This window comes from Actinobacillus pleuropneumoniae, from assembly GCF_003290385.1.
GTDB lineage: Bacteria > Pseudomonadota > Gammaproteobacteria > Enterobacterales > Pasteurellaceae > Actinobacillus > Actinobacillus lignieresii.
Genome location: NZ_CP030753.1, coordinates 1,095,756 through 1,153,426 on the forward strand (window position 1 = coordinate 1,095,756; position 57,671 = coordinate 1,153,426).

The window sequence follows — 57,671 nt, forward strand, 5'->3', positions numbered from 1 at the left end:
TTTATCTAAATACGGTTTGTGCTGGAAAGCGTTCGCATCTAAATCGCCTTTGCTTACCGCCGTATTCGGTAGCGCATAGTCATTGAATAATACGAACTCAACTTCTAAACCGTATTTTTGTTTCGCCACTTGCGCCGCTTTTTCCGCCACCGTGTGTTCCGGACCGGACATTACACCTACTTTAATTTTTGAAGTTGCTTGCGCTGCCAGAGCATCCGCTTTCTTCTCTTCTTTACAACCGGTTAATGCCAATGCAGACACTAACGCAACACCTAATACTTTTTTAAAATTCATAGGAAGACCCCTTTTAATGTTGTGTTTAACGATGATCGTAACGTTTTGCAAGATCATCACCGATTTTTTGACTGATCATCACAATCGCTACGATAATAATTGTTGAGATCCATTTTACATAGACCATATTTCGGTGTTCACCGTAACTGATGGCAAGGTTACCCAAACCGCCGCCGCCGACCGCACCCGCCATTGCCGAATAACCGATTAAAGCGACTAAAGTTAATGTGATACCATTGATTAAAATCGGCAGTGATTCCGGTAAATAAAATTTACTGACCACTTGCCAATTCGTTGCGCCCATCGATTTCGCCGCTTCGGTTAAACCTGCTGGGATTTCTAATAACGCATTTGAAGTTAAACGCGCAAAAAACGGAATTGCCGAAACGCTTAACGGCACAATCGCCGCCGTAGTACCGAGCGTTGTCCCGACCAATAAACGCGTAAAAGGTAACAACACGACTAACAAAATAATAAACGGTACGGAACGACCGATATTAATAATCACATCTAATACTTGATGTAAACGCGGATTCTCTAAAATCTCTCCTTTACCGGTTAAAAATGCCAGAAAACCGATCGGCAAACCGACTACCACAGCAAGTAAAGTCGCCGCAAAGCCCATATAGAGCGTTTCAAGCGTTGAAGTGCCGACTAAGCCCCACATTTGAGGTGTGAGTTCTTGCATAAAGCTATCCCACATAACCAAGCACCTCCACTTTTACTTTATTATCAATTAAATAGAATTTAGCTTCCGCAATCGAATCGTTATTACCGGTAACTTCCGCGATCACAAAACCGAATTTAACACCACCCGCATAATCAATTTGCGACATTAAGATACTGAAATCAATGCCGAATTTTTTCGATGCAATAGAAAGTAACGGCGCATCCACCGAACGACCGGTAAATTCAAATTTAATAATCGGTTTCCCATTTGGCGTTTGATGCTCAGAAAGCTGCTCGGTATATTCCGCCGGTAATTCGTAATGGAATGTCGATTGAATAAATTTCTGTGCCAGTTCCGTTTTCGGATTAGAGAAAATTTCACTCACCGAACCGCTTTCAATTAGCTGCCCCTTATCAATCACCGCCACTCGATCACAAATCCGTTTTACCACTTCCATTTCATGGGTAATCAATAAAATGGTTAAGCCTAACCGCTTATTAATGTCTTTTAATAGCTGTAAAATCGATTGTGTAGTCGCCGGATCTAATGCACTTGTCGCTTCGTCACATAATAAAACATGCGGATCACTTGCCAACGCACGGGCAATTGCGACACGTTGCTTCTGACCGCCGGATAAATTGCTCGGATAAACATCTTTACGTTCGGTTAAGCCGACCAATTCAATCAATTCGTTTACTTTCTTCTCGATCTGATCTTTCGGCGTATTGCTCAACGTAAGCGGTAATGCGATATTTTCATATACCGTATGTGATGCCAACAAATTAAAGTGCTGGAAAATCATCGCAATATTACGGCGAGCTAAAATCAACTCTTTTTCCGACATTGCGGTCAAATCCTGCCCGTCCACAATCACACTACCGATTGTCGGACGTTCAAGTAAATTCACACAGCGAATGAGGGTACTTTTACCCGCTCCACTCGCTCCGATAACGCCGTAAATCGTTCCCTTCGGCACCTCAAGGTTTACGTTGTCTAAGGCGGAAATCTTTTTACCCTTTACCTCAAACTGTTTGCTGATATTTTTCAGCTGAATCATAACTCTATATCCACATTATCTATCAATTAAATTCGTTAGTTATTTTAGACGTCTAGATTGCTATGTCAATTCACTAAACTAATTTTTTTATATCAAAAAAGAATAAAAAAGCAACTAATCATTCTAAGAACGAAAAAAGCGGTTGGATTTGCAAGATTTTTTACAAATTCAACCGCTTGCTATTTTATCGCTAAGGCTTATGCTTTACGCCACGTTGTGCCGTTTGGCGTGTCTTCCAGCACGATATTCATTGCTTTTAGTTTATCACGCACTTCATCGGCAACCGCCCAGTTTTTCGCTGCTTTTGCTTCGTTGCGTTGTTTGATTAACGCTTCGATTTCCGCAACTTCATCATTGTTCGCATCGCCTTGTAAAAACGCTTCCGGATCTTGATAGAGCAAACCTAATACGCCGGCTAATTCTTTTAAACGCACCGCTAAACCGTTCGCTTTCGCCATATCTTCGGTTTTGAGTTTATTCACTTCACGTGCGATTTCAAATAACACCGCTAATGCGCCCGGTGTATTGAAATCATCATCCATTGCAGCTTTAAATGCTTCGACATACTGTTCGCCACCGGCAACTTCCACCGATAAATCACAACCGCGTAATGAAGTATATAAACGCTCTAACGCCGAACGAGCTAAATCTAAATTATTTAAGCTGTAATTTAATAGGCTACGATAATGCGCAGTTAAGAAGAAATAACGTAACGTTTCCGACTCATATTTTTCTAACATGGTACGAATCGTGAAGAAATTACCGAGTGATTTTGACATTTTCTCATCATCAATCGTTAACATACCGGTGTGTAACCAGTAATTCACATAATCACCGCCATGTGCGCAGCAAGATTGCGCAATTTCGTTTTCGTGGTGAGGGAACATTAAGTCCGAGCCACCGCCGTGAATATCAAAATGTTCGCCTAACTCTTTGCTGTTCATTGCCGAACATTCGATATGCCAACCCGGGCGACCGTTGCCCCACGGACTTTGCCAACTCGGCTCGCCTTCTTTCGACATTTTCCATAACACGAAATCCATCGGATTTTTCTTCACCGATTTAATTTCAACACGTGCGCCCGCTTGTAATTGTTCTAAATTTTGTCGAGATAACGCACCGTATTTTTTGAAGCTTTCCACATCAAACATTACATCGCCGTCCGCCGCTACGTAAGCGTGGCCATTTGCGATCAGCTTTTCCACCATCGCTACAATTTCAGGAATATGTTTAGTTGCACGAGGCTCAACATCCGGACGAATAATATTCAGGTCATCAAAATCTTTATGCATTTCGGCAATCATACGATCGACTAATTGATCGCAAGTTTCGTTGTTTTCTAATGCACGTTTGATGATTTTATCGTCCACATCGGTAATGTTACGCACATAACGCAAGTTATAGCCTAAATAACGTAAATAACGTGCAATCACGTCAAATGAAACAAAAGTACGTCCGTGCCCAAAGTGACAGAGATCGTAAACCGTAACACCGCAGACATACATACCAACTTGGTTCGGGTTAATCGGTTTAAATTCTTCTTTTTCACGTTTTAAAGTGTTATAAATTTTGAGCATAGTATCCTCTGTACTGATTTGTTATCGCAATGTTGAGAAGTATAGCGAATAAGCGGTCTAATTTTGAGATTTTTTTGCAATTTCCCGTAAACTTTTTAATAATAACGCACCAAACTTCCCTTTCTCTTTTATAAGGAAATCTAAATGATTACATTACATACGAATTTCGGTGACATTAAAATCGAACTTAACTTTGAAAAAGCACCGGTAACCGCAAAAAACTTTGAAGATTACTGCAAAGAAGGTTTCTATAGCGGCACAATTTTCCACCGTGTGATTGACGGCTTTATGATTCAAGGCGGCGGTATGACTTCAGGTTTAATTGAAAAAGCAACCAAAGCGCCGATTCAAAACGAAGCGAACAACCGTTTAAGCAACAAACGCGGCACACTTGCAATGGCGCGTACTTCTGATCCGCATTCAGCAAGCTCACAGTTCTTTATCAACGTAGCGGACAATACTTTCTTAGATTACCGTTCAAAAGAAATGTTTGGTCGTGAAGTAGTTCAAGAATGGGGCTATGCGGTATTCGGTGAAGTAGTTGAAGGTATGGACGTGGTTGATAAAATCAAAGGCGTGAAAACCGGCAACAAAGGCTTCCACCAAGACGTACCGGTTGAAGATGTAGTAATTGAATCGGTTACCGTTGCCTAATCGCAAAATCCATTAGAAATTTGACCGCTTGCACTCAACACAAGCGGTCAAATTTTTTATCATTCTGCAAAATGGAATCCTCTTTCATAAAAGTAACAAAACTATGCAAATTTATCTCGTTGGCGGCGCTGTCCGTGATCAGTTATTAAACTTACCGGTAAAAGATCGGGATTATCTGGTGGTCGGCGCAACGCCCGAACAATTATTAGCGCAAGGCTATCAGCAAGTCGGCAATGACTTTCCCGTTTTTTTACATCCAAAAACCAAAGAAGAATATGCGCTAGCCCGCCAAGAACGTAAAAACGGGGTCGGCTATAATGGTTTTCTCTGCGACTTTTCACCGGATGTCACCCTCGAACAAGATTTAATTCGCCGAGATTTAACTATTAATGCGATTGCCCAAGATGCAAGCGGTCAAATTTTTGACCCTTACGGCGGTAAACAAGATTTAGCAAATCGCCTGCTTCGTCATATTTCGCCGGCATTTAGTGAAGATCCTCTGCGAGTTTTAAGAGTAGCTCGCTTTGCCGCCCGTTTCCATTCGCTTGGCTTTAAGATCGCCCCTGAAACGGTAAAATTAATGCAAGAAATGACCGCTTGTGGTGAATTGGCTCACTTAACTGCGGAGCGTGTTTGGTTAGAAACCCAAAAAGCGTTTGCAACGGATAATCCGCAAATCTATTTTGAAGTATTACGAGAAATCGGCGCATTAGCCGTATTATTTCCGGAATTCGATCGCTTATTCGGTGTACCTCAACCCGAGCAACATCACCCTGAAATTGATAGTGGGGTTCATACCTTACTGGTAATTGAGCAAGCCAAAAGACTTGCAAAAAATGCAGAAAATCCGACCGCTTTACTCTGGGCTGCACTTTGCCACGATTTAGGCAAAGGGTTAACCGAAAAAGACATTCTCCCACATCATTACGGGCACGAAGTAAAAGGTGTCAAACCGGCTCGAGAACTTTCAAATCGCCTGAAAGTGTCAACAGACGTAAAAGATTTCGCCATTTTGGTCACTGAATACCACACCCACTGCCATAAAATGGCGGAGCTGCGTCCGGAAACCGTATTAAAAGTATTTAATGCACTTGATATATGGCGTAAACCGCAACGTTTCTGTGATTTTTTACTCGCTTGTGAAGCGGATGCTCGTGGCAGATTAGGTTTTGAAAATAGGGAATATCCACAAGCTGAACTTGCTAAATGGTATTTTAAAGTAGCAGCCCAAGTAGATGTACAAGCAGTGATTCAAGACGGTTTTGAAAAAAAAGCAATCAGGGAAGAGTTGAATAAGCGGCGAATTACAGCAATAAAAATAATAAAACCCAATGTATAAAACAAGGAGCCTTCTGATCTGTCCCCCAAAAGTTGGACTAAACCTCCAACGGATTAAGGTGCAGATTTTTTATGACTAAATATAACCAACAATTCAAACAACAAGTCATCGAGTTTTATCTTCAAAATGACAAAAACCGTTTATTCACTCAACGACATTTTCAATTATCCAAGAAAACCTTAACTCGATGGATTGCTCAATTTAATCATAACGGAATCAATGGGCTAGCGGTGATAGGTAAGAAGCAAAAATATTCCCCCGAATTCAAATTAACCGTCATACAAGCGGTCAAAAAGGGGCAATTTTCTGCGGAAAGCGCCTCCCTTCATTTTGGCATTGCTAATTCAGGTTCGATTAGCCAATGGTTGCACATCTTTGAAGAACAAGGTATAAACGGCTTATTACCCAAGCCCAAAGGTCGTCCGACAATGAAACCGAAATACCCCAAAATGCCTCCTCCACCTAAAACTGAAGAAGAACGCTTACGTTATCGTATTTTAGAGCTGGAAGCGGAGAATGCTTACCTAAAAAAGTTGCGGGAGTTCAACCAACAAAAAATGCGGCTAAAGCAGCCATCGTAAAAACGTTGAGAGTGGATTTTCCCTTAGAAATCCTCCTCCCTTTGACTGGTTTAAAACGTAGTACGCTCTTTTATCACTTACCGCCTAAAATCGATAAAAATGCAGTGATTAGGCAGAAAGTGATTGAGATTTATCAAGATAATGATGGCAATTACGGCTATCGTCGTATTACGTTAAAGTTACGTGATTTTTTGGGTGCGATTAACCATAAGCGTATTCAAAGGATAATGCAACAGCTTGATTTAAAAGGGAAATGTAAGCAGAGGAAATATCGTTCTTATCAAGGTGAAGTGGGTAAAATTGCCGAGAATGTATTGCAACAGGATTTTCACGCAACGGCGCCAAATGAAAAGCTCGTAACGGATATCACCGAGTTTAAATGTGCGGAAGGCAAGCTCTATTTATCGCCTATTAAGGACTTGTTTAATAGTGAAATTCTTGCTTATGATTTAGCAAGAAGCCCTAACTTTGAGCAAGTGATGCGGATGCTAAAGCAAGCGGTCGCAAAACCGCCTAAGGACGCTAAACCGATTTTACATTCCGACCAAGGCTGGCAATACCAGATGGCAGACTATCAAGACATGCTGAGAAAACATCATATTAAACAAAGTATGTCGAGAAAAGCGAATTGCTTGGATAATGGGGCAATGGAAAGTTTTTTTGGGCGATTGAAAACGGAATGTTACTTTGATAAGCGATTTGAAACTTTCGAACAACTTGAGAAAGTGATTCACGAGTACATTCATTATTACAACAATGAGCGTATTCAAGTGAAATTAAAAGGACTGAGCCCTGTACAATACAGAACTCAGTCCTTAAATTAAACAGTCTAACTTTTTGGGGTCAGATCATTCATAGGCTCCTTGTTTTTAGAATTTAACATTCACAACCAATATAAAATTCCGTCCCGTTTGCGGTACAAATTGGTGGTAAGAGGTGTGAATATAGACCGGTTGGTTGAGTAAATTAGTACCGTTTAGACTGATTTTGTAATCCAAATCTTTCCACTTATTACTATATGCCACACCAATATTTAACATCGTATTACCTTCCGTAATATATTCCAACTGACTGGTACGGCGTTGAGTAAAGGTACGGATCAATTCTAAATCTCCTGACCAATTTGGGGTAAACTCCGCATTAAAACGAAAACCTAGTCGTACAGGAGGGGTTCGAGGCGTATTTTGATCAGCACGATAAATCAAATAATCTTCACCTGGTTTAGCATCTTTTGGTAAATAATCTTTAAATACGCTGTAATCGCTGTTTACCGTCAGTGGAGGTAAATTGGTCAGCCAGCCTCTTACCATATCACCAAAAATCGTGGCTTGGTATTTGTCGTTAAAGCGGTAGCTTGCCTCAGCTTCTATGCCGTAAAAACGGGCTTTTGCCTGGTTATAACGACGCATAAATAACTGATTTTCACGGAATAAATTTTCATTGTAAATGTAGTTTTTAAAGTGGTTGTAATAAACATTCACTTTGTACCCAACTCGCTCAGTTTGATAACCTAAGCCTAGTTCTACATTGTTAGATTGCTCTTTTTTCAAATCTTTATTGCCGTATTCAAACGAGTTAGTCGCAATATGCTGTCCATGATAATACAGCTCCATCGGCGTTGGGAAACGTTCATTATGCGATGCAGTAAACGAGAGCTGATAATCTGGGTGGAAGAACCAATTTAGCGTACTGGAATAGGCATAAGCGTTTTGGTTATAAGGTGACAGATCTGGCTCAACCTGTTTACCACCACTAATGCGATAATGATCCTGCAAGCGTTTGATTTCATTGCGATCGTATTCAATTTCAATCTTCTGCTTTTCTACTCGTCCAGCAAATTCAAGAGCAAAATTATCCCACATATATTGCTCAATACCAAACAGGCTCATCTGTTTATTCGTGTTTTCAACCAGCGGGAATTTCACTTCACGATCTTTCGGTGCATGCATGCTGCTCTTCTGAGTTTGGTACTGCACGCCCCATACACCGGTTAAACCACCTAGTGGTGCATGATAGATTTCCAAGCGGGCATTTTTGCCTCGATTTTTGAAAATATTGACCGGTTTGCCATAATCCTGATCTTTTTTCAGCTGTTTATGGTAGCGTGTTGCTAACACACCGGCATCTTTTTCGTCATGGTAATAATCGGCATCGGCGTAGCTTACTTTAATTTTATCAATACCTTTGAATGGCTGACGCAACTCGGCTTTTACATCAAATCGTTTGGATTCTAAATCAACCCATGGACCAGGGTGTGTATGGTCGTGATCGTGTCCGAATGGATTATCGTGGCTGTGTGTACCATCTTCTGCATGATCAGTTCCACAGTGGAAATGCGGATTGCTCCCAATGTTTTCCTCGCCAATCAAATGCGGATAGAGATAGGTATAGGCGTATTTGCCCTGTTTATTGCCATAAATATGTCCAATACAGAAATCGAATTTATGGTTATGCCCTGGTAAGCCATAGTTATCCCGCCGTTTACTGTATGACGCACCGATATAACCTTGCTCACCAACAAAGGATAACCCTAACGTGCCGACTTTTGATTTATTATAAGTATCCGGGACATAGTTTAACCGTTCACCTAAATTAATCCCTGGAACACGGTAGTTATCGCTGTGGCGGGTCAGTCCTTCGGCTCGCACCGCAATATGTTTGCCGATACCAAAGGTTGCCCCTAATGCGCCGACTTTCTCTTTGGCAGCGGTATCAAAACGGCTATTGAGTTCCACCTCATAGCCCTTTTCTGGGATCTCAGTTGGAATACGTTTATCTACCACGTTCACAATCCCCGCCGGTGAACTGCTGGCATAAAGCAAGGTACTGGAACCACGCAAAATTTCTACCTGTTTAGCAAGCAATGAATCGGCAACCACCGCATGATCTGGCGATAGGTTTGACATATCAATCACATCCGAACCGTTTTGCAGAATACGAATTCTCGCGCCTTCTTGGCCACGGATAATTGGCTTACTCGCGCCACCGCCAAACGGGTTACTGTGTACACCTAACTCCGCTGCAAGCGCATTGCCCAGCGTTGCCGAACGCTTTTTAAATTCCTTACCTGCAATAATTTTATCACTGACTTTCAGTAAGGTAACTTCACTTCCTTGCGAAATACTCGGCGTGCTACTAACTACTGAAACTTCGTCTAACACTGCAACATCGTTATTGTTTGCCCAAACAAGCGGACTAAATTGGGCTGAAATCAACACAGCTAGTAATTTTTTATTAAACAATTTTATTCTCCATAAAATAATTATGGTTAATAAGTTACTGCAAAATATGAGGCTTGACAATAATAACCATAAAAAAATTATGTATTTTTATCTTTCCCCTCTTGCCAAGCAGGAAACATATCCATTAAAATTTTATGGATTTAACTTAACGGAGATAAAACATGCGTTCTACATTTAAACTTACTCTTGCCGCAATTGCGGTTTCTTTTGTGATTACTGGCTGTAAATCTAGCCATGGTCCATCTGTGGTAGCAAAAAATTCAGAGCCTCAACCAATTCAAATCACAAAGGAAAAGGATAAAAAGGAAGAATCGAATAAAGCCAATAACATTCCTGCTAAACCTGAGCTACCAAAACCGGTGCAACCGGCTAAACCGGTTACTCCAGCCGAAACACCAAAACAGCCAGAGCCCATTGTTCCTACACCAGAAAAACCTGCTCAACCAGAACACCCCGCACAACCTGATATACAAAAGAATAAACCGTACGCTTCTGGTATTAATGAGGATAGCAAAGGCAAGGCATGGCGAGTTGTTGCATTAAGTCGAAATGGCAGTTTGCTCAATATTAGTGAATATCGCAAAGATCATCTGGATTCACTGACTAAAAGCAAAAATTCACCTCTTGATAATAGCAAGGAATTTGGGGAGACAGAATATAACCATTTTCTTAGTTTTGAACTTGGACAAAATGAACAGGGTAGCCCTTTTATCAAAAATCTTAATCAAAAAGGTAATAACTACTTAGGGCAACATAGTGGCATCTACCAAGATAGTAAAATTGTTGGGGATTCAAATAAAATCAACTACTTGTACGTGAATCAGCCTTATTCTAGTTATGGAGCACTATTTACAGATGCGAATAACAGCAATCTCTTCCATGTACAACTCAGCACAGGAAGAGATGGAAGGAGAATCATTAGCGAAGGAGAAAGTGGCGCAAGCTATGCTGAATATGGCGTTTATACATTAAATGGTCAAACTGCCAAATGGAATAATGGGCTTGTAGGTGATGCTGTTTACCAAGGAAACGTGATTGCACGTATTGAAAAGCAGATTGGCGATAAAACCGTTGTCTTTGCTCCACAAGTAGATGGCGATGTAACCTTGAACTTGCACTTAGATAATAATTGGACAGACAGTAAGCTTAGTGGGAAAGTAAATAGTACAACTATAGGTGAAATTAAGCTTGAAGAAAGTAAACTTGCTCCAGCAACTTATTTAGCGGATCATATTGGCTTTAATGGCAAAGCTAAAGCAAATAACTCGTTGGAAGGCTTCTACTCTGTCGAGTTTGCTGGTCCAAAGCTTAACGATGCCGTTGGTTCTATTGAATTAGAAAATGAAACAGATCATATTAATAACAATGACATAACTAAATATAACGCTGTATTTGGTGCAGTGAAAACTGAAAAATAGGCTCGCCTAGCTAAAAGGGCTGGTAACAGCCCTTTTCTTTTTCTAAGGATAAGAAATGAAGAAATTTACATTACTGTTTTTTTTTCCGACATTACTCTTTGCTCAAGATCCCAATAGTACACCTAGCCAAATAGAACATATCGCTAAACCAACATCGGCACCCTTACAGCTTGCAGTGGAACAATCGTCTCGCCACATTTTTAACGAAGCTGAATTACGTGCTAATCAGGCATTAACCGAAAAATTACTCAGCCAAGCTATCTATACTCGCCAGCTCACTAATATGGAAAAACTGGTGATAATTTATCAAGATTTTAACCAAATTGACCCAATTTTATTGCGCTATGCTCAAGGTAAAATCGCGCTACTTAAAGGAAATTATTCACAAGCTATTCGAGAGTTTCGCACTATTCTTGCTAAACAACCTGAACTAAATACCGTACGAATTGAACTGGCAATTGCATTACTACATGATCAACAAACGAATGCGGCAAGTGAACAATTCGATAAAGCTAAAAGTGCCGAAAACCTACCTTATAAAGTGCAGCAACTGATTGAACAGTATCAGCAATATCTGGAGAAAAAACAAGCTTGGAAGTTCAATTTCTCTGCCCACTATGTACGGGATGGTAATATCAATAACACATCCAAACAAACTGAAATTGAGCATACCGGCTATGTGAAACAGCCTAACCTGTTACCACAAACTGCGCACGGAATTCACTATTCTTTTGGACTACAAAGAGATTTTAACCTACTTGGCTCGCATTACCTTAGTTTCGATAATCAAACGCAGGGGGAACTTTATTGGGATAATCATGACTACGATGAAATCACCAATCGCGCTTTGTTTGGCTATGCTTACAAAAAGTCACACCAAACCACCCGCGTATTGCCATTTTATGAAAAACGCTGGAAACATCATCAATCAGAACGCTGGACAAACGGATTAAGGCTAGAACATGCATATTGGCTTTCTATTCACTGGCAACTTGCTACTGCATTCGAGTATGGGAAAAAACGCTATTTCGACCAGCACATTTACAATGGCAGCTATAAACTTGCTTCAGCTACCCTACTCTGGCTACGTAATCCGCGACAGTTTTTCTTTATTGGTACCGATTTCAACCGAGATAAAACCGTATTGAAACAACATAGTTCTGATACCAAAAGCTTACGTTTCGGCTGGCAGCAGGAATGGCAAACACTTGGATTATCAAGCCGCCTGACCCTTGCTTACACCGACAGACATTATAAAGACACTGCGGTGCTGGGTGGCAAACTTAATCTAGGTAAAATTCGCCATGACCGTGTGAACAGCATTAATCTTACCCTTTGGAAACGAGATTGGCATTGGTTAGGGCTTACACCCAAACTGCAACTTGGCTATGCTAAACATCATAGCAACTTACCAAGCCTATATGCTTACACGGATAAAAATGCGAATCTGATCATCGAAAGTCGTTTTTAATCTAATAATTAAAAACGATATGATTTGCCCCAAAAAGTTGAACAGATTAATAAACTATAAAGGCTGAGCCTCGGGATTGAGCAGGGCCCAGTCCTTTTAAATCCAGTTTAGTAATAATACACTAAATATTCTTCCAACTCGGTCTGTGGCGCTACTATCGATGTATAACTGCGATGGTAAAAGCATTCTGATTTCAAAATCCCAAAGAAACTTTCAATTAGCGCATTATTATAACAGCTATCGACTCATGCTCTGGATAACTTTTCCTTCTAACATATTTCGCCACGCCGCTGTACCATTACACCTTGAGCATAATGAATAATCGGGCCATCCGTGGCTTTTAATTGACTCAGCCCTTGTTCTAGCATCTTTTTAACCATCGGGAATTTGGGACATGTCGCAATCTGATAAGAGATAATTTCTCAATTAGCTAATGAAAAATAAAGTTTTTCTTGCGAACAATAGAATAGATCTTGCTGGACATTCCTCAGCTTCAAGATAGTTGTATGATTTAATCTAACACCGATTTGACACAATTTTAGAGTTAAAGCACGATAACCATCCCGCTATTCTCTCAACATCACTGCTTTTTCTTCAGAATAATTTCGTTTAACCTCTTGATAATAAAAGGGGGAGCTGACCATTTGAGCCACTTGCAATAAATCATTTAATGAATGTGCTTTTTTAGGGCATGAATGGCGGTTCTTTTTTCTGCTGTCGTTTTTGGCAGTCAAGCTCCTTCAACCTTTTAAGTAAGCAATCTCATAGCGGGAAATCGCAAGCTCACGTTGTTATTTTTTTAAAGGCGTGTAGTGATAAATCTGTTGGTTCAGGCACGTAAATCTGTTTCTTTTTTATCTTTGATCTCAATATCTTAGGTAATTCAAGCTACCCAAAAGGTGATTCTCTGCCATCTAAGCACTTTTCACGAAAAACCTTAAACCAACTAATGCCAAGCAAAACAGATGCAAAAATATAAGTAGTTGCGAACAAAAACTAAAACTTTCGCTTTAGGTTTTTACAGATTATTTGTATTCTTCAAGCCAAATAGTCAAGATAGCCTCAAGAACCTGTTCGTTTGACGCTTCCGGATCATCATCAAAATCGTCCATTTCGCAGATCCATTTGTGCATATCGGTAAAACGAACCGTTGTCGGATCTAAATCCGGATTCATATCATAGAGATTTTCCGCAATCATGCGTGTATCAGACCATTTCATTAGTGTGCCACCTCATTTGCATGATTTAAGTTATATTTCGGAATCTCTACCACTAAGTCTTCTTCACCAACCACACATTGGCAACTTAAACGGCTGTCCATTTCCAGACCCCATGCTTTATCTAGCATATCTTCTTCTTGATCGGTCGTTTCATTTAATGAATCAAATCCTTCACGAATTACCACATGGCAAGTGGTACACGCACAAGAACCGTCACAAGCATGGTGAATTTCAACACCTGCATTGTGTGCTAACTCTAATAAATTGTCGCCGGTTTGCGCTTCAATCACCATACCTTCCGGGCAGAACTCTTCATGCGGAAGAAAAACAACTTTTGGCATAATATCCTCTCTTTGATTTACCATCGAAAGACACGGAAATCAATTAATGCAAGCGGTCGGATTTTGCCGATTCTTTGCAAATACTATTTTCCGAGTATTCCGTATTTTCAGTGATAAAAACTAAATAATCTCATCAACGGCTTTACCCGCTAATGCTTTTTGGATTGATAAATTCATTCGCTTCGCAGCAAATGTTTGTGTGGCGAGATCTAAATCTTTTACCCCTTGGGCAATCGCTTGTCGATCCGTCCCTTGTTTTAATTGAATCAGTTTTGCGATTTCCGCTTCAATTAATTTAAACTCCTCAACGCTTAATACTTCCGCACCGTCTTGTTGTAATGCCGAAATAACCGTACCAATCGTTCTGTCCGCTTCAACTCGCTGTTCGGCAAGTTGGCGGGCTTCCATATCTTCTTTGGCATTGGTCATTGAAGATTTAATCATTTGTGTAACTTCTTCGTCAGTTAAACCGTAAGACGGTTTAATTTGAATCGAAGCCTGCACTTTAGTCGATTTTTCCATTGCCGTTACGCTGAGCAAACCGTCCGCATCCACTTGATAAGTAACACGAATCGTCGCCGCACCGGCAACCATCGGCGGAATGCCTCGTAACGTAAAGCGACCGAGTGAACGACAATCTTCGACCAACTCACGTTCGCCTTGTAACACATGTACGCTCATTGCGGTTTGACCGTCTTTCGCGGTAGTAAATTCTTGCGCACGTGCAACCGGAATCGTCGTGTTACGCGGAATAATTTTCTCAACTAAACCGCCCATCGTTTCGATACCGAGAGAAAGCGGTACCACGTCTAACAGCAGCATTTCGCTGTCCGGTTTATTACCGACTAAAATATCCGCTTGAATCGCCGCCCCTAATGCCACAACTTTATCCGGATCAATTGAGGTTAACGGATTCTTCTCGAAAAATTCGCCGACTTGCTCACGCACAAACGGCACACGGGTTGATCCGCCAACCATGACCACTTCACGAACTTCTTCGGCCTCCACACCGGCATCTTTTAACGCTCGGCGACAAGTCATCAATGAACGTTTAACTAATGGCTGAATTAACTCGTTAAATTGCGCACGGCTTACCATACCTTGCCAATTTGCAAATTTCACTTCAATTTCGACCGCTTGTGAAAGCGCCACTTTAGTTTGAGTAGCTAGCGTTAACAATTCACGTTGTTCATTGGCATTTTGTGGTTTGTAATTTGCCTGTTCCGCAATCCAATCGGCTAGTAAATGGTCGAAATCATCGCCGCCAAGTGCGGTATCACCGCCGGTCGCCAATACCTCAAACACACCTCGACTTAAACGCAAAATCGAAATATCGAAAGTACCGCCACCTAAGTCATATACTGCGATAACGCCTTCTTGTCCGCTATCTAACCCGTAAGCAATCGCTGCCGCTGTCGGTTCATTTAATAAACGTAATACATTTAAACCGGCAAGACGCGCTGCATCTTTGGTGCTTTGACGTTGTGCGTCATCAAAATATGCCGGCACAGTAATCACCACACCGGATAACTCACCGCCTAAACGTTGTTTGGCAAAGCGATTTAAGTGGCTTAGAATATCTGCTGAAACTTCAATCGGACTTTTATTACCTTGTTTAGTTTGAATTAGCGGTAAGCCATTATCACTGGCAATAAATTGGTAAGGTAAATCCGGATAACGTGTTTGTACGTCTGCTAATGAGCGACCGATTAAACGTTTTGCCGAAATGACCGTATTCTGCGGGTCAATGCTTGCTTGCGCAAATGCTTCAACCCCAACTGTTTTTTGTTGTTCACCGTAGTGGACGACAGATGGAACTAACGCACGTTCCTGATCATCTAACAACACCTGCGTTTGCCCGCTACGTACACTTGCTACCAATGAATTGGTTGTGCCAAGGTCAATACCGACTGCTAAACGATGCTGATGCGGTGCAGCCGTCTGCCCCGGCTCAGCAATTTGAAGTAATGCCATTATTTTTTATCTCTCTTTATATAATATTACGTTCTAACTCTACCAAATTCTGCTCAAGATCTAATTTAAAAAATATCACTTACTACACACTCTCCCACAAGGGGAGAGAGTGATAAAATTATGCTACCGAATAACCCATATTTTCCGGAGCGAATACGCCTTGGTAGTGGCGCTCAATCGGTACGGCGATTTTACTTTCTAATTCTAATACTTGATAACCTTGTAAATTCGCAATATCCGTTTGCCAGTTTTCCCAGCGTAAGTCTTTATAAAAATCGGTTAAATCGCCGGCTAACGCCCAGCCGAGAAATTCCGAATAACCTAAATTTAACGGTTCCCATTTTTGGGTTTTCGGGTTGTGATAATAGACCTGTCCGACTTTATCGCCTAAGCCGCCGGCATTAATCGCAAAATAACCGCCGATTGCATCGTCCGCCACTAATAAATGGCTCGGTTGTTCGCCCGATTGTTTAAAGGTTTTTCCGAAATTCCAGTCGAATAATCCTCTCGGTAACTTTTCGTTACCTGAGCCTAAAATACGTAACCAGCCGTGATCAATAAAAATACCGCCGGTCTCATACACGATTGCGCCCATCGGCGAACGCGTCGAAAGCTGCATTCCGACTAACGCCGCACCGGCGTCTTCCGGATAGCTCGCTAAAATTTCATAATGATTTTTTGCTTGCGTAAACCAATCTCTTAAAATGAGCCACGCCGATTGCTTATCTAATAATTCTTCTAATGCTTTCATTGCAAAATTTCCTTTAAATTCGACCGCTTATTTTCGGGCTAAGAAATAAATCCCCAAACCGCAAGCAACCGTTAATAAGCCGATTAACTGATTTAATTGGAAAGGACGAACCGCCATTCCGAACAAACCGAAATGGTCAATAATCGCCCCTGTGACCAGCTGTCCGACAATAATAAAAAACAGCATATTGGTAATGCCGATTTTAGGTGCTAAAAATACCGTAGTAAAGACGAACCCGGCGCCTAAAATACCGCCGAGCAATTTCCAAATCGGCTGTGACGGAAGCTGTTGTAACGCACCGCTTAAATCCGTTTTCCAAAAACAGAATAACAATAACGCAATCGTCCCCGTTGCAAACGAAATGGTCGCTGCTACCAAAGGTTGCCCGAGCATTGCCTGCGCTAATCGGCTATTAATTGCCGCTTGGCTTGCCAGAGCGGAACCGGCGACCAGTGCCAATAAAATATAGGGTAAAGCCATTTGCAAAATTCTCTTAAAATCAGACCGCTTGTATCCGGCTGATACCGCTACATATCAAAGAATTTTTCTTCGACTTTTTCGATTTGAATAATCAGCTTTTTAAAATAGCGTAAGCGATCGGTCAGCCCATTGGCTTGTTGCCATTGTTGCGCTTCCAGCGTTTGTTGCAGTTGCTCTAAAACGGCTTTCTGTTCGGTTTTAATTTGCTTTAGAAAGGCGGTTAATTCAGCTTCATCATGACGATGCTCTATTGTTTCCAGTTTCTCATGCCACTCCATCTGTTGCATTAAGAACTCGATATCTCGCATACTTTTTTCTTCGAGATTTTTTGCTTCGCCGGTATGAATTTCAATTATTGCTTCCGCACGTAGAATCGGATCTTTAAGCGTTTGTAACGCTGAATTTATATCTGCCGATTTTTGTACCGCCGCTAATTGTTCCGTTGAAGAACCGTTCGCAAAATTATCCGGATGCAGTTGTCTTTGCAATGCCAAATAGCGTTCGGAAAGTAGCGCGTTATCCAATTCAAATTGAACCGGTAAATCAAATAGTGCAAAAGGATTATTCATTGTTTATCTCTATACGTTAAAACTTTCACCACAGCCGCAAGAATCTTTCACATTCGGATTGTTATATTTAAAACCTTCGTTTAAACCTTCTTTGACGAAATCCAATTCGGTACCGTCTAAATAAGTCAGGCTTTTTTCATCTACAATCACTTTTACGCCGTGTTGTTCAAAGACATGATCATCCTCATTTAACACATCAACAAACTCAAGCACATAAGCCAGTCCCGAACAGCCCGACGTTTTCACACCTAAACGTAAACCGATCCCTTTACCACGGTTTTCTAAGAATGTACGAACTCGATTTGCTGCTGTTTCGGTTAATGTAATTGCCATAAGTTATCCTTTTTAATCTGTTAAATGAAAGCGATCTTTACCACAGAAAACACGGAAATACACGAAAAAGTTGATTTTGCAAAATTTTGCGAAAAAACAACCGCTTGTTTTCGTGCTTTCCGTGTTATTCGAAGTTAATTATTATTTAGCTTGTTTTTCTTTATAATCGGCAATCGCTGCTTTAATTGCGTCTTCCGCAAGAATTGAACAGTGAACTTTTACCGGTGGTAATTCCAATTCTTCTGCGATGTCGCTGTTTTTAATTGCGCCCGCTTCTTCTAAAGATTTACCTTTCACCCATTCGGTGATTAAAGAACTTGATGCGATTGCAGAACCGCAACCGTACGCTTTAAAGCGTGCGTCTTCGATAATACCCTGATCGTTCACTTTAATTTGTAAACGTAAAATATCACCGCAAGCCGGCGCACCTACCATACCGGTACCGATATCCGCCGCTTCTTTATCAAATGTCCCTACGTTACGTGGGTTCTCGTAATGGTCAATTACTTTTTCGCTGTATGCCATTTTGTATTCCTTCTGTTAAATTCCGTTATCAGTAAAATATTGTTTGCAGTTGCTAGGCGAACCGCCGCAGACAGTACAATCAGTACGGCAAGGCGGTTCAACAACGCAAATGCATTGCAATATTTCTACTGATTAGTGGTGATTCCACTCGATTTTTGATAGATCCACACCTTCTTTAAACATTTCCCAAAGCGGAGAAAGTTCACGAAGTTTTACGATTGCTTTTTTCACAAGCTCGATGGTGTAGTCGATTTCTTCTTCGGTTGTCCAACGACCTAAAGTGAAACGAATCGAGCTGTGTGCCAATTCATCGTCACGACCGATTGCGCGTAATACGTATGAAGGCTCTAAACTTGCCGATGTACACGCTGAACCTGATGAAACCGCAATATCACGTAACGCCATCATTAATGATTCGCCTTCAACGAAGTTGAAGCTGATATTTAAGTTTGAATCTACACGTTTGCCTTCTTCCATTGAACCGTTTACATACACTTCTTCGATATCTTTGAAGCCGTTGTATAAACGGTCACGTAATGCACGTAAGCGAGGCATTTCTGTTGCCATTTCTTCTTTAGCGATACGATATGCTTCGCCCATACCTACGATTTGGTGTACAGGTAATGTACCCGAACGCATACCGCGCTCATGACCGCCACCGTGAATAATCGCTTCGATGCGAACACGAGGTTTACGGCATACATATAAGCCGCCGATGCCTTTCGGTCCGTATAATTTGTGGCTTGAGAAAGACATTAAATCCACTTTTAATTCTTGTACGTTTACCGGTACTTTACCGACCGATTGCGTTGCATCCACATGGAAAATAATTTTCTTCGCACGGCAAATCTCACCGATTGCTTTGATGTCTTGGATAACACCCATTTCGTTATTTACGTGCATCACGGAAATTAAAATGGTGTCCGGACGAATCGCCGCTTCTAATTTCGCTAAATCTAAAATACCGTCTTGTTCCGGATCTAAGTAAGTTACTTCAAAACCTTCACGCTCTAACTGACGGCAAGTATCCAATACCGCTTTGTGTTCGGTTTTAACCGTGATGATATGTTTACCTTTAGTTTGATAGAAATGCGCCGCACCTTTGATCGCAAGATTATCCGACTCCGTCGCGCCTGAAGTAAATACGATTTCACGGCTGTCCGCGCCGATTAAATCCGCAATATGGTTACGTGCAACATCTACCGCTTCTTCCGCTTCCCAACCGAATTTATGCGAACGTGAAGCCGGGTTACCAAAGATACCGTCTTTGGTCATATATTGCATCATTTTTTGCGCAACACGCTCGTCCATCGGCGTAGTTGCTGCATAATCTAAATAGATAGGTAATTTAACTGACATTGTTACTCCTAACTCGCTTTAAATAAGCGGCCGTTTTTATTGAAATTGTTGCAATTAATGTTTGTGTGAATGATCGTGGCAATGTTCTTTTTCACAATCGTGATCCGAATGTTCTTCAACAAGTTCCGCTAAAGTAATCGTATTTAAAAACACACCGATTTGTTCTTCTAAACGTTCCCATAAATGATGGGTTAAGCACTGAGAGTTTTTGCTACAGTTGCCGCTACCTTTACATTTGGTTACGTCGAGATTTTCATTCACCGCCGCAATAATCATCCCCACACTAATCTCTTCAGGTTGCTTACCGAGTTGATAACCGCCGCCCGGACCTCTCACGCTATGCACGATTCCTTCGCGACGTAATTGAGCAAATAATTGTTCCAAATACGACAATGAAATCGCTTGACGTTCCGAAATATCGGCAAGGCTTACCGGCAAAGACTTTCCGTGTAACGCAATATCTAGAATCGCAGTTACCGCATAACGCCCTCTTGACGTTAATTTCATAATTTTTGTCCCTCTTTTAATAAGGAAATAGTAATCGATTTACGGTGTGAATTTTGATATACCTGACTGTTACAGTCAAGAATTTTACACTTATCACACTGAAAGGTTTTATAAATGATAAAGATTATTAATAATCCTTATTGATAACATAAAAGAATAGTTTGCATTTTTTTAAATCAATAACTTTACAATTATAAATGATTTTTAAAGCTCATAAAATAATAATCCCGACTAAAGCCGAAGAAATTGATATAACGTACAATCTATTGCCGTTTTAGTTCTCATATCGACCCGATAGCCTTATAAACGGAAAGAGGTATTCCGCCTACTGGTCGGAACTCCTACTTTTTTAAGTAAATACACTTGCTCACCTTGTTATCCCTACGTAGAATCGCCCGCGTTTTGCTTTTTAGCAATCATAAAAATATGAACGACAGTTCACAAAAATGGCCTTTTATACGGCTATTTTTTTATTTAAAAGGATACCTAATGAATCACACATTTAATAAAACTCTTATTGCTTCACTCTTAACTTTATCTGCCGGCGGTGTATCGGCTTCTTTATTCCAACTTGCGGAAGTTTCAACGTCAGGACTCGGTATGGCGTACGCAGGTAATGCGGCGGTTGCGGACAATGCGTCCGTAGTAGCAAATAACCCGGCGTTAATGACTAAATTCAAACGCCCTGAAATTTCAGCCGGTGGCGTGCTCGTTGATACAGATTTGACCGTTCGCGGAATCACTTCAAACGGTAATCAAGCTTATGCAGGTAATGTCGTACCAACCGCACCGATTCCTAATATATATTTCGTATTACCGGTGAATGATGATTTCTCATTCGGTTTAGGTTATAACGTAAATTACGGTTTAAAAACAAAATATCCGACCGATTTCGCCGCAGGTTCATTAGGCGGTAATACCGAATTACAAGCGCATAACTTCAACCTAAGCGGCGCTTATAAATTAGGTTACGGTTTTAGCATTGGTGCAGGTTTAAATGTTGTTTACTCTAAAGCGGAATTTATTCGTCATTTAGGTGATAATGTCGAAGCAGGTGCAGCTCGAGCAAAGGCAGGGGCAGCACAAGCAAGAGCGGCGGCTGCAAAAGCAAACGCAGCGGGTTTAACCGCTCAAGCGCAAGCATTAACCGCCACAGCAAACCAATATCAAGCTTTAGGTAATTTATTATCCTCTTATAAACGTTCAACAGAAGTAGCTCGTGTCAGTGGCGATGAATGGTCATTAGGTTGGAATGCCGGTTTAGTTTACGAGTTGAATGAAAATCACCGCTGGGGTTTAGCATACCACTCTCCTGTAGATGTGAAATTTAAAGGTCATTACAGTAACAGTATTTCTGCTGCAACAGGAAGTTCTATCGTTGCATTCCCAACAGCCGGTCAAGAGTTTCCGGGTAAATTAACACTTAATTTACCGGCATTCTGGGAATTATCGGGTTTCCATAAATTAACCGACCGCTTAGCGGTTCAATATAGCTGGAAACGTACCGAATGGAGCCGTTTAAAAACGTTAGATGCTTACGGCACTAAAGGCGAACATTACTTACACAAAAAAGAAGATTTCTCGGATGCGAGTCGTTATGCACTAGGCGTATCTTATGATGTATCCGAGCCATTAACATTACGTGCGGGTATCGCTTATGATGAAAACGCAAGTACCAATCATCCGTCAATTTCGATTCCGGATACAAACCGTATGTGGTATTCGGTGGGTGCAACCTATCGTGTAACCCCTGCGCTTTCGGTGGATGCCGGTTATGCGTTCCTACGCGGTACGGCAAACAGCTTTGACGAAAAAGGTACGGCATTTAAAATTAAAGCTCGCGGGAATCTCTACGGCTTAAATCTTAACTACAAATTTTAATGCCTAACTCAAAATAGGAAATTACGAAGATGCCAAAGGCGTGTAAACTGATTACACGCCTTTTTATTTACTTTAAGGAGAAATAATGAAATCAACGATTTACTATCAATATTACGATTCACCGGTCGGCAAGCTGTTATTGATTGCCAATGATAAAGGTTTAATCGGCATTGAGTTTGAGCAAGAACAGCTCACAAGCGATGCGCAAAAATGGCAAAAAGCTAACGAAACAAGCGGTCAAATTTTCGAAATTTTTTGCAAAACGCGCGATATTTTAGACCGCTATTTTGCCGGTGAGAAATTGGAGTTTAGACATTTGGATTTTCTGGCACCGCAAGGTACCGAATTTCAGAAATCCGTCTGGCAGATTTTATTAACCATTCCTTACGGCAAAACCACCAGTTACGGTGAAATCGCACGACAACTCGGTAAACCGAATGCAATGCGAGCGGTAGGCGGTGCGGTCGGGCGCAATCCGATTTCAATTATCGTGCCTTGCCACCGCGTATTAGGCAAGAGCCAAACTTTGACCGGCTTTGGCGGCGGCTTACCGGCTAAACGCTATCTATTGGCACTCGAAGGAATTCATTTTAAAGATAAAGGGATTGAATTCGTCAATCCGAAACATAAAAAATGGGATAAAGCCTAAAGACGTTATCCCCTTTCGATTAGTAATTTTCTTTTACCCAATTTTCCGCTAATGCTAAATCCGCTTGCCACTGTTGAGCGATTTGGAACACCCATTGTGCGATATGCTGTTCCCACACTTCTCCGTTATCGCTCTGCGCAAGTTGTGCGACTTCTTGTAAGCGTTTCAAGCTGACCGAAGCCAATGCGCCTTTGATTTTATGCGCTTCATCCGCCGTACATTTGCGCATTTCCGGCGAATCGGTTGCCTGCCATTCGGTCAGATAATGTTGTAGATTAGCCAAATACTCCGGCATTAATTTGGCGAATAATGCAAAGTTCGCCAATACCGCTTTCGCCCCCATTACCTCAATAAATTCCGATAAAATTTTACGATCATACGGTAGGTTGAGCGTTTCTTCCGTTTCAACAAGCGGTGGAATTTCAGCAGTTTTTTCCGAAAAATCACTGTTAAAATAATGATTTAGGCATTCGGATAATGCTTCCAACGAAAGCGGTTTACGCAACACGTCGTCCATACCCTGTTGCTGATATTCCTCTTTGGTTTGCATAATATTGGCGGTTAATGCCACTAATAATGGTAAATAATCCACTTCTTCGTTTTCATAACGTTCGCGTAATCGTTGCGCAATATCAAAGCCGGTCATATCCGGTAATTGAATATCCAATAAAATCAAGTCGTAGCTGTTCCGTTCAAATAACTCAAACGCTTGTGCGCCAGTCATTGCGACATCCACATCACAGCCGAATTTCTCTAACATGGCACGCGCGACAACCACATTCACTTCAATATCTTCCACCAATAAGACTTTTAACGCGTGCGCGTTGATTTTCACCGATTTTTTCGCTTCGACCGGATCCGCCTGAATAGTCAAGGTAAAAGTTGAACCTTTGCCCATTTCACTGCGTAGGGTTAAATCACCGCCCATTAATTTTGCGATACGTTTTGAAATCGCCAAACCGATACCGCTGCCTTGCGCTTTTCTTTCCTGAGAATTTTCCGCTTGATAGAACATTGCAAACACTTTGCGTTGTTCGTGTTTCGGAATACCGATGCCGGTATCTCTTAAGCTAAAGCTGAAATGATCGTTATCAATCCGTTTCACGCTTAAATAAATATCGCCGCCCGCCGGAGTAAATTTGACCGCATTGCTGACCAAATTCCACAGTATTTGGCTTAAGCGGGCGTTATCCACATAGATAAAATTCGGTAAATCATCCGAGTAGTCGATATGAAATTTAATTTTATTTTGTTCCGCCATTAAATTGCCGAAATTACTAATATCGCTAATCAGTTGCGAGAATTCGATTTCTTTTCTAAACAACTCGACTCGACGGCTATCGATTTTTTCTAAATCGATAATATCGCTAAAGATATGCCCCAGCGAAACCGCACTGATATTAATCGTTTTTAGATATTCACGTTGTTGATCAGTCAATTCGCCTTCCAGTAAGATTCGACTTAACCCGATAATACCGTTTAGCGGAGTGCGTAATTCATGGCTAATCGTTGCCATTAACACGCTTTTATCACGGTTGTTCTTTTCTAAGGTTGCGTTTAAAAAGGCATCTTGCTCGCGCAGAATACCTAAATCGTACACGCTTTGCTCAAGCTGGATTCTCGATTTTTCTAGCTTCTCTACAATCAGATTAAAGAAATAAATCACAAAGGGGGCGGAAATCAACCCGAAAGAAATCGAACGTAAAATATCCTGCGCTAAAATACCGCCCGTAAACAGATAGGTTAAAAGACTTTGTGCGACAATGGCACAGCTGGCCAATACAAAGAATCCCAACAGGGCAGCCTTTCCTCTCCCCAAGCGCAATACCCAATTTACATAACTCTGGCTGCATTGTTTGATCGCCTTCATTGTTCCCCCTTAAAAGAAAATCCTTTCTATCGTTTAAAAATAGAAAGGATTTATTATAGCTTAAACTGTGTATCTGAATAGTTTTGATTATTGATTCAAATCGGATTATTTCCAATAAAATAAACAGATAATCGCAATAATTGCAATAAAGACACCTAAGTAGTTAATTTTATTAATTTTTTCTTTAAAAACTAACGCGCCGATAAATGTGCCTAAACAAATCACGCCGAGGTTCATACCGGTAAACACTAATGTCGGATCATCTTTCATCACTTGGTGTGCTTTAATGTAGAATAAAATATTGCAGAAATTCAATACGCCCAACACTAAACCGACAGCTACGCTCGGCACGTGCCATTGCGTACGTTTAAGCAATAAATAAACAAACATTAAACAGCCGGCAAAGACAAAGGCGATAAACAGCGTTACCGGAAAAGCCGAGCCGGATTTGGCAATTTGTTTAAACAAGGTATCGGTCATTCCATAGCCTAACCATACGCAAGCTAAACTCACAATTGCAATTTTACCGCCTTTACCCATACCATGATGAGTCTTCCAGAGCAAACATCCTAATGCAATAAAGGCTAATACCAATGCAATCAATTTATTTTGGGTAATTTGCTCACCGAAAATGGTAAATGCCGCCAAAATCGGTAAAAACAGCGAAAGACGTTGTGCCGCATCGGTACGAATAATGCCAGCAAATTCAAGTGATTTGGCTTGAATCAGGAAAATGGTTGGTAATAAGAAACCTAAGGCAAAAAACAGATAAGACGAAGGGTTATTCGCCACAATATCGACTACAGTTTGCCCTTTAAAATCCGGATTCAGTAAAAAATAGGTCATCGAAGTCGTGACGATATAGTTCACTGCGATACTTTGATCAATGGCAATTTGCTTTTGACGTGCGACTTTAATCAACACACCGACAGAGACGCTACATAAAATAGCGATCACAAGTTCTAACATGGAAATTCTCCTTTATAAACAAAGCTTCGCATTCTACAAACTTCCTTATGAGATAGATAGATCAAGCGGTCGGATCTGTGCAAAATTTTGCAAAAATACGACCGCTTGTTATGCTCTATTTACGTTCAAATAAACGTCTTTCCGGACTTTCGATTTGTTCTACCAAAATCAAAATTGCCGCATCACCGCCCCACTCTCTTGGCGCTTGGTGTAAAGCGATGATTTTAGGGTGTTGCACCAACCAACGGGGAATTTGATCTTTTAAAGTACGGGTGCCAAAACCAGTCATAATGCTGGCACAATAAACTTGTTCTCTCTCGCACGCCAAAATCAGTGCCGCTAATTCTTTTTTTGCTTGTTCACGGGTTAAACCGTGTAAATCTAAAAAAAGCTCCGGCTGAAAATCACCACGGCGTAATTGCTTTAAAATATACGGGTCAATATCCGCACGCAAATATTTGATTTTCTCATTTTCTTCTCGTAATAACGGCTCGTATTCATCGGAGAAGAAAAATTCGGTGTCTTTTTGTTCTTGTAACTCTCGTAACTCATTCACTTTTTTACGAGGTGCGGTTTTCGGTACAAAAGTATCCTGTTTAATTTTTTTCGTGCCTTTTACCGCTTCTTGGAAAAGTGCAAAATCTTCGTTATCTAACATGCTTGTTTGTCCATTACTAAAAATTCCGCTTCCGGGAAATTGCGTTCAATATATTCTCTTAAATAGTTTAGCGTACTTTGCTGAATAATTTCGTCTATTGGTGGATAACTATTATAGATCAAACTGACTAACGGAATCTGTTTTTGTTGGCACGCCATTAAACTGAGCAAGGTGTGATTAATCGAACCTAATCTGCCGGAAGTCACTAAAATCAGCGGCAATTGCTGCTCCGCAATATAATCAAGCGTGGTATGTCGGTTATCATAAGGCACAGCTAAACCGCCTGCTCCCTCTAACAAAACATAATCATATTTTTCGGCTAATAATCGGCTGGCTTCGGCAATTTTATGCGGTTCAATCATTATATTTTCCATTTCCGCCGCTAAATGCGGCGAACAAGGGTAATGAAAAAGATAAGGACAAGTAATACCCTCTTTATCTTCTTCCGTGAGTGGCAGATTCTGCATTTGACGGTGCTGCAAAATATCGCTGGAAATCCCCTCACAGCCGGTTTGAATCATCTTTTGAGTGATTACCGAATAGCCTTGTTCCATCAAGCGTTTAGCATAAAAGCCGGTGGCGATCGTTTTACCAATATCGGTATCAATACCTGATACAAAAATGATTTTGCCCATTATTTTTTCACTCCCAAAATAAAAATAGGCGCATAAGTCAAATAAACGCCTTGTTCACAGCTAAATTGCGCTTGATATTGTTCACTAAATTCCATCAACTTTTTGCGTGTCCAGGTTTGCGTACTAATTGCCGTTACCCCGGTTTTTCGTAGATGTTGTAATACGGCAAGCGGTGAAGCAAAGGTTAAACGAATCTGCTGCTGCGTAATCTGTAACTGGGCAAAGTCTTTACTTAACCAAAAATGCCAATCTGCTTGGCTTGGATAAGCCAGCCCGACACCCGTTAGTTGACGAATTTCCGCCAAATTTTCCGTTGTAAAACTATTAAATAGCAAAATACCCTTTGACTGTAATAGTTTCGCGGCTTGTGAAACAAAAGTTTGCGGTTGTTCAAACCACTGTACTGCGGACGCAGAACTGATCAAATCAAACTGCCCTTCAAAAGCTAAATGTTCCGCATCACCGGCCACAAACTCAAAGGAAACAAGCGGTCGATTTTCGCCAATTTTTTGCAAGACGCAATCTTGATAGACATCACTCAGATCATTGACGACCAAATGTTCCACTTGATATTCACGCACTAAATGCTGAGTTAAATCGCCCGTGCCACAACCGATTTCCAACACTCGCCGAAAACATTGTTTATTCGTTTGGGCAAGCAAATTCACCAATTGTCGATTAATCTGTTGTTGAGCGATCGCATGCTCGTCATATTCCGTGACATGGGTAGCAAAACGCTGTGCAATCAATGGCTTAGCTAACTTTGCCATAATTGCTCCCACTCAGAAAAATGTTGCCAGAGATAATGTTCACCTTTAGGCATCTGTGTAATACGCACATTTTTATCTTGCCAAAAAGCTAGCTGATTTTGAGCTGAAAAAATCCGATCTTTCTCGCCAATAATCACATTCGTCCAATGTAGCTTCGGCGTAACAAGACTTGCCTCGATTGCCGTATTCAATACCTCAAGTTCATAATGAATTTCAGCAAGCGAACGCTGTTCGGGTAATGCGAGGTAAGCATGTAACAACTGTTTATCGCCACAAATTCGGCGTTCAAACTTCAAGCGATTTTCTGCATTTAATGTTTGTAATGTGCCCTTAAATATCTGTAGCGGAATGCCCCATTCATCGTGTTTAGGAAAAGGCGTACCGTTAATCGCTGTCGCAGAAGCCAAATTAATCTCCGGTAATACATTTTCCGCCACCCAAACGCCCATCGACCATGCCACTAAGCGGACGGTTTGGTAACGGCTAAAATCAAAAGCAGGAAAGTTTAAATCTTGGTAATCATAACAAATCAATAAGTCATAACCGTTCGGCAACGCTAAATGTGAGATGACCGATGCCGGCGTACCCCAACCGGCAAAATAAATAATCAAATTGGCTTGTTGAGTTGAAATTAATTTTGTTTTCACTTTTTCTCCTTATAAACAAGCAATTAAGCGATCTAATTCTTCTGTGGTTACATCTGCGGTTAAGGATAGTCGGATACGAGCCGTACCTTTCGGTACTGTCGGCGGGCGAATCGGCAAGCAATAAAAACCTTGTTGTTGCAATGTTTTGGCTTTTTGTACCGCTTGTTCGTTTTCTCCCACGATAAACGGAATAATGCAACTTTGCGTTTGTAGCGGATAACTATTTTTCTGCTGTACCGCTTGTTTTAGCTTCTCACTGAGATGCGCTAAATGCTGTCGTTTAGGTTGAAATTCGGGTAACCGCTCAAATAAAAATGCCGTCCACGCGACATTTAGTGGCGGTAATGCCGTTGAAAAAATCAGCGGACGCATCGTGTTGATTAAGTATTCCTTAATCACTTGATCGCACACTAAATAAGCCCCCATCGAAGCCAATGCTTTACCGAACGTACCGACTAAAAAATCGATCTCATCGATACAGCCTAATACTTCCGCCATGCCTAATCCCTGTTCTCCGTATGCCCCGATTGCGTGCGCTTCATCCACATACAGCATAATGTGACACTGGCTAGCAAAGGCCTTTTTTAATGCCACGAGTTCAGCCAAAGGCGCAATATCGCCGTCCATACTAAAAATACTTTCGGTCACAATGATAATTCGCTCAAACTGTGCAGCATATTTGCTGAGTAATTGAGTTAAATGTTCGAGGTTATTATGTTGATAACGATAAAAAGACACGCCGGCTAAACGGATACCGTCAATCAAACTGGCGTGTACTAACTTATCGGCAAGAATGAGGGTATTTTTATCCGATAACGCCGGCAAAATACCGATATTGGCATGATAACCGCTGTTAAATAACAAAGCCGCTTCTCGCTGAAAACGGTTGGCAATCAGCTGTTCAAGATCTCGGTAAATCGGGAAATTACCGGTTAGCAGACGCGAAGAAGATGAGGTAAGCGGGGTAACAAGCGGTTCATTTTCATTGATTTTTTGCAAAAATTGTTTTTGTAAGAGCTGATCTGAAGCTAGCCCCAAATAATCGTTTGAAGAAAAATTTAGCATTCGACGATTATCGGCAATAATCCACTTCCCATCGTGTTGAATCGGCGGTAACGCTCGCTTTAAACCGGCTTGCGTTAATTCCGCTAACTTTTGTTCGAATACATTCATAAAACCTCCGTAAAATGTATTACGTTTTATTCGTTATAAGCTATTTTTAATACTTGCAATAATGCGCTAGTGAGTTGGGTTAATTCCGCCTGACTAATAATAAACGGCGGCATAATATAAACCAGTTTGCCGAAAGGGCGAACCCAAATGCCGTGTTCGACAAATAATTTTTGTAGTGGTACCAAATCAACCGGCTGTTGCATTTCTAATACACCGATTGCGCCTAATACTCGTACTTCCGCTACCGATTTAAAGTGTTTTGCCGGTGCGAGTTCCTCAATTAATTGCCGTTCAATACGTTGAATATTGGCTTGCCAATCACTTTCTAATAATAAATTAATCGATTCATAAGCAATCGCACAGGCAAGCGGATTCGCCATAAATGTCGGGCCATGCATAAAACATTTTGCTTCTCCTTCGCAAATGACCGTTGCAACTTTTTCTGTAGTAACGGTTGCAGATAAAGTCAAATAACCGCCGGTGAGTGCTTTGCCCAAACAAATAATATCCGGCACCACCTCAGCGTGTTGCAACGCAAATAATTTGCCAGTCCGCCCGAAGCCGGTTGCAATTTCATCGAAAATTAACAGAATCCCGAAACGATCACATAATTCTCTTGCTTTTTGTAAATAAACCGGCGAATAGAAATACATCCCACCTGCGCCCTGTACAACAGGTTCGAGAATTAATGCGGCAATCTCATCGCCATGTTGTTCAAATAAATCTTGTAGTGGCAAAATCGCTTCATCTCGCCATGCTTCACCAAATTTCACACTCGGTTGCGGCAGAAAATATTGCACCGGTAAACTGGAATTGAATAAACCGTGCATCCCAGTAACGGGATCACAAACTGACATCGCATGCCAAGTATCGCCATGATAACCGGAACGAATAGTGGCAAATTTAGTGCGTTTTTTAGCATTTTTTTGACCGCTTGCTTGCGCATATTGCAATGCCATCTTCATAGCGACTTCAACTGCTACCGAGCCGCTATCAGCAAAGAAAATTTTATTCAGCTCAGGCGGTAAGATTTCCAATAATTTTTGCGAAAGTTTAGCCGCCGGCTCGTGAGTCAAGCCACCAAACATGATATGGCTCATTTTGCTTAATTGTTCGGTTGCCGCCTGATTTAATCGAGGATGGTTATAGCCGTGTAATGCAGCCCACCATGAAGACATTCCATCAATCAATTTTTTACCGTCTTTAAGTGTAATTATTACACCGTCAGCACGTTCTACCGGATAAGTGGGAATAGGATGAGTAATGGAAGAATAAGGATGCCAAATATGCTTTTGGTCTAGTTCGATAAGCTCGGTCGTTCTCATTTTTATTTCCTTTAATTTTGCGGAATTCTAGCGCAAAAAACTATATCGGTATAGAATAAGCCTGCTTTAACTTATATAAAAGGGGCAACTATGTTTGAACATAACTTAGAATTATTAGAAGAAATTACCGAGTCATCCGCAGCGGATGATTTAAAAACGATTCAAGATATGATGCGTTGGGCATATAGCTATTTCAACGCTTCGGATCTTTATTATGGTCACGGATTGGATAATCCTTGGGACGAATCTCATCAATTGGTATTAAGTGCGTTAAATTTACCGATTGACGTGCCGGAAGCGATGTATTCCTCAAATCTGACTCGTATCGAGAAAGAACGTATTATCGAGATGGTGATCCAGCGTTTAGGTATGCGCAAACCGATAGCCTATTTAACCAATTCGGCATGGTTCTGCGGTGCCGAATATTATGTGGACGAACGTGTTATTGTGCCTCGCTCGCCAATCGGCGAATTAATTCAACAAGGTTTTACCGGTATTTTACGTGCCGAGCCGAAACGTATTTTGGATATGTGTACCGGTAGCGGCTGCATTGCGATTGCTTGTGCGGAACGTTTCCCTCATGCAGAAGTTGATGCGGTTGATTTATCGCTTGATGCGTTAGATGTCGCACAAATTAATATCGAGCGTCATCAAGTTGCACATCGTGTATTCCCAATCAGCTCGGATTTATTTACCGTTATTCCGCAAGATAAATATGATTTGATCGTGACTAACCCGCCGTATGTTGATCAAGAAGACTTAGACGATATGCCGCAAGAATTCCACCACGAACCGGAGTTAGCATTAGGTTCAGGCGTTGACGGTTTAGATATTACCAAGCGTATTCTTGCCGAAGCACCGAATTATTTGGCGGATAACGGTGTGTTAGTTTGCGAAGTCGGCAACAGTATGGTGCATTTAATCGAACAATTCCCAAGCGTACCGTTCCACTGGGTCGAACTCAAAAACGGCGGACTCGGTGTGTTTACCCTCACCCGTGAGGAACTAGTAAAACACCATCAGCTATTCCAATAAATAGAAAAGCGTTCATATTTCTTCCATTTTTTGCAAAACTTTGAAGAAATATGACCGCTTAACTTTATATGGAATTCGGATTAAATATATTCTACGTTAATAATATCGAATTCAACTTTACCGCCCGGCGTTACGATGCTAACCGAATCGTCCACTTCTTTACCGACTAAGCCGCGGGCAATCGGAGAATTGACCGAGATTAAGCCTTCTTTAATATTCGCTTCATCGTCACCGACAATACGGTAAGTCACTTCTTCATCGGTATCCGCATTCACTAAACTGACTGTCGCACCGAAAATCACTTTACCATTATTCGCCATTTTAGTTACGTCAATGATTTGCGCATTACCTAGCTTACCTTCGATTTCTTGAATACGACCTTCACAGAAACCTTGCTGTTCACGTGCCGCGTGGTATTCGGCATTCTCTTTTAAATCGCCGTGTTCGCGTGCTTCTGCGATAGCGTCAATAATTTGTGGGCGGCGAACATTTTTTAGAAATTCTAATTCTTCACGAAGCAATTCCGCTCCGCGCACCGTCATAGGAATTTGTTTCATTATTTATCCTTTTCAAGTTTACTAAAATAGTTTAAAGGACTATTATTCAACGTCTTGTTAAAAATATCAACTCCCGAATTTATATGTTGTTAAAATCCGTTCGCTCATACATTCAAAATCTTTTACTGACGAGTATCCTTATTCCGAGTATTTCTTTTGCCGAAATAAACACCTCGGAGCTTCTCACCAATTTACCGGCAGGTGCCTCCGCAAGTTTTATCGCCAAAAACCTTGAAACCAATCAAATTATTACACAATATCAAAGTGATGTTTTTATGTTGCCGGCAAGTACACAAAAAGTATTTACCGCACTTGCTGCCAAATTGGTTTTACCGAATGATTTTCGCTTTCAAACGGCTTTATTAACGAACGGGAAAGTGGAAAACGGAATAATAAAAGGTGATTTAATCGCCAAATTCACAGGTGATCCGGATCTCACTAGCGGTCAGCTTTATCAGCTTATCGGGCAATTAAAAAAACAAGGTATTGAAAAAATAGAAGGCAATCTCATTTTAGATACCTCCGTTTTTGCCAGTCATGATAAAGCGGCGGGTTGGATTTGGAATGATTTAACTATGTGCTTTAACGCTCCGCCTGCCGCCGTCAATGTGGATAACAACTGCTTTTATGTCAATTTAGACGCCAATCAAAAAGTCGGTGATTTTGCAAAAGTTAATGTTCCCGCCGCCTATCCGGTACAAGTATTTAGCTCGGCTTATATCGTCGATAAAGCGGAAGCTCCTTATTGCCAGTTGGATGTCGTAGTTAATGACAACAACCGCTATCAAATCAAAGGCTGTATGGCTCGCCAAGCGGAACCGTTCGGATTGAGTTTTTCCGTACAAGATCCCGCTACTTACGGTGCAAATTTAATTAAAGCGAATTTAAAGCGCCTAGGCATTGCTTTTGAAGGGAAAATTCAAGAACCGCTTAATGCGCAAAAAGGTACTTTGTTGGCGGAACATTGGTCTGCTCCGTTACCGGATCTTTTAAAGAAAATGATGAAAAAATCCGATAACCAAATTGCGGATAGTCTATTCAGAACCATTGCCAATCAGCAGCATAATCGTCCGGCGTCTTTTCCGTTAGCTAGTCACGTATTACGCACTTTATTAAAATCTAAAGCGGGCGTTACCTTTGGAAATAGTATTGTCGCGGACGGTTCAGGTCTTTCTCGTCATAACCAAATCAATGCGGAAACGATGTTGCAAGCCCTTGAATATATTGCAAAAAATGAAGCGCAATTACAGCTGTTTGAAACCTTCCCGATTGCGGGTGTGGACGGTACGATTTCCGGTAGGGGCTCTATCTCCGTCGAACCGCTGGCGAAAAATCTGATTGCCAAAACCGGTTCACTGAAAGGGGTATATAATCTGGCGGGCTTTATGAAAAATGCGCGAGGTGAACGTATCGCCTTTGTACAATTTGTAAACGGCTATTCAACCGGCGAGCTGGAAAGTAAAACCAAACGTGCGCCGTTAGTGAATTTTGAAAATAAATTTTATATGGCGCTCTTTAACGAATAATTTCCCTAAAAGGCACTCCTGACGAGTGCCTTTTACTTATGCAATTAAATCCTGATGACTTCTCCGCATTTTTACTTCAATATAACTACAACTTGGCTTGATTTTTAGCCCTTTTTCTTGAGCGAATGCAATTAATGCGGCATAAAGCTCACCGGCAATCCCCTTTCCTTGAAAAGCTTCGTCCACTTTGGTGGTATAAGCGTCAATCACATTATCTTTAATATAGCGATAACGTAATCTTCCGGCTTTGATTCCCTCTTCGCTTAGATAGCTAAACTCAAAATTATCTAAATCATGTTTAATCATAACGCCTTCTATATTTTCTACATTCTACGCTTCTTTCTGTTTCCTGCAAGCGGTCATTTTTACAAAAAACTTCGGTATTATGTAGCAGTTGCACAAAGCCTAAAATGCAATCTTAGCCGCAGTAAAATTTTTGATGCCCTTAATCGTTAAGGGCATTTATTTTGGCAAATTTTAGCTGATTTCCCCACTTGTTTACCAATATTATTGGCTTGCGATGTAAATTTTCCCATCAATGGGCGTAGCCAATCCGCTCAACCTTGCCAAAGGTAAGCTGATTTCCCTGTACTTACATTTCAATTCGTTTTTTAGTTAAACAAATTAGGCTGCCAGTAACTCTTGTTCGTACTTCATTCTTTCATTGAGATTTTTGAAGTAGGACTGGGAAATTTCTTCGGGGCTAAATGCAGTCATACCGATAAGCTCTTGCGTGCGATGATTTCCTTGCCAGTAACCCACCCATTCCCTTAATGGCAATATCCATAAACAACGTTTGAGAATATCACTAAATAGCTCACCATTAGACTTTTGGCGATTATCTGACATAAATGCCGCTTGGTTGGCATAATGTAGGGCGTATTTGTTATCGCATTTGTGATGTACACCACGATGTAAATCACGGAAACGAGCGTTAAAGGATTCGGCGAGATTATTACTCACACCTTTGGCACTATAACATTCTTTATGATTAACACTCCAACGAGTGTAGTGAAAATCCAGACCTTTGTAGGCTAGGTTTTCATCACACATAATATCGCTACCTGCTTTTACAAAACGATGGTTTAAGGCGAGAACGATGTTAGCGTTTTCGGTGTAATCCATTGCGACAATAGTTCTATTTGAGCCCCACAATGTTTCATCATTAGAAGCACGTTGATTTAGGCTGATAATGAAACGTTTAGTTGGTCTCAATTTAGGATAGTTTGTCTTTTTATCTCGTTGTTTATGTTGATTCTTTTTAAAATTTGCTTTGCGTAGCTTATAGTTAATCAACGTCCCATCTTCGTGAATTTCCCCTTGTAACGGAGTTAAATCACGAGTTTTGAATAGGGCTTCACGCAATTTATGGCAAAGGACGAATGCCGTTTTATAACTGATATTAAGATGACGGCTCATTGTTATTGCCGAAATTCCTTTGACTTCATTCGCAAAGAGAAGAGTTGCTGCCAAAATATCAACAAACGGTAATTTATGAAAAGCAAATGCTGTATTAGTCGTAATATAGAAGTGGCGTTGGCAATGTTTGCAGCACCAACGTTTGCGAGATTGAAGAAAATAAGCGTGATGGCGTATGCCGCAATGCGGACAACAAACATCGTGAAGATTATCAGGATTGCCCCAACGGTTTGCTTTTAAAAGTCGGAAGGCTTCATCTTCACTTAGGCGGAAGATGTGTTTAAGGGATAATGTTTTAGATTTGCTGGAAAGTAAGTAATGAGCCATAAGTATTCCTTGTGTGTACAAGGCACTCAAAGCTAAACGCCAGACATAAAAAATCACCCACCTGAATTTTCAGGTCGGCTCAAAGCGTTTTGCCTTGAATACCGTACTGCCACAAGAAATACGTGGACTTTAATAAATGAGTTGCAAACCGAAATAGAGCCTTAATAAAGGTCTCTACGCCTATATGGTTCGCTTTGCTTCTTTGAAAGAAACTAGGCTAAATATAAATAAATGGTTCATTGGCAAATTGTAGATGTTCATCAACGATGAACGGTATTTAATATAGATCTACGTTGTTTTTCTGTCAAATAAAAAAGCAACTCATTGCTGAGTTGCTGTGAGAAAGCTAATTTTATCGAATTATAAACAATAGGAGTTCATCTAAAAGACGAACTCCATAAATGGGGATAATTATTCCCATTTCACTGGAATGGTATCGACTAAAATCCAGCGTCGTTTTTCATAAGGGATAGTAAAGCCATCCTTATCTTTAATATCATTAGATTTGAAAATATTGATTTCGGCATCGGCTAATTTTGTTGCAATACAAGATGAATCACTTTCTATTCTTGCAAGATTATCCCAATAAGTAAAATAATTACATCCTGCTCTTATAAATGTCTTCATACTATCTAAGTCAATATTCATACGAAGGATATATTTATCACTATCCCTAGCCATGTGATCTTGCGCTTTAGCAATTAAATCCACTTGTTTTCGACTTGGCTGTAGAAGATCAGACTTGATCTGACAAATCATTATAAAAATGAGAGTTTCCCGTTTAGAATATGAGTGTCTAAAATTCAATCTAAACAAAAAAGGAAACTCTCATGTTTTATTCTAACAATCCGCTCATTAAACACAAGACCGGTTTACTCAATTTAGCAGAAGAACTCGGAAACATTTCTCAAGCTTGTAAAGCGATGGGAATGAGCCGAGATACATTCTATCGCTATCAACAAGCCGTAGCGCAAGGCGGTGTTGAAGCATTACTTAAGCAAACTCGTCGGGTACCGAATATCAAAAATCGAGTAGACGAGCACATTGAGCAAGCTGTTGTAAAATTTGCTCTAGATTTTCCAGCTTACGGACAAGTTCGAGTGAGTAACGAACTTCGCAAGCAAGGTGTGTTTGTTTCAGCCGGTGGTGTTCGTTCCATTTGGCTACGTCATAATCTTACTAACTTTAAACAGCGTTTAAATGCACTAGAGAAAGAAGTGGCTGAGAAAGGCATTATTCTAAATGAAAGTCAAGTCCAAGCCCTAGAACGTAAGAAAGAGGATGATATATCGAGTGGAGAAATTGAAACCGCTCATCCGGGCTATTTAGGTTCACAAGATACCTTTTATGTAGGTAATTTAAAAGGTGTTGGACGCATTTATCAGCAAACATTTGTTGATACTTATAGTAAGGTTGCTTTTGCAAAGCTCTACACAATGAAAACCGCAATTGCCGCTGCAGATATGCTCAATGATAAAGTACTGCCGTTCTTTGAAGCCCAAGGATTACCGATGTTGCGTATTCTCACCGACCGTGGCAGTGAATATTGTGGCAAAGTGGAAAATCACGATTATGAGCTTTATTTAGCGATAAATGACATAGAGCATACTAAAACGAAAGTGAAGCATCCACAGACGAATGGTATCTGTGAACGTTTTCATAAGACTATCTTACAAGAATTTTACCAAGTCGCATTTAGGAAGAAAATATATACGGATTTAGCGACATTACAAGCTGATTTAGATGAATGTATTATAATCACCATCGAACACATCAAGGAAAAGTGTGCTGTGGCAGAACACCGATGGCAACATTACTTGATGGAAAACGGATTTGGGCAGAAAAGAATTTAAGCTCAAATTAATCTGACAGACACGGTAATTTTAAACGGGAACTGTCAGATTAGGTTTGATTTTCTACAGCTAAACCAAGATCCTTATTTTTATTGGGTTCCATAACTTCTCCTTTAAAAAAATAACAATCCTATAATTTACACCATAGGATTGCTATGATTTGAATATTAAGCGGCTCTAGCTAATTGAATATTATTCGAGACATCTATTGATGAAGGAACATATGTTCCTAAATTATTCCTAAAGTCTGAGGAAGACGTAAAGCTCCCGACTGAAGAAATCAATTTTGCTAAGCTATTAGATACGTTCTGTCTATCTTTACTCGTATTGTAATCATTCACAACTTTGGATAATGCTTCTGCAGAGATTTGATTGTTACCCTCCTTAATCAGTTTATCAACTTGTTCTGATGTAATACGTTCTCCTCCTTTACCAATAATTTCCTCAATTTTTCGGTCATTCGTAGCTTTATAGTTAGCAACTGTGCTAGCCAAATCATCTTCTAAGAACCAATTCCCAATACGAACTTTTTCTCCTTTTTGATTAATGATTTCGAGAGAAGAATCTACTTTCTTAAAGGTGAGGTCTTTAAGATTTACATCCGAAAATGCCAGTTTATCTTGTCCGCCAGAGTCTGTAATAGAATCATTTCCATCGCCTGTTTTATGGACATAAATATCATTATCTTTACCTCCCGAGATAATATCATTACCGGTTCCTCCAACAAGGAAATTGTTACCGTTTCCTCCATCGATAACATCATCGCCTGCGCCACCAAATAAATGATCGTCACCATCGTTACCATCAATAGTGTCTACACCATTACCACCATGGAACACATCATCAAATTGGCTTCCTTTGAAAATATCATTAAATTGTGAACCAATGATCTCTTCAACTGATTTGAGTGAGTCCGTCACAGTATAACCAGTATGAAAACGATCATCTTCACGACGATATTCAATTTTTTCTTCACGATTACCAACATTTGTTTGGTGGGTGGCAATTGTTTCATGTAATGCTTTACTGTCTCCGACATAGCGTTTTACTGAATATGAGCCTTTTTCTGTCTCGGCTGTAGCATCAATAACTAATGCGCCATATTCTCCTCTACTGTAGTGAACTCGATCATGTCCGTCCCCGCCATCAATAACGGTAGTACTTGACCCAACAAATACATTATCGTTACCAGCACCTAAATTTGCGATAATTTTAGTATCTTTAGATTCTATAATGTTACCTGCATCATCAAATTTCACAGCGATTCGTTGTACTACATTAGTGAAATCTACGCTTGAGCTAGCATCACCATCTGTTACAGTCCAACTGTCAACTCTTTGTATATGTAATTTTGTAATATAAGAATTTTTACCTTCCTGAATACGTTCCCGATTCTCTTCACCTGGAGTTAGTAATGGAGTTCTGAATAAAACACTTTGTGTCTTTCTATTTGTATTACTAATATTAATAATACCGTTTTTGTTATCTAGCTGTACGGATGAATCGTAGGACTGGTGTTGCCCCTCCTCAAAAGCATCCACATAAGCTTTTCCACTGGAAATTTTATCCGTTCTACGGCTAATTGCCGCTAGGTCTCCAATTTGGTTATCCCATCTTTGTTGGGTAATAGCTACTACGCGTTCAGCCTGAAGTTCTTTATTTAAATTGATAAGAAACTTCATATTGTCTTGTAAATCAGCTAAATGACGAGAATCATAACCTTGCTCAAAATAGTTTTTATTATGTTTTTTCTCCCATTCAACTATTCTGTCATGAACCTTATTTGCAACATGTTCAAACATGGCTTGTTTAGAATATTCTAGAATAGTTGTAATAAGTCCCGTAACACCAGCAACGAGTAACGCAACTGGAGCTCCGACTAGAGAACCCGCGCTTGCAGCTCCAACTCCACCGGAGATAGCTGCTAAAGCAGTGTTAATTGTTGTTACAGAAGCATCAATAGTTCCTGTCTCACGGTGAAAATCAGCTAATAAACGATCTCCATCATATCCTAATTTTTGGAAGCGTTCAGAATATGATTTGATTAAATCAGCTTGTTTAAACTTATCAGCTACATTTAAGAATGAAAGAGGGCTAACAGCTAGTGCAACTGTAGATGCGATTAATGCAGCGACAGGACCAGTTGAAGACAAACCTGAAGCGACTCGTTGGGCAAGAATGTAAGATGAGACCGCTTTTGTTACATTACCTATAATTTGGTTAGCAAATTCTACACCTGCGGCAGCTTTCTTTTCTGTTGAAGCCTCTTTATCTGCTAAAATGAGACCTGCAGATGCTCCAGAAAGTAAACCAGAGATAATGTCCAAACCTAAACTTGCTTTTCCTAGATCTGGTAGATTTTGTAATTTATTACTCAATCCTCCTAATCCTTTCACATTCTGTAAATGTGAACCTAGTTTAGATATTTGTTCTGCAAATGCATCTACAGTTTGCACCGAGCTAGCAATATTACCAACTAATTCATTAGTCAGTTCTAGCCCTGCTTTTGCAAGTTCTAATTGATTAGGATCTTTATTTTGAAGTAATTCATTCAGATTTACTCCAGATAAAACAGATCCTAAAATAGATTGAATACCACCTAATACAGTATTGGCTTTACCTATATTTTGTGAGATGCTAGAAGCACTTCCTAATGTATTGCCAATTTTAGGATTCTTCTTTAATAAATTATCTAGCTGAGGTGCAAATAATACAATTCCTCTATCAGTAAAACCTAGAATTTTCTGAGTTGTATCAAAGCTAGTTTTTGCAATGTCCAAATTGCTGCGTTCTTCTCGCCATACTTCAATACCTAAATCATTAGCAGCTTTAACTAAATCTTGAACTCCATTTCCTTGACCCGAATCATAGCCTTGAGGAATATATAAGATTAATTTTTTAGCCCCATTCTGTAGAGAATGACCAGTTTGAGTTAAACCATTCTTCAGTGTTGTACCTGCTTGATTTAACTTGTTTTTCCCATTTTTCAATCCTTGTTGTAAGGACGATTTTAATGATGACAAAGTGATTTTTGACATAAAAGAGTCTCCTTTATATAATTGATCATTTAAAGATATTATTGTAGAGCTGTTATTAACTCTTGCTCATACTGAAGAAATGTCTTTTCAGCTACTTTTTTTGTTATTTTTCCTCCTTTTAAATATATGATTTTTCCAGTATCTTTTTTGCTAGGATAGATTCTAATTGCCCTTCCAATATCGTATGGAAAACGTTGTCTCATATGTTTATACAATAGAGATGAATCCCCGAATGGGGCAATCCAATCAATGATCCATATACGATCTCCTGCATTCCAATCATCTATTTTTAATGAATTGGTGTCCTTTACATAGCGAGCCTCACTCTCTAGAGTTAATTTGGCCCAACTGCAATATGCAATAGGAAAACCATCATCAACTAGTAACAAATATTGGTCATTTTCAATTGCAGGAATAACATTCTTCATTAACAGTGAAACTGACCAATTTCGGTGCATTGGAGAATTTGCCCATAACCAAGCAATTTGTCCCAATACGTTAAAATCATTTTTTAGCATCATCCCTCCCATTCCCTAAAAAATGAATATAGATAATTTATTCTAAATAAAAAACCATAATATTTTTGTGAAGGAAAACAAGGCAAACGTTTGTCATGATCTGTTTGTTCTTTTTTTAATCAAAAATAATACTGGTCGGATGTTTTATAGGAAATAAAACATTAATTTTTGTTAAGGACTATCCATCATTTTCCTGTAAAATTTTTTGTACCAACGTTCTGTAATGGTTAAGCCATTGCTTTTTGTTGTTGGGTAATGGCTCTTCACGTTCAAAAATACCTTTCATCGCAGAAAATTGTTCAGGATATTGCCAATAAAGTCTTTTTAAACTGGCATAACTTACTTGGAAAGAACGTTGTGCATAAGCAAAACCGTATAAGTCATGCCAATCAGTTTTATCTAGCTTGAGATATTTAGTCATTTTTTGATTGCCATTTTGGATATGGGGCAAAAGTGCTTGATTTCGGCTAAATTGCATTTGCGCTTTTTTGACAAATTGTTTGCCTTTCTCCGTTAAAGGATAGAGCATCATTGCGCTGTAATAACCACTACTGGCTTCTTTATTCGGCGTAATTTGGACTAATTCAAAACCGCATTGTTGCCAAAAATAGGTTAATGCTTCGGTTTGTCCAAAACTCACCGAAATAAAATCAACAAGCGGTTGTTTTTGTTTTGAGATTTGCAAAATGAAATCAGAAATTAACCGCTTGCCAATACCTTGATTTTGGAAATGAGGTTCAACGGCAATACGAGAAATTCGGATAGAGTATAACTGCGGAGCTTCGGGTAGATTACCTTGATAGCAAAGATATTGCGCCACTAAATTCCCTTGAGGGCGCCGTTCTCCTCGCCAAATGGCTTGAGAAAGTTCATTATCTAGCCCTCCTTCATTGATCGCCCAAATCCCACCAATAAGTTGCCCGTTTTCTGAATAAGGAAATAAAATCTGATTTTCGCCATCAAATAAACGGCGTAAATCCGTAGGCGTTGTTTTATAGTGCGCTGCGGCAAGAAGACGATAAAAGTCGGTTTTTGTTATATTTTTTTGATGAGTGTGATGAATTTCATCACAATGAGATTCAAGGGATATTTGCTGTTCTTCCACCTCTTTTTCTACCACTTGGCGGCAGATGACTAAATCGCCTAATAGCGGCAATTCAATACCTTCCGGCACTTCAAAAGGAAAAGAGAGTACATTGGTTGGTTTATCTTTACCACGATAGGTCAGGTTTAATTCGTGGCTCTCGGCTTCATCAACAATGCGAATAGTCATTTCCGTTTCAGGAAAATCCTCCGTTTGAGCTTCATAAGCCAGCGCTGTTTGCACCCAAAGAGTTAATTGTTCTAAGCTGGGTAAATTTTCACTATTTTCACAGGCAATCTGTAAATCAATCATTGGTGTTGTCATAAATACTTTTTCCTTAAATCTAAATTGCTGGTTATTTTACCCGAAGAGGGAAGGGGAAAACTATGACTTTTTTAATTTGAAATTCTATTTATTTACCTATTAAATTAAATCGTTAAATCTAAGTAAATATAGGGGAGTAAGACTAGAAATTTCATAAAATATATTCAATAGTAGGGTGCTGTTTAATAAAATTTAAGCAGACATAAGCGGTATTATGTAGCAGTCGCACAAAAGTTGATTTTAGGAAAATTTATGTAGGGGCGGGGTTTATCCCCGCCCCTACGAAATATTTAATGTTTGTGCAAATGCTACATAATACCGAAAAACTTTACAAATTCGACCGCTTGCTAATGAAAAAAGCAAACGTTTGCGTTATACTAGAAAAGTATTTATTTAACATTCATTTTAAGGAACTTAGAAAAATGGCGATTCAACAGGCGTTATTAAGTGTGTCTGACAAAAAAGGTATTGTAGAATTTGCACAAGGGCTGGTAGCTCGCGGTGTGAAATTACTTTCGACAGGCGGTACGGCAAAGCTGTTAGCTGAAGCTGGCTTACCGGTCACGGAAGTATCGGACTACACCGGCTTCCCTGAAATGATGGACGGTCGCGTAAAAACCCTGCATCCGAAAGTACACGGCGGTATTCTTGGTCGTCGCGGCATGGATGATGAAGTGATGAACCAACACGATATCGAACGTATTGATATGGTAGTGGTGAACTTATACCCGTTTGCGGCAACCGTTGCGAATCCAAATTGCACCTTAGCGGATGCAGTTGAAAATATTGATATCGGCGGCCCGACCATGGTGCGTTCTGCAGCGAAAAACCATAAAGATGTGGCGATCGTGGTGAATAATAACGATTTTGATGCAATTCTTGCCGAAATGGATCAAAACCAAAACGAATTAACCCTTGAAACGCGTTTCAACCTGGCAATTAAAGCATTTGAACATACGGCACAATACGATTCAATGATTGCAAACTACTTCGGTAAACTTGTCCCGCCATACCAAGGTGCTGAGGAAGAAGATTTAACTCAAGTCTGCGGTCAATTCCCTCGTACATTAAACTTAAATTTCGTACGCAAACAAACCATGCGTTACGGTGAAAACTCACATCAAAATGCAGCATTCTATGTAGAAAACGAAGTGAAAGAAGCTTCTGTTTCAACCGCAAAACAATTACAAGGTAAAGCACTTTCTTATAACAATATTGCGGATACCGATGCGGCACTTGAGTGCGTAAAAGAATTTGCAGAACCGGCTTGCGTGATTGTGAAACACGCTAACCCTTGCGGTGTGGCATTAGGTAAAGACATTTTAGAAGCTTATAACCGTGCTTACCAAACCGACCCGACATCAGCATTCGGAGGTATTATTGCTTTCAACCGTGAATTAGACGGTGAAACGGCACAAACGATCGCAGAACGCCAATTTGTGGAAGTGATTATTGCTCCAAGCGTTTCAGAAGCGGCAAAAGCAGCGCTTGCGAAGAAGAAAAATGTGCGTGTCTTAGAATGTGGTGAATTTACTCAAGCGCAAAAACGTTTAGATTTCAAACGTGTAAACGGCGGTTTATTAGTGCAAGATGCGGATCAAGGTTCTGTTTCAATTGATGATTTACAAGTGGTATCCGAACGTAAACCAAGCAAAGAAGAGCTTGAGGACTTATTATTCTGCTGGAAAGTGGCAAAATATGTGAAATCAAATGCGATTGTCTATGCGAAAAACGGTCAAACTATCGGTATCGGCGCAGGCCAAATGAGCCGTGTCTATTCAGCGAAAATTGCCGGTATTAAAGCGGAAGACGAAGGCTTACAAGTTGCTGGCTGCGTAATGGCTTCAGATGCGTTCTTCCCATTCCGTGACGGTATTGATGCGGCAGCTAAAGTCGGCATTACTTGCGTAATCCATCCGGGTGGCTCAATGCGAGATCAAGAAGTGATTGATGCTGCTAACGAACACGGTATGGCAATGGTCTTAACCGGTATGCGCCACTTCCGTCACTAATTATTAAGACAAGCGGTCAAATTCCGATAAAAGTTTGCAAATTGCAAACAATTTTAGAAATTTGACCGCTTGGAAATAAAGTTATTTTAGGTATAGTTTAGTTATATCTGATACGGTCTAATTTATAACAGACGATATGCCGATAGCATTAGCATATATTATCTAGAGAACTCTTTGTAAGCATTACAAACATCTTCTAGCCTATAACAATAGGCACTAAATAATTTAGTTTTAAAAATAAAACCTTTCTCATATAAACATTTCCCTTCTTTTTTTTGTATATTTACTAACTCATCAAGATATTCTTTATCCAGACGATCAAGATATGCATACCTTCCAAGTATACTAAATGTAGCATCTCTTGCACATTGAGAGTATAAACTATCAGGAACCTCTTCTCCTGTTACTTTATGAATCCATTTAGCATCACTATTCGGTATTGAATATAAAGGAACAAATGCACATGATGAAATAAAGAAAAAAAATAAAAGAGTTATGTATTTCATAATTACTTCTCTTCTGATGTATTAAATTTTCTATTAAAATCAGCAGGGTAAATACCTTGTATAATTTTTTCTGTTTTTATCCATTTTTCTTCTTTATGTCCATTATTTTTTAATTCATAAATATATTTCAAATTATTAATATTCTGATTAGCCTCTGAATGAGCCTCACTAAATCCTAATCCCTTTACTTGTTTTGCATTAGGATTATTTCCAATAAATAAGCTACCCAATCCGGAATAAACAAAATCCCCTTTTACACCATGGTATTCCGTATTAACACCTTTAAATACGCCTTTCGCTTGTTTATGTATTTCGGATGAAGGATATGATCCGCCTAAATGTGAGAAATTAATATGTGTATTATCATATTTATTACCTACGTATTCCGACCAGTTCAGCATATTTTTATTTCCTGAAACACCTAAGCTATGAGCAACATTATTCGCATCTATTGTTCTTTTACCTTGAGCCATTTGATAAGCGTTGTATTCATCTAATTTTTTATTGATTTGAGCATGATCTCTTGTTGCATTGGATGCGCCAAAGACCGCCGGCATATTTGCCCATGCTCTAAAGCGTTCAAAACCCGTAAATAAAAACTCATTAATCATGCCTGCACTTCCTCGATTTAAAATGACTGGCGTTTCTTCAAGAGAAGAAAGTGTCTTACCATATAAAATGGCACTGGAAACTTTATCCTTCCGCTCTAAATTTAACATTCCGGCAGTAGCGACATTACTTAATAATTTAGCTTGTTCGTCAGTTAAAATTTGATCGCTATAAATAATTCTTTTTAAAGTTTGAGAATTATCTTTAAAACTTCCGTCTTCAAACCCTAAACAGGATATATGGTTACAGTTTTTATTCTTAACTTCATCATGAATAGAAAAAAGAGAATCTTCATTTTTTTCCATTTGATAATACATACGATCACCTCGATTACTTAGATTTTTCACAAAATCCGTTGCGATTGTTAAGTCTCTTCCCAAATCGGATTTCACTTGTTCAACATCAGTTTTAGTAACGGCTTGATGAATATTAGCTTTATTTATTAATTTAACCGTTTCTTCCGTTGTTTTACCGGTAAGTACCTTTTGTGCCTCCGACTCTCGGATTTGAATATTTGCCGTATTAATAAAACTAGTCGTTATTCCACTTTGGCGACTACTATCACGTACTTGCCCTAAAAACGCCGTTGCTAATCCTTTAGTTATTCCCCAGTTACCTTGAGAACCGACTCCGGCGACACCGCCGAATTCTACTTTAGACGAACCGTCCGTATGATTTTGACCGATTTGTTGCAGCTTCATACCTTCGACTTCCTGAGATGTATCTCCACCACCTACACTAAAGCCTCCATTTAAACCAAAGCCTTTTGCCGAATAACTTGATTGATTTTGAATATCCTGATGACTCAATACTCCCGTACTAAATCGGTTATATCCTGCTGCTTCAGCTTTTTCAGTTGAAGTTATTACTGCACCTTTTAAATCGGTGCGTTTACGAATGTTGATGTCATAACCGCTATTACCAGCCAAGATCCCCGACTGTTCATTTACGCTCGCAAAATCCGCATTCACTTTCGATTGATTATAGCTACCGTTTGCAGAAAAACCGTAACCAGCAGTTATGCTACCTTCAGCAGCCATTTGCTTGCTACCGTATCTCATAACATCTTGCGTACTTTCAATATTTAGATTTTCAGCAGATACTTCTACTCGATTACCACGAACTTGCGCCCCTTTAATCTTGGTATCACGACCACTTTCTATCTTAGTCAAACTATCTTTATTGCCGATACGGCTATTTAGCCAAGTCGCTTCATCACGGTTACCATAGCCTTTCCCATAATTTGCACCTGCAGTGATCCCAAATGCAAAGCCTCCATTTCCATAACTTGCCGCGATACCTGTATTAAAACCGCTTGATTTATTTGTACTTCTTTCTTTATGTTCTTGTTTAAACGCCAGTAAATTTACATTGCCATCCGCTTTAAAGAATGTTCCTTTTTTACCGCCAATATTGGCTCCAATTACCGTAATATTTGAGTTATCGCTATCTCCAATAGCTTTAATATTGACCATACCACCAGCATTTACTCGGCTTGATACTCCTTTGCTTCCTTCCGATTGCTGAGTTTGAATCTGTTTTTGATTCGCATAGGTAACGGAAATACTCGCGCCTTCAGAAACACCTTTTGCAAGATTTTGTGCATTTTTAATATTTTTCACTACGTCTATCATTTGCTCGGCTGATCCCATTGCATCCAATGCAACATTTGCCGTCGCCATGGCATTAATGCGGTTATTTTTACTCTCTCCCACTTTTTGAACCATATTTGCAAGATTTAACGCAGATTGAACCGCTTGTACTATCGGAAGATTTATCGCAACCGTCACACCTTTCTGTTCGGCGGTACGTTTATAATGACTTTCATAATCGGAACGCGCCGCTTCTAGTAATGCACTTTTTGCCTGAATCTCAACGTTACCGTCACGTGCAGTCACAATACTGCCCGTTTGTCGGTAATGATTACCGGCAAAAATCTTACTATCTCCGTTTAAACTACCGACTTGGCTACGTACCGTACTTTGTTGAGTATTATCTTGTTCTACTTGTTCTTTCTTTGAACCGATTGTAAAGCCGATACCGCCTGTTCCCATTAAACCTGATTTTTTACGTTCCGTTTTTTCATCTCGGAAGTACGTATTTTTATCCGCTAAAATCGAAATATCCTGTTTTGCCGCTATCGTTAAATCATTCTCGGCAACTGCAGCCGAACCTTTTATACTTATATTTCCTTGTTCTGCAATCAGAGAAACGTTTTTACCGTCAATATTACTTCCTGCGGCTTCGCTGATATTATGTGCATAACGCTGTTTTTCCGTGGTTTTGTTTAAGAAACCTCGTCGAGTGGATTTAACCGCACTAGCAAGCTGTTCTTCCGTTCTGCCGGCTTCCACTTTAATATCGCCTTGTTTAGCCGCTACGATTACTTTTCCATTTTGGCTTGTTACCTCCGCCAGTCTTAATATCGCATCATTTTCCGCAATAAGCGTCACGCCGTTGCTGCCTTTAATTCGGCTACCTATTTCGGACTTTTGATCTAAAAGATAATAGTTATCCGCATCACCGTTGTAATGTTCTTTATTTTTTACATTAGCTGTCGTGATATTTAGTTCTTTAGCTTTCGCAATAACGACACCTTTACTGGTTATACCGGCGGCTTTAGCGGTTAGATCACCGTTACTCTGTAATATTAGTCGCCCGTCTTCTCCCGTTACGCTAACCGTTGCGGTTTTATCCAATGAGGTTCGTTCGGTATTCCCATATTTACTTTGCGTATCCGAAAGCGTACCGGCAATTTCTAGTTTTTTATCGGCGGATAATCGTAAAAAATCGACCGCTTCAATTTTTCCGGCTAAGTTCACTAGGCTTTGTTTTGCAGATAAATCTATCTTATTGCCTGAGATTGTTCCGCTATTTTCAAGTAGCTCGGCATTTAAATGCGTTAGCTCTCTTCCCGCTATCACACCGTTATTTTGTAATGAAGCTATATTTCCGCTAATTTCTTTCGCCGCAATAACTGCGCTGTGAGAAGCAATATCAACGCCTTTTGTCGATAAGTAAACTTGAGGAACAAGGGCGGACACTTTGCGTCCGTCTGCAAGCGTGATGTTTTTATTTACCAGCCAAACCATATCCGTAGTTAATTGCGCCATTTGTTCTGCGGTTAAGCCTATGCCGACTTTTAAATTAAATTTTTTAGCGTATTTCGCACCGTTTTTCATCAATGCTTTATATTGCTCAATATCGTTAACATAACCGTCAAGATAACGTCGTCCGGTTAATTGATTAATCTGTTCATTCACTAAACGTTGCTCGTAAAAACCGTCGCCTAAACGCTTAAGTACACCTTCTCCGTTATGACCTAATTGTTCCAACAGATAGCCGCTACTTAACCATCGTCTTCTTTCGGTAAATCTCGGATCAGTTTCAATAATATAACCTTGCGTAGCATCAGGATTGATTTTATAAAGGCTTGCGTTAGGTAAAGTCATATCTACCAAACGGCTTGTAATCGTTCCCGAATCATTTTTTTCAAGGTTCTGTCCTGAAGTGATAATTTGATACTTATCGTTAATCGATATGAGATGATTCGTCTGTCCGGATTTATCTTCATCATATGAAATATCAGTTTTCTTTAGCTGAATATTTCCCGCTTGAGAATTTCCCGATTGAGATTGTGCGGTAACGTCCGAATGAGGTATCGGTGATAATTTCGTGCCGATAATATTTATTGCCGGATTTAATCTACTCTCATTAGACGTGTATTCATCAATAGGACTTTTAATTTTCTCATCAAAAAAGTTTTTATGATGTTTGCGCTTACCCGATCTACGTCGATCTTGCTGATAACGATAAAATTCGCCTAATTTGCGTTCGGTAAGCATTACGGTGAAATCTTTATTTTCTAAAATGCCGTTTTCGGTTTGGACAGACGCCGTGCCGCCATTAACCGCTTGTTCGTTGAAATACAACTTATCGCCAATCAGTAATTTACTATATTGGTTTAACGTATGTCGGCTGTTAAGAAATAAGCTTCCGCCGACTAAAAACTCTGCCGGCGACTCATCATAACTTTCTGCGATTTCTTTTATTTGAGTGAATTTCTTACGTTGCCAGAGTTCGCCTTTCTGAGCGACAATATCTTGTTTATTAGGATCATAGAAGTCAAAAGTCGCACTCTTATGACGTTGTCCGTTTGCATGATCAATTAAACCATCGACACCGACTCGATACCATCTTTCTACTTTTTTAGTAATAGGATCTTCTTTTCCGTAAAGGTCAAATTCTTCTTTTTCTTCACGTATTCTGGTTTTTACATGGGTATCTCGGTTAATCAATTTTTTAACGCCGACTCTCGCATTACCTAAAAACTCAATTGTCGCGCTATTGTTCTCAATCAAGTCCGCCTTACCGATTGCCTGATTATGTTCATCAAGATGGCTGCCGATATAGGCATCTCCTAAAGAAAGCACTAAGGCTTTATTACTATTTATCAGTTTATTGACGCCTAAATCCAAGCGACTTCTGGCTGCAATCGTGCCGGATTTTTCTTCTCCGTTTAAATTTTCACTAAAATTTTTAAGCGCGTTAGATTTAAAAGCGAGTTGATCGCCATAAATTCGCCCGGTGCCGATATTTGTCACTTCATCACTTTTAATTAAAGTTTTATGACCGTCAATTAAGCCTTTATTCAGTAATGTTTTTGAAACTAATGCGGTTTCTTTCGATGATACTTCTGCTTCTTTATTATTTTGAATCTTTTGTGCAAATATAACCGCTTGGTTATTCACGACCAGTTTTGCATTATTTTCAAAATTGCCTTCCGTTTTAAAAGTTAAACGATTACCGACTTCAAAAGCCTTATTTAACACAAAACTGTCTTTCAAAAAGATAGAAAGATCTCCGGCCGTTTTAATTGCTCCCTCATTTATCAGACTTTTTGCTTGAAGACTGATACGATTCCCCGCTTGAAGCAAACCGTCTTGATTATCTACGACGAAATTTCCGATTTTATCTTTTATATCCACCGATTCGATCGCTAGTAATTCTCCTTGCCGATTATCCAAACGAGCTTTACCGGTCATAGAGATAATCTTACCGCTATACACTCCGCCTTTACGATTATCAAAATGATCTACATTAATCGTTAATTTATTGGTCTGAATACCTTGGGTCGGTTTTTCGTTTTTCGCTTTCGTTGCTTGGTTATTGAGACGTTTACTATTTAATACCAATGACTCCGTCGCTAAAATTAAAGAACCTTTATCGGAAACCTCCTCATTATTAATTTCGGCAATATTCAATGCGGCGGTTTTACTATAAATAACACCGGCTTGGTTATCCAATCGAGTTGCCGATAGCCGCATATCTCCGCTACTTTGCATAATGCCTTGTTGATTACTGATTCTATCCGCATTGATATTTAGTAATTGTGCTGTGAAAAGGATACCTTTGTTATTATTAACTTGTTCCGTCTCAATCCGAAACTTGCCCTGTGTTTTTATCGCACCGCCTTGGTTATTAATCGATTTAGCGTTCAATATAAGGTCTTGTTCTCCGATCTGCTCCCAAACCGAATTTCGGGTATTTAAGTCTGTTTGCGCCGTTTGAATATGTTTCGCGATTAAATGGCTGTCTTCGGTAGATAACGTTTTAGATGTGTTTAAACGCAAACTGTCTTTTGCATTGATTTTAGCTTGGTTAGCTTGAATATCATCTTTTGCGGCATTGATATCTATACGATTTGCACTAATTTGACTTTTATCTAAGTTTGCTTTGTTTGCCTTGATTTGTAGCGTACCGCTTGCAATATTTTTGCCTTTTAACACCGCTTGTTGTCGGACGGTAATATGAATATCTTTGCCGTTATCCGCTTGTGCCGAGAGCCGGCGAGTTTCGCCTTGTTGCGTACTTTGTATATCCGCACCGGCGACAATCAGTGACGACTCACTTGTCTCAATATGCTCCGCATTAAAACTAATTTTTCCTTTCGCAACCGTTTCTCCGCTTTGGCGAATACCTTTTGCCGCACTTTGTCGAATATTCCCCTGATGCACGACAATTGAGCCGTGTTGTCGGATATCCGCTTGGCTGGTTAAGACGATATTACCTTGTTTGGTTGCCAGTTTTCCTTGGTTTTCAATCCCTTGTCTAGCACTTAACTGAGCGTGGGTATAACCGGTAACAATGCCTTGATTGACAATTCGTCCTTGCGAATCAATTTTGACATTTTCACTGCTTGCGCCGATATGCCCTGCATTCCGCACGCCTAAGCCTTGCTCGGTACCGATAAGATGTACTTTTCCGGCATACATACCGCCCAATGCGCTTACATCCAACGCATATTGCGGCGAGTGACTTTCCTCCGCTGCTTGTGTACTGTTCTTCACGGTATTGATAATTTTTAAATCGCTGTCCATATTCGCTGCCGTACGAGCCGTCACCCTGTTTTTACCGGTAACCGCCGTGAGCCTTTTCTTACTCCATACACCGGCATTGATTTCGGTTTCTTTGGCAATAATATCGGTATAGTCCACTCGGCTGTTATCTAAACCTTTGCCGGATACTTTCACTTTACCTTTTTCCACTACAAAACTTTCCAGACTACCGTTTTGAATATGCGGTTTAGCGGTAGTGAAAGTAGCGCGATCGGCATTAATGACGCCGCAGCCTTCGCAATGTAAGCCGCTCGGGTTGGCGATAATTACATCCGCTTTTTTACCCGCGACTTCAATATAACCCTTTAAGATACTCGGATCGCTCGAATTAACTTCATTTAAAATCACTTTCGCTTCGCCACGGGATAAATTAGGATTGCCTTGAACCATACCCGCCAGTTGCGTTTGGGTTTGTGAGCGGCTGTTATTTAAAATCGCTCCTTTGCTATCTACGTCAAATCGGCTGTATTTATTATGCGAAAGTCCTTTGTCATTCAGAGTTTGAATATTCACTTGCGGCAAGCCGTTCGGTGTTTTTAATACGATAGGTTGTTCATGCTTCGGCGCATTTTTATCCGCTTGAATAAGAAGTTCCGCCAACGCATTTTCTGAAAAACCGACAAAGCCTAATGCGCAAAATAAGCTAAAGGTAAGCGGTCTGATTTTGCAAATTTTCTGCGAAATCACACCGCTTGTCATACCCGCTTCATTTGCTTTGCCTGTTGTTCTAGCTAATTCGGATACCACTACAAGACACTGTAATGTTTTACTGAAAATGACACGGAAAGATTTCTTATTCATAATGTAATTCCTTTTACTTAATTAATTCCTTTAATGACAGAAGTACGTTAAAAAGCGTAATTCAGATTAAAACCTAACACATGTTTTGATGCGCTAAATCCTTCGGGATAACGTATCGGTCTGCCGATAAAATAGTCATAATAAAAACCTTTCCAACCGCCTCGTAATCCTATAACCGTTCCCATTAAATGATGACCTAATCTCGCATTACCGCCTAAACCGGAAACTCTCCCGCCGTCCAATCCCCAATAAAACCAGTGTCCTTTATTACCGACATTCCAACTCAATTCATTACGCCAATACCAACCTCTCTCGCCCGAAAGCGAAAGTTCCCCGTTAAAACCTCGTACCGTGTAACGACTGCCGATACTGAGACGATCTTGAGGAATGAGCGGTGTTTTATTCCATTGCGCATTGAAACCGGTTTGAAATTGCCAAACTTGTCCTGCTAATTCAAACGGCTTTTTATAATCGATAGAGAGCGTAATAATTTTTAAGCGGGAAGTACCTTCGTTATAAGCTTCCTCCGGTGCGCCGATTGCGCCTCTTACCCCTGTTCCCCGTTTAAAATTCATATCCAACGCTAACGTGGCATTACCTAAATATTCTTTCAGCAAACGATCTGTTCTATACCAGTTTCACTCATAGCATCAAACGTCATTCCGACGATAAAGGCAAGCGTGCCAGTCGGAATCTTTCCTTCTATTATTCGGTTCCTTTCGGTTATTGGCAATTGACCGCAAACCACACCGTTTATCGTTATTATCAACAAGTGTTCGGCGCCTTTGAAAATTATCTGTATGCCGGAGAGAGTGAAACGGACAAGTTAAATCTATCACGCGTGTTATATCGAGATGCGGTTCGAAAAACTACGCTTTCCGGCGGTTTTTGGTCACGCCATTCTAAAAATTTTGTCGATAATACGGAAGTCGAGGTTCAGCGTCGGCGTATGGCGGGCTGGGAAACCGGTATTGCGCATAATAAATATTATCCCAAGATAAAGTCGCCGAGGCTTGCCATTTACCGGTGGAGGTGGAACCCGAATCTTCTAAACCGACATTCAGCCGAAACGGAATCGCTTGGGCGTAGCTGATTTTTAAATCGCTTTCGCCTATTTGACCGCCTTCTCCCTCGCTCGGAAGGATTTCAATATTGGCATCCGCTGTAGGCACTCGCTTTAAATTCTCAAGTGACTGTTCAATATTGCGCACATTTAAAATATCGCCTTTTTCAAAGGTAAAAGCGGTCAGAGCGTGTAAAGGGGTAAAACGAGGTACTCGACCGTTATCCACCACGACAGTATTACCTATTTTTCCAACAATCACGCTTAGCACTAAATTACCGGAACCTAAATCCTGCTCTTGTGCTACCACTCGTGTAGTCACATAGCCTTTCTCGATAATATTATTTTGTATTTGCTTCATTAAAATGCTCAAACCTTCTCCACCTAAACAATGCGGTAATCTCAGTTGTAAATCTGCAACCGCTTTATCTAAAGCCCATTGGAATTGCTCGGTTTGATTTAATCTTTCGGACGGATAATCGATTAAGGAAAGATGATGAATGAGGTAGCAGGGAGACTCCGCCGACGGAATTTGTAAATTTCTTTCTTGGCGAGTGTCCATTCGGATATCGGTTTGAGGTATAAATTGCGCTTCTTGTTGAACGGTTTGCTGTCGATGGCGTTGTTGAATTTCACTATCAATTTGAATATTACGCTTTAATTGCGTTTCTTTGAAAGGCGGCGGAGCCGTATTTCCCGTATGGGAATATATAAGTAATGCGGAGAATAAATAGAGATGTAAGTAACGCACAAACAATTTAAATTCATCGGTTTAAAACGCTGCTTAAAATAGTAAAGTTTTTAAATTAAGTAAATAAAATTTACACAACATCCTTTTTTATATACTAAGACACATAAAGTAAAAGAGTCGATCACTATCATTCTAGGATCGACTCTTAATACATAAAATAACATCCTTATTGCAAAACTAATTAAAAATTAATTAATTCCATATTGCTCCGTATAAGGAATCATACCTTTTTTCAGCATTTTACGTACGCCGCTACTGTAGTTCGTACCGAAGCGTAATTCAAAATTCACCCCGAATTTATTATCGTAATATAAATCATTGATCGTATCCGGCGATCCGATTGGCGTTGCGGTCAGTTTACGCGCTACATATACGTTAGCACTCCAGCAACAAGTGTTATAGTTTACGGAAAGTTGGCTTTCTACCGGCTTTTTAAGTGCGATATCATGATAATGACTTGCCATAAATGCGACACGATCCGTTAGTTCCCAACCTACAACCGCACCGACTTGTTTAATATCTTGCCCATACGTATTACTGCGTAAGTTCTGGTTAATATAATCTTTACTCGCAAAGCGATAACTCAATTGAACAAGTTTATCTTGGCTCGGCTTGTATTGTAATGACGTATTAGCCAACGAAGTTTGATTTAAACGCGTATCATACTGATAAGCACCGTGCCAGTTCCATTTACGGTGGAATTTCCAGTTGGACTCCAATGCCCATGAAGACGAACGTTTTGTTGTACTATTCTGCGATAAATCATCAATTTTAGATGGAGATAAGTAATAAGTCTGTCCTATACTAAAGTTAAATACTTCCACCCCTGTTTTTTCATTGAAGAAACGATTCGTGCCACCGGCAGTAATTAAATTAGCAGAAGAAATACGGTCTAAACCACTATATCGACGATCATTAAATAGAGAAAAATAATCGCTTTGCAATAATGCCGAATCATAACCGAAACTTACGCTTTGATTTAAGCCTGAGCCGATATTACTTTGATCTTTATACGGACGATAAACGTATTGTACTCTCGGCTCAAAGGTTTGATTAAAACCTTTAAATAATTGCTTATCCGCTTCCAGTACCGTTTGTAAATCCACTTTTACTTGCGGAATAATTCGAGTAACGTTCTTGTCCATATCATCCGCTTGCTTACTACTGCCTTTTTCTTGAAGATAGTGAGTCGCATACAATTTCGTCTCAAAATTCAAGCTGCCGTAGCGATTCGCAAGTGGGAAATTAAGCGTCGGTTCTACGTGAAAACGCCACGCTTTCGGCATTAACTTACTGTCATTCTCAAAACGAGCCGTCTGAGCAAAGAGTTTAAAATCTCCGCCTTTTACCAACTCATCGTTATAGTAGTTAAAATCTATTTGCGGTAATACGCGATACGGACCGACATCCAATTCGTCAAAGGTTTGGAATTTCTTACCGGAAATCGATAAATTATAATTCGGTTGATAGTAACCTAATTTAAATTGTTGAGTGGCATAACCGTCGGTACTGCTACCGTATTCCGAATCGAAATCGGAGAAATAACGCTTGTCGCTGACTTTGGTATAATCCACATACAAACGCCAGCCGGTTAAGAAACTCATATTGTGACGCCAGTGCATTAAGTAACGCTTGCGATCATTATCATCCGGTCTATATTCGTCTAGACGATCTTTTCCGATATATTCACCGGCAACAATGCCTTCTCCCAATTTGGTTAAATAACGGTATTCAGGGCTAATTTGCCAACCTCGGCGCGAATAATAAGTCGGTGTAATTGTCGCATCCATATTCGGTGCGATATTCCAATAAAACGGCTGAGAATAAGCAAAACCGTCCTTACTTGAACGATGAAAATTCGGAATCAATAACCCCGAACGGCGGCGATCGCCAATCGGAAATTGTAAATAAGGCGAATAAAATACCGGCATACCCAATACTTTAAAACGCGCATGCCAAATTTCAGCATACTCTTCATCGATATGCTGAATCATTTCATTTCCTTCAATTGACCACGCATTGTCATTCGGTAAACAGGCGGTAAAGGTCGCATTTTTTAAAATGCGTTTATTGTGATTAAACGAACCGCTTTCCGCCGTACCTCGTCCTTGACGACCGACTAATTGGAATTCGGTATTTTGCAACTCTGCCGTTTCGGAGCCGAGATCCATCGCCGCATCTCGTCCGTGCGCTTGAACCAGATTATCTTGATATCGATAGCTGCCTTTCAAAAACGCTCGGCGTTCTTGCTCACCGTTTTGCTCAACCCTTACTTCATCCGCAAAAAGAGAACGATTACCTTGTTTAATCGCTACATCACCGGTATAGGTCGCATCTTTAGGCTGATTGATAACCGCATTATCCGCTTCAATTTCAATCGGCATCATAGTTTGATCGCCCGTTACCTCTTCGCCCTGAAAATGCGGTACGCCCAATAGGCATTGTTCTCTCAAATCCGCCTGCGCATATTGAGTGTAAAATGCTGCCGTCATTGCAACAGAAAGAACACTATAACGTGTTTTCATAATGATTCCTTGTCAATAGAAAGCTATAAATGGTTCGAAAATATGACCGCTTGCTCTTAAATAATTCTCGAAAATTGTTGTCTTTTCGCCAATTGTCTTGAATATACGTCAAAACATAAACAAATATTACGAATGAGCAGATGACCTCTAGGCGAAACCACAATACCGTTTTCGTTAATTTCTAATAAACCGTCTTTCGCCAACGGCTCAAGTAACGCCAAATCCTCTGCAAAATACTGTTTAAAATCTATTTGATATTCGGCTTGTAAGCGGTCGAATTCCAACTTAAAGTTGCAAATCAACGCTTTGATTACGTCACGACGAATACAATCGTCTTGAGTAAGCGCCAAACCTTTATGTAACGCGATACCGCGTTCTTCGACATT

Annotated in this window: 46 protein-coding genes and 3 pseudogenes (2 of these 49 cut by a window edge); 12 read left to right on the forward strand and 37 right to left on the reverse strand. The window is 40.1% G+C overall.

Features of this window, described 5'->3' with window-relative positions:
* From DRF63_RS05070 to cysS, 4 genes are all read right to left on the reverse strand, one after another.
* On the reverse strand, window positions 1-294 hold the 5' portion of the coding sequence (locus DRF63_RS05070; protein ID WP_005597558.1) for a MetQ/NlpA family lipoprotein. It extends 528 nt beyond the left edge of the window; only the first 294 of its 822 coding nucleotides appear in the window; it begins with the start codon at window positions 292-294; the stop codon falls past the left edge of the window.
* A gap of 25 nt (window positions 295-319) precedes the next feature.
* Window positions 320-997, reverse strand: a complete 678-nt coding sequence (locus tag DRF63_RS05075; RefSeq protein ID WP_005597560.1) for a methionine ABC transporter permease — start codon at window positions 995-997, stop codon at window positions 320-322.
* A complete protein-coding gene (gene metN, locus DRF63_RS05080) occupies window positions 987-2,021 on the reverse strand; it encodes a methionine ABC transporter ATP-binding protein MetN (protein ID WP_005597562.1) in 1,035 nt (344 codons plus the stop codon). The genes DRF63_RS05075 and metN overlap by 11 nt, the downstream gene beginning before the upstream one ends.
* Window positions 2,022-2,218: 197 nt before the next feature.
* Entirely contained in the window at window positions 2,219-3,598 is a 1,380-nt protein-coding gene (cysS, locus tag DRF63_RS05090) for a cysteine--tRNA ligase (RefSeq protein WP_005597564.1), read from the reverse strand.
* A 144-nt stretch (window positions 3,599-3,742) separates the two neighbouring features.
* Here cysS and DRF63_RS05095 point away from each other — a divergent pair, with 144 nt between their 5' ends.
* The 3 genes from DRF63_RS05095 (at window position 3,743) to DRF63_RS05105 (ending at window position 6,996) form a co-directional block, all read left to right on the forward strand.
* Window positions 3,743-4,252: a peptidylprolyl isomerase gene (locus tag DRF63_RS05095; protein WP_005597566.1), complete on the forward strand. Its 510-nt coding sequence runs from the start codon at window positions 3,743-3,745 to the stop codon at window positions 4,250-4,252.
* 103 nt (window positions 4,253-4,355) lie between these two features.
* Window positions 4,356-5,591 (forward strand): multifunctional CCA addition/repair protein, encoded by a 1,236-nt coding sequence (locus tag DRF63_RS05100; protein WP_005597568.1) that lies wholly within the window; start codon window positions 4,356-4,358, stop codon window positions 5,589-5,591.
* Between the two features lie 71 nt (window positions 5,592-5,662).
* Window positions 5,663-6,996 (forward strand): IS3 family transposase gene (locus tag DRF63_RS05105; RefSeq protein WP_108744153.1). Its coding sequence is split into 2 segments (ribosomal slippage): window positions 5,663-6,116 and window positions 6,116-6,996, totalling 1,335 coding nucleotides; the frame shifts between segments, so codons are not numbered across the junction.
* A gap of 45 nt (window positions 6,997-7,041) precedes the next feature.
* Here DRF63_RS05105 and DRF63_RS05110 read toward each other — a convergent pair.
* Complete coding sequence (locus DRF63_RS05110) at window positions 7,042-9,414, reverse strand: TonB-dependent receptor (RefSeq protein ID WP_012478456.1); 2,373 nt, start codon at window positions 9,412-9,414, stop codon at window positions 7,042-7,044.
* A gap of 161 nt (window positions 9,415-9,575) precedes the next feature.
* Here DRF63_RS05110 and DRF63_RS05115 point away from each other — a divergent pair, with 161 nt between their 5' ends.
* Window positions 9,576-10,832, forward strand: coding sequence for a hypothetical protein (locus tag DRF63_RS05115; RefSeq protein ID WP_005597592.1), 1,257 nt, complete (start codon window positions 9,576-9,578; stop codon window positions 10,830-10,832).
* 55 nt (window positions 10,833-10,887) lie between these two features.
* Window positions 10,888-12,303, forward strand: a complete 1,416-nt coding sequence (locus DRF63_RS05120; protein ID WP_005597594.1) for a surface lipoprotein assembly modifier — start codon at window positions 10,888-10,890, stop codon at window positions 12,301-12,303.
* Window positions 12,304-12,410: 107 nt separating this feature from the next.
* Here DRF63_RS05120 and DRF63_RS11445 read toward each other — a convergent pair whose 3' ends face one another.
* The 11 genes from DRF63_RS11445 to DRF63_RS05180 all read right to left on the reverse strand — a co-directional run bounded on the left by DRF63_RS11445 (window position 12,411) and on the right by DRF63_RS05180 (window position 20,362).
* The gene (locus DRF63_RS11445; protein ID WP_080550261.1) at window positions 12,411-12,521 is read right to left on the reverse strand and encodes an IS3 family transposase; all 111 of its coding nucleotides are present in this window, start codon (window positions 12,519-12,521) and stop codon (window positions 12,411-12,413) included.
* Between the two features lie 807 nt (window positions 12,522-13,328).
* On the reverse strand, window positions 13,329-13,523 hold the full coding sequence (gene iscX, locus DRF63_RS05135) for a Fe-S cluster assembly protein IscX (RefSeq protein ID WP_005619222.1): 195 nt from the start codon (window positions 13,521-13,523) through the stop codon (window positions 13,329-13,331).
* Window positions 13,523-13,864, reverse strand: a complete 342-nt coding sequence (gene fdx, locus DRF63_RS05140) for an ISC system 2Fe-2S type ferredoxin (protein ID WP_005619225.1) — start codon at window positions 13,862-13,864, stop codon at window positions 13,523-13,525. Before fdx ends, iscX begins: the two co-directional genes overlap by 1 nt.
* 120 nt (window positions 13,865-13,984) lie before the next feature.
* Window positions 13,985-15,838 carry a Fe-S protein assembly chaperone HscA gene (gene hscA, locus DRF63_RS05145; protein WP_005597600.1) on the reverse strand — a complete coding sequence of 618 codons (1,854 nt, stop codon included), beginning with the start codon at window positions 15,836-15,838 and terminating at the stop codon, window positions 13,985-13,987.
* 118 nt (window positions 15,839-15,956) lie between these two features.
* The gene (locus tag DRF63_RS05150; protein WP_005597602.1) at window positions 15,957-16,589 is read right to left on the reverse strand and encodes a DUF2625 family protein; all 633 of its coding nucleotides are present in this window, start codon (window positions 16,587-16,589) and stop codon (window positions 15,957-15,959) included.
* Window positions 16,590-16,616: 27 nt separating this feature from the next.
* Window positions 16,617-17,069, reverse strand: coding sequence for a DMT family transporter (locus DRF63_RS05155; protein WP_005597604.1), 453 nt, complete (start codon window positions 17,067-17,069; stop codon window positions 16,617-16,619).
* A 47-nt stretch (window positions 17,070-17,116) separates the two neighbouring features.
* Window positions 17,117-17,638, reverse strand: a complete 522-nt coding sequence (gene hscB / locus DRF63_RS05160) for a Fe-S protein assembly co-chaperone HscB (RefSeq protein ID WP_005597605.1) — start codon at window positions 17,636-17,638, stop codon at window positions 17,117-17,119.
* 9 nt (window positions 17,639-17,647) lie between these two features.
* On the reverse strand, window positions 17,648-17,971 hold the full coding sequence (gene iscA / locus DRF63_RS05165; protein ID WP_005597607.1) for an iron-sulfur cluster assembly protein IscA: 324 nt from the start codon (window positions 17,969-17,971) through the stop codon (window positions 17,648-17,650).
* A gap of 141 nt (window positions 17,972-18,112) precedes the next feature.
* Window positions 18,113-18,496: a Fe-S cluster assembly scaffold IscU gene (gene iscU / locus DRF63_RS05170; protein WP_005597611.1), complete on the reverse strand. Its 384-nt coding sequence runs from the start codon at window positions 18,494-18,496 to the stop codon at window positions 18,113-18,115.
* Window positions 18,497-18,628: 132 nt separating this feature from the next.
* Window positions 18,629-19,855, reverse strand: a complete 1,227-nt coding sequence (locus DRF63_RS05175; RefSeq protein WP_005597612.1) for an IscS subfamily cysteine desulfurase — start codon at window positions 19,853-19,855, stop codon at window positions 18,629-18,631.
* Window positions 19,856-19,909: 54 nt separating this feature from the next.
* The gene (locus tag DRF63_RS05180) at window positions 19,910-20,362 is read right to left on the reverse strand and encodes an Rrf2 family transcriptional regulator (RefSeq protein WP_005597614.1); all 453 of its coding nucleotides are present in this window, start codon (window positions 20,360-20,362) and stop codon (window positions 19,910-19,912) included.
* Between the two features lie 489 nt (window positions 20,363-20,851).
* Here DRF63_RS05180 and DRF63_RS05185 point away from each other — a divergent pair, with 489 nt between their 5' ends.
* Together DRF63_RS05185 and DRF63_RS05190 are read left to right on the forward strand one after the other, a co-directional pair.
* On the forward strand, window positions 20,852-22,243 hold the full coding sequence (locus tag DRF63_RS05185; protein ID WP_005597616.1) for a porin: 1,392 nt from the start codon (window positions 20,852-20,854) through the stop codon (window positions 22,241-22,243).
* Window positions 22,244-22,328: 85 nt separating this feature from the next.
* Window positions 22,329-22,892 carry a methylated-DNA--[protein]-cysteine S-methyltransferase gene (locus DRF63_RS05190; RefSeq protein ID WP_005597618.1) on the forward strand — a complete coding sequence of 188 codons (564 nt, stop codon included), beginning with the start codon at window positions 22,329-22,331 and terminating at the stop codon, window positions 22,890-22,892.
* A gap of 19 nt (window positions 22,893-22,911) precedes the next feature.
* Here the strand turns inward: DRF63_RS05190 and DRF63_RS05195 are convergent, their stop codons facing one another.
* The 8 genes from DRF63_RS05195 to bioA all read right to left on the reverse strand — a co-directional run bounded on the left by DRF63_RS05195 (window position 22,912) and on the right by bioA (window position 30,939).
* Window positions 22,912-24,762, reverse strand: a complete 1,851-nt coding sequence (locus tag DRF63_RS05195; RefSeq protein WP_009874855.1) for an ATP-binding protein — start codon at window positions 24,760-24,762, stop codon at window positions 22,912-22,914.
* Window positions 24,763-24,867: 105 nt separating this feature from the next.
* Window positions 24,868-25,731, reverse strand: coding sequence for a membrane protein (locus DRF63_RS05200; RefSeq protein ID WP_005597621.1), 864 nt, complete (start codon window positions 25,729-25,731; stop codon window positions 24,868-24,870).
* 115 nt (window positions 25,732-25,846) lie between these two features.
* The gene (smrB, locus tag DRF63_RS05205) at window positions 25,847-26,389 is read right to left on the reverse strand and encodes an endonuclease SmrB (RefSeq protein WP_005597623.1); all 543 of its coding nucleotides are present in this window, start codon (window positions 26,387-26,389) and stop codon (window positions 25,847-25,849) included.
* Window positions 26,383-27,024, reverse strand: coding sequence for a dethiobiotin synthase (bioD, locus tag DRF63_RS05210; protein ID WP_005597625.1), 642 nt, complete (start codon window positions 27,022-27,024; stop codon window positions 26,383-26,385). The genes smrB and bioD overlap by 7 nt, the downstream gene beginning before the upstream one ends.
* Window positions 27,024-27,794, reverse strand: a complete 771-nt coding sequence (bioC, locus tag DRF63_RS05215) for a malonyl-ACP O-methyltransferase BioC (RefSeq protein WP_005597627.1) — start codon at window positions 27,792-27,794, stop codon at window positions 27,024-27,026. The genes bioD and bioC overlap by 1 nt, the downstream gene beginning before the upstream one ends.
* On the reverse strand, window positions 27,782-28,441 hold the full coding sequence (locus DRF63_RS05220) for a DUF452 family protein (protein ID WP_005597628.1): 660 nt from the start codon (window positions 28,439-28,441) through the stop codon (window positions 27,782-27,784). The genes bioC and DRF63_RS05220 overlap by 13 nt, the downstream gene beginning before the upstream one ends.
* 9 nt (window positions 28,442-28,450) lie before the next feature.
* Complete coding sequence (locus DRF63_RS05225; RefSeq protein ID WP_005597631.1) at window positions 28,451-29,614, reverse strand: 8-amino-7-oxononanoate synthase; 1,164 nt, start codon at window positions 29,612-29,614, stop codon at window positions 28,451-28,453.
* A gap of 26 nt (window positions 29,615-29,640) precedes the next feature.
* Window positions 29,641-30,939: an adenosylmethionine--8-amino-7-oxononanoate transaminase gene (bioA, locus tag DRF63_RS05230; protein WP_005597632.1), complete on the reverse strand. Its 1,299-nt coding sequence runs from the start codon at window positions 30,937-30,939 to the stop codon at window positions 29,641-29,643.
* Between the two features lie 90 nt (window positions 30,940-31,029).
* Between bioA and prmB the strand changes: the two genes are divergently transcribed.
* Window positions 31,030-31,974 carry a 50S ribosomal protein L3 N(5)-glutamine methyltransferase gene (gene prmB, locus DRF63_RS05235; protein WP_005597635.1) on the forward strand — a complete coding sequence of 315 codons (945 nt, stop codon included), beginning with the start codon at window positions 31,030-31,032 and terminating at the stop codon, window positions 31,972-31,974.
* An 80-nt stretch (window positions 31,975-32,054) separates the two neighbouring features.
* On the opposite strand, the gene greA is transcribed toward prmB, so the two are convergent.
* Window positions 32,055-32,531 carry a transcription elongation factor GreA gene (gene greA / locus DRF63_RS05240; RefSeq protein ID WP_005597638.1) on the reverse strand — a complete coding sequence of 159 codons (477 nt, stop codon included), beginning with the start codon at window positions 32,529-32,531 and terminating at the stop codon, window positions 32,055-32,057.
* An 83-nt stretch (window positions 32,532-32,614) separates the two neighbouring features.
* On the opposite strand from greA, the gene dacB reads away from it, so the two are divergent.
* Window positions 32,615-34,057 carry a serine-type D-Ala-D-Ala carboxypeptidase gene (dacB, locus tag DRF63_RS05245; RefSeq protein ID WP_005597640.1) on the forward strand — a complete coding sequence of 481 codons (1,443 nt, stop codon included), beginning with the start codon at window positions 32,615-32,617 and terminating at the stop codon, window positions 34,055-34,057.
* A 36-nt stretch (window positions 34,058-34,093) separates the two neighbouring features.
* Here the strand turns inward: dacB and DRF63_RS05250 are convergent, their stop codons facing one another.
* The 3 genes from DRF63_RS05250 to DRF63_RS05260 form a co-directional block, all read right to left on the reverse strand.
* Window positions 34,094-34,363 (reverse strand): GNAT family N-acetyltransferase, encoded by a 270-nt coding sequence (locus tag DRF63_RS05250; protein ID WP_005597642.1) that lies wholly within the window; start codon window positions 34,361-34,363, stop codon window positions 34,094-34,096.
* A 318-nt stretch (window positions 34,364-34,681) separates the two neighbouring features.
* Window positions 34,682-35,803, reverse strand: coding sequence for an IS1595 family transposase (locus DRF63_RS05255; RefSeq protein ID WP_005597644.1), 1,122 nt, complete (start codon window positions 35,801-35,803; stop codon window positions 34,682-34,684).
* A 411-nt stretch (window positions 35,804-36,214) separates the two neighbouring features.
* Complete coding sequence (locus DRF63_RS05260; RefSeq protein WP_005597646.1) at window positions 36,215-36,514, reverse strand: hypothetical protein; 300 nt, start codon at window positions 36,512-36,514, stop codon at window positions 36,215-36,217.
* A gap of 119 nt (window positions 36,515-36,633) precedes the next feature.
* On the opposite strand from DRF63_RS05260, the pseudogene DRF63_RS05265 reads away from it, so the two are divergent.
* Window positions 36,634-37,667: pseudogene (locus tag DRF63_RS05265) on the forward strand (IS481 family transposase).
* Between the two features lie 156 nt (window positions 37,668-37,823).
* On the opposite strand, the gene DRF63_RS05270 reads toward DRF63_RS05265, so the two are convergent.
* From DRF63_RS05270 to ybeY, 3 genes are all read right to left on the reverse strand, one after another.
* Entirely contained in the window at window positions 37,824-40,694 is a 2,871-nt protein-coding gene (locus tag DRF63_RS05270; RefSeq protein WP_005597652.1) for an RTX family hemolysin, read from the reverse strand.
* 38 nt (window positions 40,695-40,732) lie between these two features.
* On the reverse strand, window positions 40,733-41,215 hold the full coding sequence (apxIIC, locus tag DRF63_RS05275; protein ID WP_012263032.1) for an RTX-II toxin-activating lysine-acyltransferase ApxIIC: 483 nt from the start codon (window positions 41,213-41,215) through the stop codon (window positions 40,733-40,735).
* A 175-nt stretch (window positions 41,216-41,390) separates the two neighbouring features.
* A complete protein-coding gene (gene ybeY, locus DRF63_RS05280) occupies window positions 41,391-42,620 on the reverse strand; it encodes an rRNA maturation RNase YbeY (protein WP_005597654.1) in 1,230 nt (409 codons plus the stop codon).
* Between the two features lie 422 nt (window positions 42,621-43,042).
* Between ybeY and purH the strand changes: the two genes are divergently transcribed.
* The gene (purH, locus tag DRF63_RS05285; RefSeq protein ID WP_043991830.1) at window positions 43,043-44,632 is read left to right on the forward strand and encodes a bifunctional phosphoribosylaminoimidazolecarboxamide formyltransferase/IMP cyclohydrolase; all 1,590 of its coding nucleotides are present in this window, start codon (window positions 43,043-43,045) and stop codon (window positions 44,630-44,632) included.
* A 158-nt stretch (window positions 44,633-44,790) separates the two neighbouring features.
* On the opposite strand, the gene DRF63_RS05290 is transcribed toward purH, so the two are convergent.
* The 3 genes and pseudogenes from DRF63_RS05290 to DRF63_RS05300 form a co-directional block, all read right to left on the reverse strand.
* The gene (locus tag DRF63_RS05290; RefSeq protein ID WP_005619694.1) at window positions 44,791-45,138 is read right to left on the reverse strand and encodes a hypothetical protein; all 348 of its coding nucleotides are present in this window, start codon (window positions 45,136-45,138) and stop codon (window positions 44,791-44,793) included.
* 2 nt (window positions 45,139-45,140) lie between these two features.
* Entirely contained in the window at window positions 45,141-52,946 is a 7,806-nt protein-coding gene (locus DRF63_RS05295) for a two-partner secretion domain-containing protein (protein ID WP_043991831.1), read from the reverse strand.
* A gap of 47 nt (window positions 52,947-52,993) precedes the next feature.
* Window positions 52,994-53,557 (reverse strand): annotated as a pseudogene (locus tag DRF63_RS05300) (ShlB/FhaC/HecB family hemolysin secretion/activation protein); the annotation flags it as partial.
* Between the two features lie 38 nt (window positions 53,558-53,595).
* Here DRF63_RS05300 and DRF63_RS05305 point away from each other — a divergent pair.
* Window positions 53,596-54,039, forward strand: a complete 444-nt coding sequence (locus DRF63_RS05305; RefSeq protein ID WP_418910101.1) for a ShlB/FhaC/HecB family hemolysin secretion/activation protein — start codon at window positions 53,596-53,598, stop codon at window positions 54,037-54,039.
* Here the strand turns inward: DRF63_RS05305 and DRF63_RS05310 are convergent.
* From DRF63_RS05310 to hemN, 3 genes and pseudogenes are all read right to left on the reverse strand, one after another.
* Window positions 53,930-54,760 (reverse strand): annotated as a pseudogene (locus tag DRF63_RS05310) (POTRA domain-containing protein); the annotation flags it as partial. The gene DRF63_RS05305 and the pseudogene DRF63_RS05310 overlap by 110 nt on opposite strands.
* A 188-nt stretch (window positions 54,761-54,948) precedes the next feature.
* Complete coding sequence (lptD, locus tag DRF63_RS05315; protein WP_005597663.1) at window positions 54,949-57,285, reverse strand: LPS assembly protein LptD; 2,337 nt, start codon at window positions 57,283-57,285, stop codon at window positions 54,949-54,951.
* A 56-nt stretch (window positions 57,286-57,341) separates the two neighbouring features.
* A protein-coding gene (gene hemN / locus DRF63_RS05320; protein ID WP_005597665.1) for an oxygen-independent coproporphyrinogen III oxidase crosses the window boundary here: on the reverse strand, window positions 57,342-57,671 show its final stretch. 1,038 nt of this gene lie beyond the right edge of the window; only the last 330 of its 1,368 coding nucleotides appear in the window; the start codon falls outside the window, past its right edge — the gene reads right to left on this strand; it ends in the stop codon at window positions 57,342-57,344.

Coding starts and splice junctions, on each gene's coding strand:
- DRF63_RS05190 (WP_005597618.1), top strand. CDS start 22,329: ATGAAATCAACGATTTACTATCAATATTACGATTCACCGGTCGGCAAG.
- bioD (WP_005597625.1), bottom strand. CDS start 27,024: ATGGGCAAAATCATTTTTGTATCAGGTATTGATACCGATATTGGTAAA.
- cysS (WP_005597564.1), bottom strand. CDS start 3,598: ATGCTCAAAATTTATAACACTTTAAAACGTGAAAAAGAAGAATTTAAA.
- DRF63_RS05175 (WP_005597612.1), bottom strand. CDS start 19,855: ATGTCAGTTAAATTACCTATCTATTTAGATTATGCAGCAACTACGCCG.
- DRF63_RS05295 (WP_043991831.1), bottom strand. CDS start 52,946: ATGAATAAGAAATCTTTCCGTGTCATTTTCAGTAAAACATTACAGTGT.
- DRF63_RS05195 (WP_009874855.1), bottom strand. CDS start 24,762: ATGAAGGCGATCAAACAATGCAGCCAGAGTTATGTAAATTGGGTATTG.
- hscB (WP_005597605.1), bottom strand. CDS start 17,638: ATGAATAATCCTTTTGCACTATTTGATTTACCGGTTCAATTTGAATTG.
- DRF63_RS05075 (WP_005597560.1), bottom strand. CDS start 997: ATGTGGGATAGCTTTATGCAAGAACTCACACCTCAAATGTGGGGCTTA.
- iscX (WP_005619222.1), bottom strand. CDS start 13,523: ATGAAATGGTCTGATACACGCATGATTGCGGAAAATCTCTATGATATG.
- purH (WP_043991830.1), top strand. CDS start 43,043: ATGGCGATTCAACAGGCGTTATTAAGTGTGTCTGACAAAAAAGGTATT.
- DRF63_RS05150 (WP_005597602.1), bottom strand. CDS start 16,589: ATGAAAGCATTAGAAGAATTATTAGATAAGCAATCGGCGTGGCTCATT.
- bioC (WP_005597627.1), bottom strand. CDS start 27,794: ATGGCAAAGTTAGCTAAGCCATTGATTGCACAGCGTTTTGCTACCCAT.
- fdx (WP_005619225.1), bottom strand. CDS start 13,864: ATGCCAAAAGTTGTTTTTCTTCCGCATGAAGAGTTCTGCCCGGAAGGT.
- prmB (WP_005597635.1), top strand. CDS start 31,030: ATGTTTGAACATAACTTAGAATTATTAGAAGAAATTACCGAGTCATCC.
- dacB (WP_005597640.1), top strand. CDS start 32,615: ATGTTGTTAAAATCCGTTCGCTCATACATTCAAAATCTTTTACTGACG.
- DRF63_RS05180 (WP_005597614.1), bottom strand. CDS start 20,362: ATGAAATTAACGTCAAGAGGGCGTTATGCGGTAACTGCGATTCTAGAT.
- DRF63_RS05155 (WP_005597604.1), bottom strand. CDS start 17,069: ATGGCTTTACCCTATATTTTATTGGCACTGGTCGCCGGTTCCGCTCTG.
- lptD (WP_005597663.1), bottom strand. CDS start 57,285: ATGAAAACACGTTATAGTGTTCTTTCTGTTGCAATGACGGCAGCATTT.
- metN (WP_005597562.1), bottom strand. CDS start 2,021: ATGATTCAGCTGAAAAATATCAGCAAACAGTTTGAGGTAAAGGGTAAA.
- apxIIC (WP_012263032.1), bottom strand. CDS start 41,215: ATGATGCTAAAAAATGATTTTAACGTATTGGGACAAATTGCTTGGTTA.
- DRF63_RS05095 (WP_005597566.1), top strand. CDS start 3,743: ATGATTACATTACATACGAATTTCGGTGACATTAAAATCGAACTTAAC.
- iscU (WP_005597611.1), bottom strand. CDS start 18,496: ATGGCATACAGCGAAAAAGTAATTGACCATTACGAGAACCCACGTAAC.
- DRF63_RS05225 (WP_005597631.1), bottom strand. CDS start 29,614: ATGAATGTATTCGAACAAAAGTTAGCGGAATTAACGCAAGCCGGTTTA.
- DRF63_RS05290 (WP_005619694.1), bottom strand. CDS start 45,138: ATGAAATACATAACTCTTTTATTTTTTTTCTTTATTTCATCATGTGCA.
- DRF63_RS05115 (WP_005597592.1), top strand. CDS start 9,576: ATGCGTTCTACATTTAAACTTACTCTTGCCGCAATTGCGGTTTCTTTT.
- smrB (WP_005597623.1), bottom strand. CDS start 26,389: ATGTTAGATAACGAAGATTTTGCACTTTTCCAAGAAGCGGTAAAAGGC.
- greA (WP_005597638.1), bottom strand. CDS start 32,531: ATGAAACAAATTCCTATGACGGTGCGCGGAGCGGAATTGCTTCGTGAA.
- DRF63_RS05255 (WP_005597644.1), bottom strand. CDS start 35,803: ATGGCTCATTACTTACTTTCCAGCAAATCTAAAACATTATCCCTTAAA.
- bioA (WP_005597632.1), bottom strand. CDS start 30,939: ATGAGAACGACCGAGCTTATCGAACTAGACCAAAAGCATATTTGGCAT.
- hscA (WP_005597600.1), bottom strand. CDS start 15,838: ATGGCATTACTTCAAATTGCTGAGCCGGGGCAGACGGCTGCACCGCAT.
- DRF63_RS05185 (WP_005597616.1), top strand. CDS start 20,852: ATGAATCACACATTTAATAAAACTCTTATTGCTTCACTCTTAACTTTA.
- DRF63_RS05200 (WP_005597621.1), bottom strand. CDS start 25,731: ATGTTAGAACTTGTGATCGCTATTTTATGTAGCGTCTCTGTCGGTGTG.
- DRF63_RS05120 (WP_005597594.1), top strand. CDS start 10,888: ATGAAGAAATTTACATTACTGTTTTTTTTTCCGACATTACTCTTTGCT.
- ybeY (WP_005597654.1), bottom strand. CDS start 42,620: ATGACAACACCAATGATTGATTTACAGATTGCCTGTGAAAATAGTGAA.
- DRF63_RS05270 (WP_005597652.1), bottom strand. CDS start 40,694: ATGTCAAAAATCACTTTGTCATCATTAAAATCGTCCTTACAACAAGGA.
- DRF63_RS05100 (WP_005597568.1), top strand. CDS start 4,356: ATGCAAATTTATCTCGTTGGCGGCGCTGTCCGTGATCAGTTATTAAAC.
- iscA (WP_005597607.1), bottom strand. CDS start 17,971: ATGGCAATTACATTAACCGAAACAGCAGCAAATCGAGTTCGTACATTC.
- DRF63_RS05250 (WP_005597642.1), bottom strand. CDS start 34,363: ATGATTAAACATGATTTAGATAATTTTGAGTTTAGCTATCTAAGCGAA.